At 34.3% G+C, this 57,671-nt stretch carries 55 protein-coding genes and 1 other annotated feature (2 of these 56 running past the window's edge); of the genes, 12 read left to right on the top strand and 43 right to left on the bottom strand.

Annotated elements, in window-relative coordinates; genetic code table 11:
* Together ABNX05_RS00840 and ABNX05_RS00835 are read right to left on the bottom strand one after the other, a co-directional pair.
* Positions 1 to 433: the 5' portion of a nitroreductase family protein gene (locus ABNX05_RS00840; RefSeq protein WP_349657946.1), read on the bottom strand. 167 nt of this gene lie to the left of the window's left edge; 433 of the gene's 600 nt are visible here — the first part of the coding sequence; the start codon lies at positions 431 to 433; its stop codon lies beyond the left edge, outside the window.
* A 787-nt stretch (positions 434 to 1,220) separates the two neighbouring features.
* Positions 1,221 to 1,976: a class I SAM-dependent methyltransferase gene (locus tag ABNX05_RS00835; RefSeq protein ID WP_349657945.1), complete on the bottom strand. Its 756-nt coding sequence runs from the start codon at positions 1,974 to 1,976 to the stop codon at positions 1,221 to 1,223.
* Between the two features lie 621 nt (positions 1,977 to 2,597).
* Here ABNX05_RS00835 and ABNX05_RS00830 point away from each other — a divergent pair.
* Positions 2,598 to 2,807: an RNA polymerase subunit sigma gene (locus ABNX05_RS00830; protein ID WP_349657944.1), complete on the top strand. Its 210-nt coding sequence runs from the start codon at positions 2,598 to 2,600 to the stop codon at positions 2,805 to 2,807.
* A 781-nt stretch (positions 2,808 to 3,588) separates the two neighbouring features.
* Here the strand turns inward: ABNX05_RS00830 and ABNX05_RS00825 are convergent.
* Complete coding sequence (locus tag ABNX05_RS00825; protein ID WP_349657943.1) at positions 3,589 to 3,720, bottom strand: hypothetical protein; 132 nt, start codon at positions 3,718 to 3,720, stop codon at positions 3,589 to 3,591.
* A 274-nt stretch (positions 3,721 to 3,994) separates the two neighbouring features.
* On the opposite strand from ABNX05_RS00825, the gene ABNX05_RS00820 reads away from it, so the two are divergent.
* Together ABNX05_RS00820 and ABNX05_RS00815 are read left to right on the top strand one after the other, a co-directional pair.
* Positions 3,995 to 4,504 (top strand): DUF3231 family protein, encoded by a 510-nt coding sequence (locus ABNX05_RS00820; RefSeq protein WP_349657942.1) that lies wholly within the window; start codon positions 3,995 to 3,997, stop codon positions 4,502 to 4,504.
* Positions 4,505 to 4,934: 430 nt separating this feature from the next.
* Complete coding sequence (locus tag ABNX05_RS00815) at positions 4,935 to 5,321, top strand: hypothetical protein (protein ID WP_349657941.1); 387 nt, start codon at positions 4,935 to 4,937, stop codon at positions 5,319 to 5,321.
* Positions 5,322 to 5,701: 380 nt separating this feature from the next.
* Here the strand turns inward: ABNX05_RS00815 and ABNX05_RS00810 are convergent, their stop codons facing one another.
* From ABNX05_RS00810 to ABNX05_RS00795, 4 genes are read right to left on the bottom strand one after another with little or no spacing between them, the layout of a single operon-like run.
* Positions 5,702 to 7,153 (bottom strand): sodium:solute symporter family protein, encoded by a 1,452-nt coding sequence (locus tag ABNX05_RS00810; protein ID WP_349657940.1) that lies wholly within the window; start codon positions 7,151 to 7,153, stop codon positions 5,702 to 5,704.
* A 1-nt stretch (position 7,154) separates the two neighbouring features.
* The gene (locus tag ABNX05_RS00805; RefSeq protein WP_349657939.1) at positions 7,155 to 7,361 is read right to left on the bottom strand and encodes a DUF3311 domain-containing protein; all 207 of its coding nucleotides are present in this window, start codon (positions 7,359 to 7,361) and stop codon (positions 7,155 to 7,157) included.
* A gap of 35 nt (positions 7,362 to 7,396) precedes the next feature.
* A complete protein-coding gene (locus tag ABNX05_RS00800) occupies positions 7,397 to 8,686 on the bottom strand; it encodes an amidohydrolase (RefSeq protein WP_349657938.1) in 1,290 nt (429 codons plus the stop codon).
* Complete coding sequence (locus ABNX05_RS00795; protein WP_349657937.1) at positions 8,686 to 9,906, bottom strand: MalY/PatB family protein; 1,221 nt, start codon at positions 9,904 to 9,906, stop codon at positions 8,686 to 8,688. Before ABNX05_RS00795 ends, ABNX05_RS00800 begins: the two co-directional genes overlap by 1 nt.
* 203 nt (positions 9,907 to 10,109) lie before the next feature.
* On the opposite strand from ABNX05_RS00795, the gene ABNX05_RS00790 reads away from it, so the two are divergent.
* The gene (locus tag ABNX05_RS00790; protein ID WP_349657936.1) at positions 10,110 to 10,586 is read left to right on the top strand and encodes a MarR family winged helix-turn-helix transcriptional regulator; all 477 of its coding nucleotides are present in this window, start codon (positions 10,110 to 10,112) and stop codon (positions 10,584 to 10,586) included.
* 181 nt (positions 10,587 to 10,767) lie between these two features.
* On the opposite strand, the gene ABNX05_RS00785 is transcribed toward ABNX05_RS00790, so the two are convergent.
* Entirely contained in the window at positions 10,768 to 11,673 is a 906-nt protein-coding gene (locus ABNX05_RS00785; RefSeq protein ID WP_349657935.1) for a cation diffusion facilitator family transporter, read from the bottom strand.
* 598 nt (positions 11,674 to 12,271) lie between these two features.
* Between ABNX05_RS00785 and ABNX05_RS00780 the strand changes: the two genes are divergently transcribed.
* Positions 12,272 to 12,751, top strand: a complete 480-nt coding sequence (locus tag ABNX05_RS00780; protein ID WP_349657934.1) for a GNAT family N-acetyltransferase — start codon at positions 12,272 to 12,274, stop codon at positions 12,749 to 12,751.
* Positions 12,752 to 12,909: 158 nt separating this feature from the next.
* Here the strand turns inward: ABNX05_RS00780 and ABNX05_RS00775 are convergent, their stop codons facing one another.
* From ABNX05_RS00775 to ABNX05_RS00765, 3 genes are all read right to left on the bottom strand, one after another.
* On the bottom strand, positions 12,910 to 13,470 hold the full coding sequence (locus ABNX05_RS00775) for a histidine phosphatase family protein (RefSeq protein ID WP_349657933.1): 561 nt from the start codon (positions 13,468 to 13,470) through the stop codon (positions 12,910 to 12,912).
* Positions 13,471 to 13,696: 226 nt separating this feature from the next.
* The gene (locus ABNX05_RS00770; protein WP_349657932.1) at positions 13,697 to 14,155 is read right to left on the bottom strand and encodes a hypothetical protein; all 459 of its coding nucleotides are present in this window, start codon (positions 14,153 to 14,155) and stop codon (positions 13,697 to 13,699) included.
* 256 nt (positions 14,156 to 14,411) lie between these two features.
* Entirely contained in the window at positions 14,412 to 15,878 is a 1,467-nt protein-coding gene (locus tag ABNX05_RS00765) for a thiol-activated cytolysin family protein (protein WP_349658296.1), read from the bottom strand.
* A gap of 379 nt (positions 15,879 to 16,257) precedes the next feature.
* Here ABNX05_RS00765 and ABNX05_RS00760 point away from each other — a divergent pair, with 379 nt between their 5' ends.
* Positions 16,258 to 17,208 carry a LysR family transcriptional regulator gene (locus ABNX05_RS00760; RefSeq protein ID WP_349657931.1) on the top strand — a complete coding sequence of 317 codons (951 nt, stop codon included), beginning with the start codon at positions 16,258 to 16,260 and terminating at the stop codon, positions 17,206 to 17,208.
* An 88-nt stretch (positions 17,209 to 17,296) separates the two neighbouring features.
* On the opposite strand, the gene scpC is transcribed toward ABNX05_RS00760, so the two are convergent.
* From scpC to ABNX05_RS00730, 6 genes are all read right to left on the bottom strand, one after another.
* The gene (gene scpC / locus ABNX05_RS00755) at positions 17,297 to 18,802 is read right to left on the bottom strand and encodes a succinyl-CoA:acetate CoA-transferase ScpC (RefSeq protein ID WP_349657930.1); all 1,506 of its coding nucleotides are present in this window, start codon (positions 18,800 to 18,802) and stop codon (positions 17,297 to 17,299) included.
* Positions 18,803 to 18,833: 31 nt separating this feature from the next.
* Positions 18,834 to 19,469, bottom strand: a complete 636-nt coding sequence (locus ABNX05_RS00750; protein WP_349657929.1) for an HD domain-containing protein — start codon at positions 19,467 to 19,469, stop codon at positions 18,834 to 18,836.
* Positions 19,470 to 19,734: 265 nt separating this feature from the next.
* Positions 19,735 to 21,258, bottom strand: coding sequence for a multicopper oxidase family protein (locus ABNX05_RS00745; RefSeq protein ID WP_349657928.1), 1,524 nt, complete (start codon positions 21,256 to 21,258; stop codon positions 19,735 to 19,737).
* Between the two features lie 184 nt (positions 21,259 to 21,442).
* The gene (locus ABNX05_RS00740; RefSeq protein WP_349657927.1) at positions 21,443 to 22,114 is read right to left on the bottom strand and encodes a response regulator transcription factor; all 672 of its coding nucleotides are present in this window, start codon (positions 22,112 to 22,114) and stop codon (positions 21,443 to 21,445) included.
* 18 nt (positions 22,115 to 22,132) lie between these two features.
* Positions 22,133 to 23,494, bottom strand: a complete 1,362-nt coding sequence (locus tag ABNX05_RS00735; protein ID WP_349657926.1) for a HAMP domain-containing sensor histidine kinase — start codon at positions 23,492 to 23,494, stop codon at positions 22,133 to 22,135.
* Positions 23,495 to 23,533: 39 nt separating this feature from the next.
* On the bottom strand, positions 23,534 to 24,250 hold the full coding sequence (locus tag ABNX05_RS00730) for a cytochrome c biogenesis CcdA family protein (protein ID WP_349657925.1): 717 nt from the start codon (positions 24,248 to 24,250) through the stop codon (positions 23,534 to 23,536).
* A gap of 509 nt (positions 24,251 to 24,759) precedes the next feature.
* On the opposite strand from ABNX05_RS00730, the gene ABNX05_RS00725 reads away from it, so the two are divergent.
* Complete coding sequence (locus tag ABNX05_RS00725; RefSeq protein WP_349657924.1) at positions 24,760 to 25,665, top strand: C40 family peptidase; 906 nt, start codon at positions 24,760 to 24,762, stop codon at positions 25,663 to 25,665.
* 1,005 nt (positions 25,666 to 26,670) lie between these two features.
* On the opposite strand, the gene ABNX05_RS00720 is transcribed toward ABNX05_RS00725, so the two are convergent.
* On the bottom strand, positions 26,671 to 26,844 hold the full coding sequence (locus ABNX05_RS00720) for a hypothetical protein (RefSeq protein ID WP_349657923.1): 174 nt from the start codon (positions 26,842 to 26,844) through the stop codon (positions 26,671 to 26,673).
* Positions 26,845 to 27,311: 467 nt separating this feature from the next.
* Here ABNX05_RS00720 and ABNX05_RS00715 point away from each other — a divergent pair, with 467 nt between their 5' ends.
* The gene (locus ABNX05_RS00715; RefSeq protein WP_349657922.1) at positions 27,312 to 27,428 is read left to right on the top strand and encodes a YjcZ family sporulation protein; all 117 of its coding nucleotides are present in this window, start codon (positions 27,312 to 27,314) and stop codon (positions 27,426 to 27,428) included.
* A gap of 387 nt (positions 27,429 to 27,815) precedes the next feature.
* Here ABNX05_RS00715 and ABNX05_RS00710 read toward each other — a convergent pair whose 3' ends face one another.
* From ABNX05_RS00710 to ABNX05_RS00685, 6 genes are all read right to left on the bottom strand, one after another.
* Positions 27,816 to 28,502: a Dph6-related ATP pyrophosphatase gene (locus ABNX05_RS00710; protein ID WP_349657921.1), complete on the bottom strand. Its 687-nt coding sequence runs from the start codon at positions 28,500 to 28,502 to the stop codon at positions 27,816 to 27,818.
* A 131-nt stretch (positions 28,503 to 28,633) separates the two neighbouring features.
* Positions 28,634 to 31,804 (bottom strand): ATP-binding cassette domain-containing protein, encoded by a 3,171-nt coding sequence (locus ABNX05_RS00705; protein ID WP_349657920.1) that lies wholly within the window; start codon positions 31,802 to 31,804, stop codon positions 28,634 to 28,636.
* 207 nt (positions 31,805 to 32,011) lie between these two features.
* Positions 32,012 to 32,428, bottom strand: coding sequence for an SRPBCC family protein (locus ABNX05_RS00700; RefSeq protein WP_349657919.1), 417 nt, complete (start codon positions 32,426 to 32,428; stop codon positions 32,012 to 32,014).
* Positions 32,425 to 32,751, bottom strand: coding sequence for an ArsR/SmtB family transcription factor (locus ABNX05_RS00695; RefSeq protein ID WP_349657918.1), 327 nt, complete (start codon positions 32,749 to 32,751; stop codon positions 32,425 to 32,427). The genes ABNX05_RS00700 and ABNX05_RS00695 overlap by 4 nt, the downstream gene beginning before the upstream one ends.
* A gap of 211 nt (positions 32,752 to 32,962) precedes the next feature.
* Positions 32,963 to 34,417 carry a sensor histidine kinase gene (locus ABNX05_RS00690; RefSeq protein WP_349657917.1) on the bottom strand — a complete coding sequence of 485 codons (1,455 nt, stop codon included), beginning with the start codon at positions 34,415 to 34,417 and terminating at the stop codon, positions 32,963 to 32,965.
* A complete protein-coding gene (locus tag ABNX05_RS00685; protein WP_349657916.1) occupies positions 34,410 to 35,096 on the bottom strand; it encodes a response regulator transcription factor in 687 nt (228 codons plus the stop codon). Before ABNX05_RS00685 ends, ABNX05_RS00690 begins: the two co-directional genes overlap by 8 nt.
* A 335-nt stretch (positions 35,097 to 35,431) precedes the next feature.
* Between ABNX05_RS00685 and ABNX05_RS00680 the strand changes: the two genes are divergently transcribed.
* Positions 35,432 to 35,593 (top strand): hypothetical protein, encoded by a 162-nt coding sequence (locus tag ABNX05_RS00680; protein ID WP_349657915.1) that lies wholly within the window; start codon positions 35,432 to 35,434, stop codon positions 35,591 to 35,593.
* A gap of 287 nt (positions 35,594 to 35,880) precedes the next feature.
* Here ABNX05_RS00680 and ABNX05_RS00675 read toward each other — a convergent pair whose 3' ends face one another.
* The 11 genes from ABNX05_RS00675 to ABNX05_RS00625 all read right to left on the bottom strand — a co-directional run bounded on the left by ABNX05_RS00675 (position 35,881) and on the right by ABNX05_RS00625 (position 47,576).
* Complete coding sequence (locus ABNX05_RS00675) at positions 35,881 to 36,207, bottom strand: hypothetical protein (protein ID WP_349657914.1); 327 nt, start codon at positions 36,205 to 36,207, stop codon at positions 35,881 to 35,883.
* Between the two features lie 47 nt (positions 36,208 to 36,254).
* A complete protein-coding gene (locus tag ABNX05_RS00670) occupies positions 36,255 to 36,947 on the bottom strand; it encodes an ABC transporter ATP-binding protein (protein WP_349657913.1) in 693 nt (230 codons plus the stop codon).
* 10 nt (positions 36,948 to 36,957) lie between these two features.
* A complete protein-coding gene (locus ABNX05_RS00665) occupies positions 36,958 to 38,385 on the bottom strand; it encodes an ABC transporter permease (RefSeq protein ID WP_349657912.1) in 1,428 nt (475 codons plus the stop codon).
* Between the two features lie 177 nt (positions 38,386 to 38,562).
* Positions 38,563 to 39,999, bottom strand: a complete 1,437-nt coding sequence (proS, locus tag ABNX05_RS00660) for a proline--tRNA ligase (protein ID WP_349657911.1) — start codon at positions 39,997 to 39,999, stop codon at positions 38,563 to 38,565.
* A 75-nt stretch (positions 40,000 to 40,074) separates the two neighbouring features.
* Positions 40,075 to 40,293, bottom strand: a binding site (T-box leader).
* Positions 40,294 to 40,718: 425 nt separating this feature from the next.
* Positions 40,719 to 42,422: a putative bifunctional diguanylate cyclase/phosphodiesterase gene (locus tag ABNX05_RS00655; RefSeq protein ID WP_349657910.1), complete on the bottom strand. Its 1,704-nt coding sequence runs from the start codon at positions 42,420 to 42,422 to the stop codon at positions 40,719 to 40,721.
* 383 nt (positions 42,423 to 42,805) lie between these two features.
* Complete coding sequence (locus ABNX05_RS00650) at positions 42,806 to 42,976, bottom strand: transcriptional regulator (protein ID WP_349657909.1); 171 nt, start codon at positions 42,974 to 42,976, stop codon at positions 42,806 to 42,808.
* 468 nt (positions 42,977 to 43,444) lie between these two features.
* Positions 43,445 to 43,594 (bottom strand): hypothetical protein, encoded by a 150-nt coding sequence (locus ABNX05_RS00645; protein ID WP_004230023.1) that lies wholly within the window; start codon positions 43,592 to 43,594, stop codon positions 43,445 to 43,447.
* 187 nt (positions 43,595 to 43,781) lie between these two features.
* Positions 43,782 to 44,312, bottom strand: a complete 531-nt coding sequence (locus ABNX05_RS00640) for a hypothetical protein (RefSeq protein WP_349657908.1) — start codon at positions 44,310 to 44,312, stop codon at positions 43,782 to 43,784.
* A 378-nt stretch (positions 44,313 to 44,690) separates the two neighbouring features.
* The gene (locus ABNX05_RS00635) at positions 44,691 to 45,197 is read right to left on the bottom strand and encodes a DinB family protein (protein WP_349657907.1); all 507 of its coding nucleotides are present in this window, start codon (positions 45,195 to 45,197) and stop codon (positions 44,691 to 44,693) included.
* 583 nt (positions 45,198 to 45,780) lie between these two features.
* Positions 45,781 to 46,758 carry a tyrosine recombinase XerC gene (locus tag ABNX05_RS00630; RefSeq protein ID WP_349657906.1) on the bottom strand — a complete coding sequence of 326 codons (978 nt, stop codon included), beginning with the start codon at positions 46,756 to 46,758 and terminating at the stop codon, positions 45,781 to 45,783.
* 404 nt (positions 46,759 to 47,162) lie between these two features.
* Positions 47,163 to 47,576, bottom strand: a complete 414-nt coding sequence (locus tag ABNX05_RS00625) for a hypothetical protein (protein WP_349657905.1) — start codon at positions 47,574 to 47,576, stop codon at positions 47,163 to 47,165.
* 173 nt (positions 47,577 to 47,749) lie between these two features.
* On the opposite strand from ABNX05_RS00625, the gene ABNX05_RS00620 reads away from it, so the two are divergent.
* From ABNX05_RS00620 to ABNX05_RS00610, 3 genes are all read left to right on the top strand, one after another.
* Positions 47,750 to 49,240 (top strand): circularly permuted type 2 ATP-grasp protein, encoded by a 1,491-nt coding sequence (locus ABNX05_RS00620; protein ID WP_349657904.1) that lies wholly within the window; start codon positions 47,750 to 47,752, stop codon positions 49,238 to 49,240.
* Positions 49,194 to 50,159 carry an alpha-E domain-containing protein gene (locus ABNX05_RS00615; RefSeq protein WP_349657903.1) on the top strand — a complete coding sequence of 322 codons (966 nt, stop codon included), beginning with the start codon at positions 49,194 to 49,196 and terminating at the stop codon, positions 50,157 to 50,159. Before ABNX05_RS00620 ends, ABNX05_RS00615 begins: the two co-directional genes overlap by 47 nt.
* 61 nt (positions 50,160 to 50,220) lie before the next feature.
* Positions 50,221 to 51,075: a transglutaminase family protein gene (locus ABNX05_RS00610; RefSeq protein ID WP_349657902.1), complete on the top strand. Its 855-nt coding sequence runs from the start codon at positions 50,221 to 50,223 to the stop codon at positions 51,073 to 51,075.
* Between the two features lie 155 nt (positions 51,076 to 51,230).
* Here ABNX05_RS00610 and bioF read toward each other — a convergent pair whose 3' ends face one another.
* From bioF to queD, 8 genes are all read right to left on the bottom strand, one after another.
* Positions 51,231 to 52,400, bottom strand: a complete 1,170-nt coding sequence (bioF, locus tag ABNX05_RS00605; protein WP_349657901.1) for an 8-amino-7-oxononanoate synthase — start codon at positions 52,398 to 52,400, stop codon at positions 51,231 to 51,233.
* A gap of 2 nt (positions 52,401 to 52,402) precedes the next feature.
* Complete coding sequence (bioW, locus tag ABNX05_RS00600; protein WP_349657900.1) at positions 52,403 to 53,134, bottom strand: 6-carboxyhexanoate--CoA ligase; 732 nt, start codon at positions 53,132 to 53,134, stop codon at positions 52,403 to 52,405.
* The gene (locus ABNX05_RS00595) at positions 53,115 to 53,618 is read right to left on the bottom strand and encodes a hypothetical protein (RefSeq protein WP_349657899.1); all 504 of its coding nucleotides are present in this window, start codon (positions 53,616 to 53,618) and stop codon (positions 53,115 to 53,117) included. Before ABNX05_RS00595 ends, bioW begins: the two co-directional genes overlap by 20 nt.
* 307 nt (positions 53,619 to 53,925) lie before the next feature.
* Complete coding sequence (locus ABNX05_RS00590) at positions 53,926 to 54,474, bottom strand: GNAT family N-acetyltransferase (protein ID WP_349657898.1); 549 nt, start codon at positions 54,472 to 54,474, stop codon at positions 53,926 to 53,928.
* A gap of 110 nt (positions 54,475 to 54,584) precedes the next feature.
* Positions 54,585 to 55,619, bottom strand: a complete 1,035-nt coding sequence (locus ABNX05_RS00585; protein ID WP_349657897.1) for a C45 family autoproteolytic acyltransferase/hydrolase — start codon at positions 55,617 to 55,619, stop codon at positions 54,585 to 54,587.
* Positions 55,612 to 56,400, bottom strand: coding sequence for a MerR family transcriptional regulator (locus ABNX05_RS00580; RefSeq protein WP_349657896.1), 789 nt, complete (start codon positions 56,398 to 56,400; stop codon positions 55,612 to 55,614). The genes ABNX05_RS00585 and ABNX05_RS00580 overlap by 8 nt, the downstream gene beginning before the upstream one ends.
* A gap of 373 nt (positions 56,401 to 56,773) precedes the next feature.
* Complete coding sequence (queE, locus tag ABNX05_RS00575; RefSeq protein ID WP_349657895.1) at positions 56,774 to 57,502, bottom strand: 7-carboxy-7-deazaguanine synthase QueE; 729 nt, start codon at positions 57,500 to 57,502, stop codon at positions 56,774 to 56,776.
* Positions 57,495 to 57,671, bottom strand: the final stretch of a protein-coding gene (gene queD / locus ABNX05_RS00570) for a 6-carboxytetrahydropterin synthase QueD (RefSeq protein ID WP_349657894.1). Its footprint extends 297 nt past the window's final position; 177 of the gene's 474 nt are visible here — the last part of the coding sequence; its start codon lies off the right edge, out of view — the gene reads right to left on this strand; its stop codon occupies positions 57,495 to 57,497. Before queD ends, queE begins: the two co-directional genes overlap by 8 nt.

Genomic DNA, 57,671 nt, shown 5'->3' with positions numbered 1-57,671 from the left:
CTCCTAATCCTTCTGCTTCCAATCCTGCCCATACAACTAATTGGTGCATACCTGATGCTTGATTTGACCAAATTGGAAAGTTCTCAGCATATGCAGCAAATTGCTCTTGAAGCGATTTAACAATTGTTTCATCTTCTAAGAATAAAACTGTACCATAACCTGCTTTAAAGGAATCCATTTTTTGTTGAGTTCCAGAAAAATCATTATCTCCAACTACTTTTCTTAACGTTTCAGTTGTGATGTCCCATAACTTATTATGTGCCTCACCTGATAATACAACAATACGTGCAGTTTGAGAGTTGAATGCTGATGGGGTATATTTCACAGCAAATTCTACAATTTCTTTAATTCTTTCATCTGATATGTTTACCTCTTTATTAATTCCGTAGTAAGTACGTCTTTCTTTAAGTGTAGTGTAGAAATCTTTTGTCATAATTTTCTTCCTCCAAATTTACTGTAATTTTTGTTTGCACACATTGCACCAGTCGAGTAGAGATTTTTACTTACAAAAATTTTAAAAAATCTTCAAATGGCAGTTAAATTTCCTAAGACCTCATCGGACTTCAACTGGAACACCTGTATGTTAAATCCATAATGAGCTCCGCCATTCGTAGTTTCTTTAATCCTTTCGACTTTGATTATTCACCAGTACATATTTAGTGTTCTTAAAATATGTTTTCCAAACAAACGATAGTGTATTCAAATATCTGTGAATTAAAAATAATATTCAATAATTTTTAGTAAAGATTGATAAAAAGATCAATGTTATAGATTATGTTCGATAACTAAACCAGAAAGAGCGACAGTAAAGCTAGACCGATCAATTTGAATTGCTAAATGGAATGTCCAGTAAGCAGACGTATATGTAACCTAAATTTGCACACATTAATATTGAGTGTATCGCACGCACTTATTTTAGGTTGTGGCGTTGGTTGACCGTCACATCCTCCCTCGATTGTTTAGTAGGGTCACTTTCAACAGTGACCCTTTTTTGCATCAATCATGATGAACTTAAAGGAGATAGAAAATGCAGATGATTGGTGATTATCCCTATTTTCTTTTGGCATATTGATGAAACGATTTATCTCAAAACAAGCGATGTAGCTTGTAAAGTTAAGTTTAAAGCCTCAAACAAACATAACCCCGTTCTAAATTTAGGACGAGGTTAAAAAACTTGAATGTAAGATACTTCACTATACTAAACCTTTATGTTCGGATGTTTAGATATTGCCTAGATAGCTTCGCGTTATGTTTGAGAGAACAATTTTTCCATCCTTACTGTATTTTTCGAATAACTCTGACAGGAGAAAAACAAAACGTTTATATTCTTCGTCCTTTTCTTTCGGAGCATAGGACGCTGACAAGTTCCTCCCCAAAAAACCTTCATAATCAAAAATCAAATCATTTTGATACTTTTTAAACTCATACTTTCCATCCTTAAAAAAGCTGTTAAATAATTCTGGAGTTTCCTCTATTCCACCGCTAAATCCTTTGAAATTTGAACAGGTCTTTTGGCAAATTTCTGCATTTGCTTTAATAATCGGACTAGTTAAATCTCTGCTATTCCAAACAAGAGCAACATTTGCCTTTTGTTTTAAAATCCGTTGACATTCGATTTTGAATGCTTTTTTATCAAACCAATGAAATGCCTGGGCAACAGTTACTAAATCCACACTATTCCCATTTAAAGAGGTGTTTTCAGCAGTTGCTTTAATTGATTTAAAACGAGAATATAGTGTTAACGATTGCTCAGCCATCTTCCTCATGTCATCATTTGGCTCAACGCCAATAACATTTATACCTCTTTCAAGTAGCTGGCGGCTAAATATCCCCGTACCTGAACCAATATCGGCCACAATCTGATCCCCTTTTAGTTGGTTAGCTGAAAACAAATAATCGATATATTCATTAGGATAACTAGGGCGATATTTCGCATATATATCTGCCTTGTCGGTAAAATTTTCTGTTGTTTTCACAATACTACCTTCTTTCTGGTTTTTCAAAGTAAGTAAAATAATTAGCAATGTTTACGCGTCCTAAAGAGTCGCAATCACTTATACGCACAATCATATCGTGTTTATACATAAGTGAATAGATATGGATTACCACACTACTCAAACGAGCAGCTTCAATACCTGAAAATAGTATTTCAATAATATTAAATATAGCTAAAGTACTGACCACAGCTCCAGTTATACATGTTGAATATCCACTTATAGGTTCACATTAGGTATTAGAAAATTCCTAACACTACAACGTTCCTTTTTAAAAGGCATAAGCACCAAATCTATTCTGAATGCAATTATGTGAGCGAATAATTGATCATTGTTTTGTTTTTGCCTTCCTTTGTATGTTAATGCTCAAACGAACAACCTTTATAAGAAGAGTTTAAACCGATTCTGAGCTGTAGCGTGTGACAACGCCGCGGCTTTTATGTATAAAAAACTTAAATTTGCACAAATTATTATTAAGTGTATCGCACGCACTTAGGTTGTGGCGCTAGTTGACCGCCGCGACCTCCCCAATTTGTGGGTCATTCCATTCAATGACCCTTTATACGTAAAAATTCACTTATATTACATATCGAGGTGCTTTAAATGACTACATTCGGAAAATGTTTATACATCACTTTTTTTGTAACATTGTTTTTACTAACAACGGTTTGGGATTATTTCGAAAATAATAATTTGTCTTTGCTTGAAAATTTTTTCTTTTCCTTTTGGGTAGCAAGTTTTTTATTCATTGCCTTACTACTTAGAAGTAAAAAAGAGGAAATGGAAAAAAGCGAAAAACCGGAGGCAGAATAGATTATTCTATGCTGCTTTTTTCTTTGCTTTCATAACTGGGATAAGGAGCTATAGAACAGTCGCTTTTTTCATTTCTTAAGGCCATGAACTAACCAACCTTAGTTATTAAATCATATAAATAGTAGTGTTAAGATTAAGCAGTTTGCTTTTCCTTCTTCAATTCACTTAACAAAAGGAGGAATCCACAGTTATACATCTAAATTTATTGTCATTCCTACTGTCATTATGCTGGCTAATAGTTTTCTTTATCACAATTAACTCTACTCAATTCACACTATTTTTTGTATCTTACTTTCACTTTGATCCCTTGATTTTTTTATTAGTAGCAACAATAATAACTTTTTTTCTTGCCAACTATGGATTGAAGAATGTAAAAAATTTAACTACTATTGTTAGAGGGCTGCTTACAATAATTATTACTTTAATTCTGTTGGTTATAATTTGTATAACATTGTTCATAAGGATTTTTTTAAATTGAAAAACTAGATGGCGAGTGTTTAATTAGATTGGTCACTTTCTTTTTAGAAAGTGGCTCTTTTTAAGTAAAAGCTCGAATTTTTTTTCTTATATTTTCATGGTTGTAATGTTTTTAAAAACAAGTGCATACACTTGTCTTGGGATAGCAATCTGTTGCATGCATCGCCCCAAGTTGTTAATGCACTTTACTATCCCGCAATCCTTCATACCTAATAAAATAAACTAAAATCCATACAAAATAATATATATCGTAATACGAGCAATACCTAAAGCTATAACGACCGTGTTATAGCTTTAGTGTGATTTACTGCTTTTCTTTATTTTCATTTTGTTCTTGCTTTTTTTCTTTCTCTTCAGGTACTTCTAATTCTTCTGGACTAAACTCCATGGCGAATTCTTCTTGCTCTATTTCTTTCTTTTGCTTTTCTTTTGCCAATGTACTCACCTCCAATAAGTATTAAATTGTCCGTTTTACGGTAATTTATACTTTTTATCGTAGGCTTAATTTCAAAATGGTGTAACTCCCTAAATTTGATAAATAATTGTTAACTAATGAGATGATTTTACTTCGAGTTTCTATTTCTCTTAAAGATCCTTTATTAATTGATCACTTTCTGAACCTTTTTAATTTCTTAAAAACGAATTTAATTTCTTTTTTCACCCATACTATACTTGTTTGAAAATATTCAAATAAGAAAGGAAGTGCGAGTATGGGAATACTTAGTGGAAATCCTAAAGACGAGCCATTACACTACGGAGAAGTATTTAGTATTTGGACACATCTCACTGTAAATTATGGCTTCATAGCAGGTTATCAAACGTTTTACAATCATACAGGCGATGAAGATCTAAGAAAAATAATTGAAGATATCATCGATGTTTTAAGAGAAGAAGGAAAACAGTTAGAAAAAGTATTAAAAACTAACGGTATTGCTCTACCGCCTGCACCCCCAGAAAGACCAGTTGCAAGAATTGAGAATATCCCTCCTGGTGCGAAATTTAATGATCCAGAAATTAGTGCTGCTCTAGCCGGTGACCTTTCTGCTGGGTTGGTTACATGTAGTCAAGTTATAGGTATGTCCATTAGAGAAGATATTGGATTAATGTATGGTCAATTCCATACAGCGAAAGCTCAACTTGGAGTAAAACTTTTACGTCTTAATAAAACTAAAGGTTGGTTAGTTCCACCGCCATTACATGTGGATTATCCAGAAAAGTAAAATAATCTCACTTGCAAAACAAACCGTTCTCCCCAGTTTTAAACTGGGGTTTTTTGTTTCCTTTTATTGGACCTAAACTCTCTCTGTATCCTTTAATCTAGGCAGGTGGTGATCTGGACGGCTTATCACTCGGCTGTCTGATAAATTTAACACAAAAAGAACAGGTACTCACTTTTAGGAGCGCCTGATCTTATCCTGCTATCCTGCTGAATGTATATGCGATTGTGTTTAAATCTTTTGTTAATGAATGGCTCCACCATTCCCTTCTCTCTTTCTATCTTCTATCTTATTTTCAATTGATGTTTCTAATTAGAATTTTTAATTGTCGGATAAAAAAGGTGTTTTTTTACAATGTGAAGAAGTACTTAAATGGGGATATTTTAATTCAACAATTATGGCGAAGAAATAGTTTATAAGAGGTGAAGATAAGGTGAAAATAAAAACAATATTGTTTTTGATTATTTGTTCTATGTGGTTAGTGGCTTGTAACAGTAATGAAGAAACAACAAAAACGATAGAAATTCAAGAATTAATTAATTTCGAAGAAGAAAAATCCGACACATTACAGTTAATATCCGATGCAAAGGATATTAAAATTATAGAGAAAACGTTTAAAAAAGCTAGAGAATTTGGTGAAGTAGATAACAAAGTAGTTCCGCAATATAAGATCAAACTAAACGATGATGAATACTATTTATGGATAGACAATACATATACAGGGACAATAGCAAACGTAAATAGTAGAAATATGTTTTATAATATCTACACTACCGAAGAATTTAAAAAGGCCATTAATTATCAAGAACAACAAAAATAAATTACTTCTAAAAAACTTGATCAAGGCTATTTGGATATCTAGAAATTATCTTATTTCTAATATAGCAACAATCCATAAGAAATAGCATTTCTCAAAGATTGTTGCTATTTTTGCAGTTCCTTTTCGAATCATTTTAACGATAGATATCCGTTTTCAAAGAGAGCGCATAAATATGATTTAACTGTTACGACCTTTTATGGTTCGCACTGTATGAAAGCAACTTTTCAGTAAGGCTACTGAATGTTTCTTACTTACTGAAACATTACAATAACTTCATTGCTTAATTTTATGTGATGTTGAAATAAACTAGTATTATCCATTTAGAAAGTCCTCCAATTTTATTGGTAAACTATTGGTTTTAGTAGTTTACTTATGTGTAGTTACACATTTTGAACAGTTACTTTCCTTGTAAATGCGCTAACAATTACACTTACTAATATATTAACACTGAGTGCAAGGAAACCAATGTTGATATCTTGTATATAGGATGGCAAACTTGGGAATAGCTTACTTAGATGAGCACCTGTAGCTGCTTGCCAACCTACAATCGTGACACCTACGATTACCCCTGCAAAGACACCTTGTAAAGTTAATGGATTTTTCTTCAAAAGGCTACATACAACCCCTGGTACAAATTGAGTAACTAGTCCATACCCCATTAAGAATAATAAAGTAATTGCTCCGCCACCACTAAAAGTGAAATACAGTGCAACAAGTGCAATTACTGGAACGGAATAGCGAGCAATGATACCAATTTGTTGATCGGTAGTTTGAGGTCGAATAGGTTTTACGACATTTTTCGCAAGCAATGTAGCTGCAGACATCAAAATCAATGAACCCGGTACAATTGCAGTTAATAACCCTGCTGCTCCAATAAAGCCAACGATAACGGGATTAAATGTTTGCGTGGAAATTTTAAATAAAGCTAAATCCACAGCGCCCCCTTCTAACCCTGGTACTTGTAAAATTGCTGCTGCTCCAACAAATAAGATAAATAATAAAAATAATGCATAGATAGGAAGCATAATCGCATTATTTCTTAAGGCATTTCCACTTTTCGCTGAAAAAGTAGCAACAAATGTATGCGGCCACATATAAAACCCTAACGATGTTAACATCATCGTTGAAATATACCATGAGGCGCTAAAACCTGAGTCTGGCAGTGTTAAAAACCCTGGTTTAACAGCTTCGATTGCTTCCCACATTGGTTGAATCCCACCATAATAATGTATAGGTAAGTAGATACCTAGGAATATCACGACGCCAAGAATAAGAAAATCTTTTATTACAGCTGTCCAAGCCGATCCATGAATTCCTGAAACCATTACATATGCAATCATTGCAATTGTGCCAATCCAAATTGTTATTTTCGGATCAATCGCTCCATAGGAAGCTTCGGAAACGATAATGCCAAGGCCCTTTAATTGAATGATTAAATAAGGAATTAGCGCTACTAACCCTACAATGGCTACGAGCGTGCCGAGAATTTTACTATTATATGCCTTTTCAAAAAAGTCGGATTGAGATAATAAATTATGGTTCTTCCCATAAGCCCATATTTTAGGTGTTAACCAGTAAGCGATTACATAGTTCAGCATCGCGATATTGTAAAATGCTACGCCACCTTTTCCATACATCCAACCACTTACCCCTAAAAATGCATTCGTTGTATAAATTTCACCAGCCATTAATAAGAAAATGAAGATAGATCCAAATCCACGGCCTCCAACACTCCATTGTTCAAGGCTCATATCTTTACCCCTACTTGCCGCAATACCTAAAAATAAAGCAATCACTAAGAAGATTGCAATGATTCCAACTGAAATGATCATATTATTCCACCTCCTCTTTTGCATCAGGATTTATACGGTGAACTAGAATCATTAAACCAGTTCCTAAAAAGATCCATAAAACCATCCAAAATAATAAAAATGGGAGACCTAAAATATATGGTTCGGTACTTTTAATAAAGGGAATTCCTATAGGCATCCCAAAATATGCAATGAACGTGAGCAAATAACAGATCTTTTTTCGTGTCATTATTCCTATCTCCTTTTTTATTCCTATCTCCTTTTTTATTCATTTATCAATTGTTGGAATCCGTTATCGATAAATAGACTCTTTATATCTCTTTTATCAGGAGTAAATTCAAATTGGTTTTCACAATTTAGAAAATCGATTGTATATTGTACTGTTGCCGCCACACCTAGTTTTAAAGCATCTTCATCTAATTCAAAGAAACCATTATGATGTTCAGCCCCAATCCCTTCTTCAAAGTTTTGTATTCCAACGAATGCAAACACACCTGGGAAATATTTTTCATAAAACGCAAATGATTCTGATGCCATCCAAGCGGGGATTGAATGTAATGCATCTGTACCAATTGCCTTTTTCACTGCATCGATCGCAATCTGTGCACATTCTTTTTGATTGTGGACGATTAAGTCCGATTCTTTAGGTTCTATAATAAATTCATAGGTGCAATTATGCAGGTCACATACTTTTTCTAGAATTCTCTTAAATTCTTTTGCTGCATGGGCACCCTGATCAACATCTAAATACCTGACTGTTCCTGAAAACTGTAAACTTTCTGGAATAATATTTGATGCGGAACCTGAAATAATCGTTCCAATTGAATACGTAATTGTTTTAAAAGGATCTAAAGTATTTAACCGCATCGCTTTTAAATTGTTATAAAAATCGGTAAAGCAATCTAATGGAGCAACTGACAAATCTGGTCTTGAACCATGTCCGCTTTTTCCTTTTATTAAAACATTGAAAACAAAAGAAGCGGCCATTCTTGGGCCTGGGTCAACAGATATTTTCCCAGTCGGAAGATCAGATTTTAAATGGATGCCCCAAATTCCGTCTCCTCCGATTTCGTGTAATCGTTTACAGAGATTATAAATTCCTCCGCCCATTTCTTCCCCTTGTTCAAAAGCGATAAGTACTCTTCCTTTAATTTTGTCTTTGTGTTGAGTCAAGATTTTTGCTGCACCTAAAAGCATTGCAGTATGACCATCATGGCCACAAGTATGAGCAGCTTGATCTGTTTCAGAAAATACTACTTTTTTCTTTTTTAAATTATTTTCCTCTTCCTTCATTGGCAATGCATCTAGATCTGCTCTAAGAATTAACGTTTTTCCTGATTGATTCCCTTCGATATAACCAATAATCCCTCCATCAGAAACAATTTCGTAATCAATGCCCAATTTAGTTAATTCGTCTGTCACCACTTTCATTGTCCGTACTTCATGTAATCCAATTTCAGGGTGTATATGGAGATCTCTTCTTATCTCGATTACATAACCTTCTATTTCTTTTGCAGCTTTACATGCATCAAGCTCAAATTCGATCGTTTTCATTATTTATACACCTCTTCCAATCGATTTTTAGTTTCCAAATCTTGAAATTCTATTGCGATTCTTTCAAGTGCTTCTTGTATAAGTGATCTTGGTGAAGGGATACAAATTCTTTGGAATTCTTCACCTTCAATTCCAAAGAAGTGGCCATCTTCAAGGATTACATTGGCTTTGTTATAAATACGATCATGAACTTCTTGAGCTGAAAGACCATATCCACTAAAATCCATCCACATTACATATGTACCTTCAGGGATCCTCACTTTTACTGTAGGCATTTTTTTAGCTAAGAAATTTTTCACATACACAATTGTTTCGTCAATATAATCTATTAGTTGCTCTAACCATTCTTCTCCTTCGTTGTAAACAGCTATAAGCGCTGCAATTGTAAACGGTGATGGTAACTGCGTCCCCATTGTGTCGCTAAATTGTTTTCTAATGTCAGGGTTTGAAATAATAACATTTGTACAGTGTAGACCAGCAACATTAAATGTTTTGTTAATGGCTGTACATGTGATGATATGATCCATACTGTTTGCAACTTTTGCGATTGGTATAAATGTTTTGTTTTTTCTAATGAGATCCCCATGAATTTCATCAGCTATAATAATCACATTATTTTCCGCACAAATAGTTGAAAGCTTGTTTAATTCCTCATATGTTAAAATCCTTCCAGTAGGGTTGTGCGGACTACAGAGAATGAACATTGAAGTATTTTCTTCTTTTGCTTTCGCTTCAAAATCCTCAAAATCAATTGTGTAATAACCTTCAGCGTCACATTTCAACGCATTATTTCGAACGACTCTTCCATTATCTTCGATCGTAGTAGTAAACGGTGGATAAACAGGTCGTTGTATGATAATTCCATCACCAGGCTTAGTTAATGCTTTTACAGCTATATTCAAAGCATGGACGGTTCCAGGGCTATATACAATCTCTTCTCTTTTAATAATCCAATCATGCTTCTTAATAAACCATTGTTGAATTGATTCATAATACGACTCTGGAAAAGTAGAATATCCAAAAATACGATGGTCCACCGTTTTATGAAGAGCATCTATCAATGGTTGCGGTACAGGTAAATCCATATCAGCTGTAAATAGTGGGATGGTCTCATAGTCATACCTTTCTGAATAACCCTTTGCTTTAATGAAATCTTCGCCATCCCACTTTAAAGAATAAGTATTTCGACGATTAACCACTTCATCAAAATTATATTTCAACGCTTTCCCTCCTCTTGATTATGTTCAGATTTTCTATTTAATCGCTGTTTTGAAATCGATTTGATTAATTTTTACTCAGTTTAACACCTTAACTGTAAAATGGTCAATAATAGATTTCAGAATTTTTTAAAAATTATTTAGATTCAAAACAGATGGTAAAATGAAATTAAATTTGCCTCTAATTATGGAGAGGAGGATACATTGTGGATAAAGAAGCGATTTTTTATGAGCTAATGGAAACGATTTATGAAACGTCTAGGGTAATTAATTCATATGAAAGTATTCCAAGGAAATATGGAACAGAAGATGAATTGTATATGATTGAGGTTCATACACTCAACGTAATTGGGGATCAAGTAAAAACTACTACTTCCGAAATTGCGGAAATTAAAAATTGTACTAAAAGTGCCGTTTCTCAAATGGTTGATAAATTAATTAAAAAGGATTTAGTCGTTAAATATAGAAACCCGGACAATTATCGAGAATTGAATATTGAATTAACACCAAAAGGCAAATTAGTTTATGACTATCATAAGAAGCTAGACCTAGAGGAGTATCGAAATTATCTGAAGAAACTCGAGCAGTTTACAGCGGAAGATTTTGAAAAGTATATTACACTCCTAAATGTTATAAACCGTAAGACACAAAGCGTGCTTAATGACAAAAAATCAACGATGTAATGATTCCCTTTCTATATTACATTGAATTTCGCAAAAAAGAGTGTTTCAAAGTTGAACTTTGAAGACACTCTTTTCTTGTTTTTATCAAAATATATGAACGCAACATTTATTTAAGCTATAAAACAAGCAATAGCTGCATAGATAGTAACGCCACCAGTTCAAGCTGCACAACTCAGTAGTACTACTCTTGATTAGGTTCCATATAGTATGGATTTACATGGATAAGTACTTCCCCGACATCAGGGTATTTTTTTAATATCGCATTTTTTATGTCACGAGCTATATCATGGCCTTGTTTAATTGTTAAATCATGATTAAGCGATAAACGAATGTCTAGAAGTTTATAGTGACCGTGTTCTCTTGCACGAATTTTGTCTATTCGTTGCACTTGATTAAATTCATGAATAGTAACTTCATATTCGTCTAAAAGTTCCTGATCCACACTTTTTTCCATTAACACATCAACAGAAGGTTTAACTAATTCCATTGCGATTCTAAAAATAAAATAAGCTACTAAAGCACTGGCAATAGCGTCAGCGTATAACAAAAATGTCCATCCAATGGCATTTCCTATTATCGCTAAGAGGACACCAATAGAGGCAGCAAGTGAAGCAACAATATCACCTTTATGATCTAATGCAATCGCTATAATCGCCTTACTATTCCATTTTTTCCCTTGTTTTATAGAGTATCTATATAGTATTTCTTTCGCTATGTAAGAAATGATAGCTGCAATCAATGCACTGTATTGTGGTACACTAGGTTTTTCAAAAAATGCTAAAATTGCTTCTACTAAAATATATAGTGCAACTAATATTAAAATAATTCCAACGATTGCTTCACTAATAACCTCCGCCTTACCATGTCCAAAGGGATGATCCTTATCAGGTGGTTTATTAGAAATACCGACCACTGCTAGCACAGCAATCGAAGCAACTACATCTGCTCCAGAGTGAATCCCATCTGCAAAAACGGCATCACTACCTCCAAAAAGACCAAAGAAGAGTTTACCTACCATAAGAATTATGTTGGAAATAAGTGCAATCCATGCAACTTTTTTGCTAATTTGCTCTCTCTCACTAACCATTTATATCTCCTCCGAGTAAGAGTTTTATCCATAAAAAATGTGGGAAGAATTCTTCTCAAATACTCTATATTCTTCTTCCTCCAATTAATACTCAACTATGATATCAGACGAATATCGTGTGGGTCTACAGCAATCTTTTTTACCATTACTAAATAAAATTCGAGCGTAAAAATAAGTTGCCTCAGACCAAAATTAATCAAATTAAAGGATTTGCGAAAATAGACATTTCACCGAACTAAATGAGCCTTATAAAGTCGTTCACTTTTTGCACTGGCTCCTGTGCATTCGAAAAGATCATCAATTCCAATTTCGTACTCAATATGCTAATTTATTACATATTGATATGTAACATCATTTAAAATCATTTTAAATATTAAGAAAAGGTGGATTGATTATGAATTCAATGTTCAAACCACTAATTTTTGCTTTGGTGGTCGGGCTATACGTTTATATAGCGAGCAAAAGTGAAAATAGTGTAATTTTTAATTTTGTCATACTTTATTTTGTACTAACGATGATTTCTTTGGTATTTCGAAAAATCGAACAGAGAAGTAAAGCGGTTCGAAGGCTTTAGATACTTTGATAGAAGAATAAGGAAGTGGAAGTAACAATGAACTACAAAATAAGATTAGCGAATGAAAACGACTTACCGGGTTTATGTGATATTAGAAATAATAAAGATTTATTTACGAATTATTTAAAGCAATATGCAAAAAGGGAAGTATTTTTAGCAATCGCTGAACAAGACTCACATGTATTTGGTTTTGCGGTTCTTAAATTAAAAGGCCCCTTGTTTCCTAAATTAAGCGACTTATATGTAAAAGAGGATTATCGAGGTAATGGTATAGGTTCAGATTTAATTAGGTATAGAGAAAATATTGCAATGAGTCTAGGGTATTCTGAGATATTTGTGAGTGTCGACCCAATAGAAAATCCCCAAATGATACAGTTAATTAGCAAACACGGTTACGGACCTATCTCTAACCCATATTTTAAAAAAGCGATATTTTATAATGATGATGGTACGACCTATAATAAAACGTATACAAGAATTAATTTAAAGAAACTGTTGAACTAGCAGGTGTTTAGTTGAAGGATTGAGAAAGCTACCTTTCCCAAAGGTCATTAAAAAGCAGATTTATTCTACCCGTTTTGTAGAGTAAATCTGCTTTTTTTGTTTTAAGCTTTGATGAGTGGAGACATCCCTAAAGTTGGCCTCTTATTTAAGAAATTTTACTATTTTTCCATTAGTTCTTCTTGCCATAATCGTTCCATATTTACTTCATTGTTTAAGTTATTTAATACAAACACATCTGGATTACTAAGACTCTTCCAGCAATCAAAATCAAAGCTGTTATCATAATTCTTTAGTAGTAGAGACATTACATTTCCATGAGTAACGATTATTGTGTTTTCAGATTCACTTTTAAAAACTTCATCTACAACTGCTACTATTCGATTCATAGCTTCTTTACTTGACTCTCCACCTTGAAATTTCAGCTCCAAATCATGGAATGTGGCTTTAAGTTTTTCAAGCCAATCAGGTAAATCCGTAGTACTAAGTGTACGTTCTGATAAACGTTCATCAATCTCTATGATTATGTTTGTTTCCTCACTAATCGGTTCTACTGACTGAATTGCACGTAAAAAAGGACTGGATATAATTCGATCAATTTCACAATTGGAGAAAAATCTAGATAAATAGTTTGCTTGTATCAATCCTTTTTCCGTAAGTTGTGACTCCGAAGATTGCCCCTGTGCTTCACAGTGCCTTACAATATATATCCGTTTATTCATACAAAGCCCTCCATTTATGTATAACTACTTTACATCTATGATAAATTGTAAGCAGTGGTGACAAATGAATATGAATCAATGCCTTGGGGGTGGCATATAGTTCTTCAGTAATTAACCATAATACCACTTCGAGCTCATCGGTTCCCCATTCATATTCACAAAGAAAAACAATACCCACAATTTTTTCACCTGTAGTTGATCCATATCGCACTTTATCAGGTAATAGCTATTCTACTTCTAATACAAAGGCATAGAAAGCGTCGCCATTAGATACATTCGCTTCCTTTTCATCCATCCACCAAACGCCATAAGAGTAATAATAAACGCCACGTTGTGTAGGTGCCGTAAAACGATTGTTTTTGACCACGACCTCAGTTTCCTTATTACCACTTATTTGCGCAACATGAAATTCATTCGGTTTTGTTTCATAGTCCAATTCAAGCGTTATGGTTTCACCTGATTTAACTTTTATAGGCTTTTGGCCTTCTAAAAGTTCAACTGGTCCAGCAGTATCAACGCATCCATTTTGCCAACAATAAGTACCGAGTGTAGTTTCAAATTTTTTATTTTCAATTTCTATAAACGCTTTAGGAGGCTTTTCTCCCGACAATCCACCAGTATTTGAACACCCCGTTATAAAAGTAAGCCCTAAAAGAGCTACTACATATAAAAAACATTTCTTCATGAACGTCCCCCCTTACCATTCGACGAACACGTTTAAACTAAGTTACAAAACAGTTTCCATTTTATGTCGTAAAAATAGAATTTCTTTCTATAACACTTGGCCTAGTCTTTAGGTGTTCTTTCTATTCGGAGAGATGTTTGTGAAAATAGAAACGGCTGAGTTCTTTAATAACAAGAGTCAGCCGTTTGTTTAACGAGGATGCATGATCGTATTTATCCGCTTAAAGCCCTAGCTTAGATTGGATCATGATAGGTATTTAATTAATAGTACCTGTTGGGTGTAATGTAGTTCCTCCAATTGAAACTTTTATTTCTTTAGATAATGGAACATTGTATTCATCAATAATTGTTCTCCACCAATCCCATGCGAGACCTGTACATTCTCTCGCATAAATTCTTATATTTTTTGAATTAGGCGGTAGTGGTATCACAGTTGAGAAATGAGCCGTTTTGTCTTTCCAGTTTCCATTCCAAGTTTTATGGGATAGCACTTCATTGCCATTTTCATCATATGAAAATTCATCCCATGCTACTTCAAATTGAGCAACATATGCACCATAATGATCAAGGGTAATGCTGCCTTTAGAGTATTCTGTAGATGTCGTCTCGATATAATCTGTATTGTTATGAACAGCAGCAATTGAATTGTCCTTTAAGAAAACACTTGTATATGATATTGGGTATGCTGGATTTTTAAGACTAAACTCTGCATTATCTTTAATTATATTTCTAATATCATTAAAGTCTTTTGAGACAACTTGATTATGCTGTTGTGAATCTCCGCCTAATACTACTGCAGTAAAAGAACTTTCTTCAAAAATATCTTTATATTGTCCACTAGTTTCTACATTCGTATTCACATTATTCAGTAAGGCTTTAAATGCAGCTTGTACATCTTTACTCTTAGAGCTTGTTTCTAATTTCACATAAATTGTTCTGCCATACGCTACATTTGACACCATAACGGGAGGAGCTTCATTACTTACCCCTTTACGCGTTAACTCTTCAAAAGTCACACTGTCATCAAAAAGGTCTGATGGATTATTAGGTAGTTCTGCACTTACGGTATAAAATATTTGTTTATATGCCGCAACCATCACTTTTTTCTCGCCATTAGCAATTGCATTAAAGTCAATTCCTAATGAATTATCAAGAACTTTGGCGTTCACATTTAGCGTACTTGCTATTTGAGATTTGCTATAAACCATAGACTCTGAATATTGTAGTCTTGCAGGTAAAGTATGGGTTGTTGAATATTTTTCACTCCAAGTAGATACTAGCTCATCTACTGCACCAGAAACATTACCATATGTAGGATTATCCACAGTCGTAGTATTTTCTCTTTTCATACCAGGTAAATCTATGCTTATATTTAGCGGTTTTCTTTTCGCCACTAATAAACTAGGTTGATTGTCTACAAAAGCTTGATTTGCAAGTTGTAATGCTCCTGGATATGTACGATTCGCCATAGAATCGATAATTGAAATATCCACTGGTGAGGTTGTAAGTGATTTTTTGTTACGTTCCACCACTATAAATTTATCATTTGAGTTAATACCTTCTCTTGGAACGAAACTATCAATCCTATCTCCTTTCACAGCTAAAACCTCGTTATTATTGTAGTTCAAGTTTGCTATACCCGAATCAATGTCATTCGATTTGCTTTTCTCACTAGAATGCGTATCAAGTGTTTCAGCAAAGGAAATAACCGGATAATTTATCATGCATAAAATAACAGATAAGCCTACTAAAAATTTTATTACGTTAAAATGATTTCTATTTCCCAAAATTACCACTCCTTTTTAAGGAAATTATACCATAAAATTATTTCAGTCGAGTATAGTAGTTTAGTAACGTGATTGTGTGTTAATAACTAATGAATAGTGAATATGGCATAATTAAAGTTGTCGGCTTTAATGGTAATTATATATTCAACTAATTATCCCTCTACAAGCTTAAAGAAATCTACATTATCGTGCTTGTAGTTGTCAAAGCTCCTCTGCGCATTACTAAATTTGATATTAATTCTCTGAGGAAATATACGGGTCTCTATAAGAATAATGTTATAATATAAGAAATAATTTTATTAAAGAAGGTACGTATATGGAGATACGACAGCTTGAATACTTTTTAGTACTGTGTAGTGAGCTTCATTTTACAAAGGCTGCCGAAAAATTGAATATTTCTCAACCGACGCTTAGCCATCAAATTAAAGTATTAGAAAATGAACTGGGCATTCCGCTATTCGATCGTCTAGGGAAAAAAATAGCGATTACAGAAGCAGGTAAAATATTGCATGAACAATGTACCCATATATTTCGAGCGATAGATAATACAAGCAATCAGATAATTGAACTGAAAGAATTAAAAGCCGGGAAATTAGTGATAGGTACTCTACCTGGTGAATTAACCAACTTAGTGTCGGACTATTTGTTAGGCTATCATCTTGAATATCCAGATTTACAAATCTGCATAAATAGCACAGATGATTTATTAAAACAGTTCAAAGACAATAAAATAGATTTTGCGATTTCCTATAAACAAGAGTATTTCGATTATGAGGTTGAGCAGCTTCAAATAATTCCATTGTTTACTGAAGAATTACTATTCGTTGCACATATCGAGCATCCACTTTTAGCATCTGAGAAAATAGCATTGCAAGATGTTTTAGAGCTTCCGCTTATATTATTTCCAACTATCCATCAATGTAGGAAAGTAATTGATAGTGCAGCGCGCATAGAAAAGCTTCATGTGAAACCTAAAATAGAGACAGCTAGTGTTCAAGCCATTTTTAAACTAGTTGAACAAAATGTCGGGGCGACAATTATTTCGAAAACACTGTGTAACCTATATAAAACAAATACTATTTGTGAGCGACCAATCTATAATCCACCATTAACGCGAGAAATTGTACTTCTATATAGAAAAGATAAATTCATTAATTTTGCGGCGAAAGCTTTTATTCGTTTAATGGTTGAGGGACTTGAAAAAGCTGGTTTTTCAATTTCAGAAAAAAGTCAACTATTGATTCAATCTTTGATAAAATCTCAATAAGAAATCCACTAATCACAGTAATACTATGGCTGTGATTAGTGGATTCTATTTTTCTACTGACTAAACACTATGCCTAGCCAACATTGCCTTATTTTTTCATTGTCTTAGCTTTCTCTAGATGAACATGCCAAGACAGCGCCTCTTCTAATAAATGAGGTGTATGATGATTACCAGTCTTCTCTACAGCAGCATTATAATACGCCCACAATTGAGGACGATAATCAGGATGTGCACAATTATTAATTAACAAAGGCACGCGTTCTTTTGGTGCTAAACCACGTAAATCGGCTACCCCAAATTCTGTAACAATGACGTCTACATCATGCTCTGTATGGTCCACGTGAGATACCATAGGGACGATACTTGAGATGTTACCCCCCTTCGCATAGGATTTTGTAACGAATATTCCTAAACGCGCATTACGAGCGAAATCACCAGATCCTCCAATGCCATTCATCATTTTTGAACCAGAAACATGTGTTGAGTTTACATTTCCGTAAATATCTATTTCAAGTGCTGTATTGACGGAAATTAACCCTAAACGGCGAATAATTTCTGGATGATTGGATATTTCTTGAGGTCGTAAAATTAAACAATCTCTATAGTTTTCTAGCTGACTATAAACTTGCTCACCACGTTCCTGTGATAGTGTAATGGACGTTCCTGAAGCGGATTTCACTTTTCCCGCATCAATTAATTCAAATACGGCGTCCTGTAACACCTCTGAATATATTTCTAAATCCTCAAACTCTGATTCTAAAAAACCATTTAATACTGCATTTGCTACTGATCCTACGCCTGATTGGATCGGTGCTAATGTTTTTGTTAAACGACCAGCTTTAACTTCATCATGTAAAAAATTGAGTAAATGCTCTGCCATTTTAGCGGTTTCCTCGTCTGGCTGTACAATTGTTGATGGAGCATCTGTTTTTTCAGAGAGTACTATGCCACGTACCTTACTAATATCTAATGGGATACCAACTGTTCCAATTCGCTCACCTGCACTATTTAAAGGAATAGGACTTCTCTTCCCTTGTACATCAGGTATATAAATATCATGGATTCCCTCTAGAGAGTCAGGGTGCGAAACATTTAGTTCAATAATGATTTCATTTGCCATTTGCATAATAATTGGAGAGTTTCCTACAGAGGTTGTAGGTATCAGCAAGCCATCTTCCGTAATTGCAGTAGCTTCAATGATGGCAAAGTCAATTGGTCCTACAATTCCTTGACGAATTAACTCTGCATTATGCGAAACATGCGCATCTGTATACAGCACTTCTCCACTATTTATCAAACGACGAATAGCTGGATCACCTTGATAAGGTGCTCGCTTACGAATAACGCCAGCTTCAGCCATCTGTTGATCTACCTCTGGACCAAGTGAAGCTCCTGTATAAACATCAACTTGGAAGTTTTCCACTTTTGCTTTTTCTACAAGCGCTAGTGGTACTACTTTTGCATCTCCAGCCCTTGTAAAGCCACTCATCCCCAATAACATTCCATCTTTTATCCAAGAGGCCGCTTCTTGAGCTGATACAACTTTATCTTGTAATGCAACATGACGAATTTTCTTATGTGCTAGTCTTAACATATATATGAATCCCCTTATCTACTATCAATTTTTATTCTGACCAAGGTGAGTGCAAGACACAGTCACAAAAGTTCTTAGGTTTATAATTTGGAATGAACAATGCACAAACATCAGATTTAATATTGCCAAATGTTGTTTCGGGTTTATGTTTGAATCCTTCAAAAAATGCTGGCAAAATTTTTTGTTTAAATTGGTTACGTGGGAAAGCATGTATAATTTCATTTCGTTCTTCATTCGTTAAATCATGATAACCGTCTCCCATTACATCAAGACCTACTCCAGCATACAGCAATGCGACTTCATTTTCTTTATGCTCAGCTACACCGATTGTAGTATGTAGTGCGATGGCATCCCAAACGAGTTGTATTGAAGCATCATCAATATGATGGTGTGCTAGAAATTGACGTGCAGCATTTGCACCATCCACCTCAAATCGTTTATCTAGGCTGCTGAATTGTTTTGTTAACCCCAAATCATGAAACAAAGCACTTACATATAGTAGCTCTTCATCATATTTCCGCTGAGCTTTTTTACCTTGTAGAGCCCCAAACAAATAAACACGATTTGAGTGATTCCAAAGTAATTCTGAACCATGTTCTTTTAAAATATCTTGAGCTTCCAATGCCAAACGGCTGTCAGGTATTTTAATACCAGCAATATTTGTCATCCGTATTACCTCCTCATTAAAAATAACTATTGCTTATAAAAAAATTATAAGAATCAAATTACTATATATCAATTCTATAATTTCTATAATAACCATAGATATTTTCTATGATTGCTTCCGTAGATTATTTCTATAATTGAAAAGTCCTCTACAGGTTATTTTGTAGAGGACTTCTAACTGTAAATCACAATATAATTAGGGTTCAAACAGAACTATTAAAATGGGCAGATTTTGTCGTAAAGTAAATATTTTACATCATTGATCACTATTCTACTTTAACTTGCCCCATCATACCATTTTCTTCATGCTCAAGAATATGACAATGGAACATGTAAATGCCTTTGTTGTTAAATTTCACAGCTAATCTTACTGTTTCTCCAGCATCTATTGCGACAGTATCTTTCCAACCATATTCGTTTGTCGGAGGTTCTTTACCATCGATGGAAAGGATTTTAAACTGAGTACCATGTATATGGAATGGATGTGTCATGCCGCCCATCATATCTGGTTTATTATAAATTTCCCATATTTCAGTCTCTCCTTGTTTTTGCGTAAAGTCGATTCGATTCATATCAAATTGTTTATTATTAATAGTGACCATCTTTCCCATTCCGAAAAGTTCCAGCTTTTTAGAAACTGGCAATTTTCTTTCTTCATCGGTTACTACATAATTATTTAAGTTTTTGAGAGAATCACTAGATGTTTCTGATTTTTTATCGACGATATTAAATGGCATTAATTTGATATCTTCTTCATTCATCAATGATATATCCGTTGACTTATTATATTTTGAAAAATCAATTATAATTTCTGCACGTTCGCCTGGCGTTAATGATAGTTCATTCATCGAAATTGGTTTATTTAAAAAGCCACCATCAGTAGCTATTTGTTGAAATGAATCTCCTGTATTTAATTTAAATGTATAGTTACGGGCATTTGAACCGTTTAATAAACGTAAACGGACCTTTTCTTTGCCAACTGTTAGCTTAGGATTAACTGTGCCATTTATTAACAAAGTATCACCTATAGTACCATCCTCATTCATTGCAGCTTTAAAATTTAATTGTTTATTATCGTCAAATTTTCTATCTTGGAATACTAAAGGGAAATCATTCACACCATATTCACTTGGTAAGCCTAGTTTTTTAGAATGTTCATCTTCTACGTATATTAATCCTGCTAAACCTTTATATACTTGTTCCGCAGTCGCTCCTACAGGATGAGGATGGAACCATAATGTCGATGCTCCTTGTTTTACAGTAAACTTCACATTTTTCGTATCTCCAGGCTGTAAAAGATGATGTGGACCTCCGTCTCCTTCTCCTGGTATATCTACACCATGCCAATGAAATGTCGTTGGCTCTGATAGTTGATTGTTTGTTTTAAACGTTACTTTTTGACCTTCATTTATTTTAATGACAGGACCTAAATACGAGCCATTATAGCCATATGTTTCGGTGTTAATACCTTTGAAAATTTCACTTGTTCCTTGTTGCGCAGTAATAGTAAAAATGCCATCTTTTGCTTCTAGTAAAGGTGGGAGAGCAAGTTCATTTTCTCCAGTCGAATGATTTAATGCTAATGGATTCGTATGGCTCTCATGTCCATTCATTGTTTCCATATTTTTTCCCGACATATTGGAATGATCCATCCCCTCCATATTCGACATTTCTTCTTTTGTCATCTTGGAATGGTCCATCGTTTCATCAGATTTTGAACTACTAGCACTACATCCCCCAATGATCACACTACTCACTAGTAGAGAAGTAATCAAAAATTTAAGCTTCATGATGTTTCCTCCTTGCATTTTAATACAAATTAACTGTAGCAAATAAATATGAAGAAATTATGGAGTTACAAGATCATACTTAAAAAAACATCATGATAACTATTTGGACAATAAAAAAAGATATCCATGTCAAAATTGACTTTGGACATCTAATTCATATTACTTTATAATACTTTGCGCTTCATTAGCCCCATTTATATCCGATTCCCCAAACGGTATTAATAAAATTATCACTTGGAAAACCAGCATTCACTAACTTTTCTCTTAAATTTCGAATATGAGAGTCTATTGTTCGTGTATCGATATCTGTATCATATTCCCATGCAGAACGTAATAATTCTTCTCTAGTATACGTTTTAGATGGTCGGGAAATTAAAGTGTTTATAATGTTAAATTCTTTTAACGTCAGCTGAACAGTTAAATCATGATAGTGTAAGGAGTACGTTTCTTTATCCAACGTAAAATCTTTGTAACTAATAATTTTATTCTCATCACGATAAGTTCGACGTAGTATCGCATTTACTCTTGCAAGTAACTCTCGTTCGTCAAAAGGCTTCGAAATATAATCATCCGCTCCTTTATTTAGCCCCTTTGCTAAATCTACTTTATCGGATCGTGCCGTTAGCATAATAATTGGAACATTCGAGAATTCGCGGATTGCTTCACAAACGTCCCATCCATCCATTTCGGGCATCATAACATCTAAGATGATAAGAGCTATGTCTTCTTTCTTTACGAGCTCAATTGCGTTTATGCCACTTGTTTCCTTTATGCAATTAAAACCATATGGTAATAGAAATAATTCTACTAAATCCAACATTCTTAGTTCATCATCAACTAATAAAATTGTTTTCATGTATATTCCTATCTCCTTCTATATTGTGATTGTAAATGTACTGCCTTCGCCTAAAATGCTTTTCACTTTAATTGTACCGCCATGGGCCTCAACTAGTTCTTTAACTACAGCAAGTCCTATTCCTGAACCCCCAAAAGTTCGCGAACGTGATTTTTCCACTCTGTATAATTTTTCGAAAATCAATTCCAGGTCGTCTGAAGGAATACCGATCCCTTCATCAATTACGTTTATTACCGTTCTTTCTTCTTGTTTCATTGCTTCTACTGTAACTTTTGTGTTTTTATTTGAATACTTCAAAGCATTATCTAATAAATTTAGCATAATTTGCTCCAGGCGTAAGGAATCTGCATATATTTCAAAGTCCTCTTCACAAACAAGAATTAACTTTATGTTATTCATGTCAAAAGAAGGTGCAACTCGCTTACATATATTATCTAGAAATAGACGTGCAGAAAAATATTCCTTTGACACACTAAACGTGTTTTGATCCATTTTTGCTAATTCTAATAAGTTTTTTACAAGTTCTTTCATTCGATTTGACTCTTCAGTAATAATTTCAAGATAGTGATTTCGATCATTTTCGTTCAAATTTTCTCTCATGGCTACTTTTGAATACCCAATTAAATAGGTTAAGGGTGTGCTTAATTCGTGCGCTATTGATGCAAGAAATTCATTTCTTTCTTTTTGTAACCTTTCTAAATCATCGGCTAACTTCTGAATCGATCTTGCTAACTCACCAAGTTCGTCTTTTCCTACATTGGCAAGACTTACATTAAAGTCGCCATGACTTAATTTTTCAGTAGCCGCTTTCATACGCAATAAAGGTCTCGTTAAGACTTTCGATAATAATGCGTATATAGCAAGAAGTACAACAATGCTAGTAATACCAGATATGAAAAAGTGTTTATTCAAATTATGGACCATTTCTTTGATAGCACTTGTACTTTGAAACATGACCACATAACCAGATTGATCTTTATTTATTTTATAAGGGTGCACGCTGACTATATATGGAGAGTTTCGCCAGTCTGCTACTAGTACTTGATCCTTTTTTTTACTTAGATTTTTTACTAAAGGCAGGTATTCTTCTACTATTGTGTTATTTAAAGTGGAACGACCTATAATACGCCCATTTTTATCTGTGATCATGACTTCTCGATCTTTATTCTTTTCCATTAACACGATATGCTTTATAGTCATTTCTGAATAATTCTCGAGTAATACATCTCTATGATTTTCTCCATTTGCTAATAAACTGGCTAGTTCTTCTTCAACTTTCGACTTAATAATATTTCGATGTAGGTAAAACATAAGAAATAATTCCATGATTAGCACAACTACAAAAAAACTAGCTGCTAATTTAGTAGAGATTTTTTTCACCTTATTGCATACTCCTCCTTCCCCCGCGTTTTATATCGACTAAAATCCTGTAAATCCTCCTAAAAACGGTGTTAAAAATGCTATCACTTTTGTCATCATATCAAAATATAACATGATTCCCATAATCACCATTAACACACCACCTATTTTCATAAAGAGAGCACTTCGTTTTTGAAACATTTTCATTTTCCCAATAAATAGTGACATAACTAAAAACGGAATAGAGAAACCAAGTACATAAAATAGCATATATAAAATTCCTCTACTAGGATCAGATATGCCTAATGCAATAACTCCAGCAAGAATTGGACCAGTACACGGAGTCCATCCAGCAGCAAAGCCAACACCGATTAGAATAGAACCAAAATATCCTTTAGGTCTTTTCGTAAACTGTATTCTCTTATCTGAAAGTAAAAAATCGAACTTAAAAACGCCTAAAATGATCAAACCGAATATCACGATAATAATAGCACCAATTTGTCTCAGTAAATCTTTATGCATAATAAATAGAGAACCGATAAATGATGTAGATAGACCTAAAGCCAAAAATATAATAGAGAAACCAAATAAAAATAAAAGTGTATGTATCAAAGCTTTACGATGAAATACTCCTTTGTCATCCTTTAGTTCATTAAAGGACATCCCCGTAACATACGAAAGAAATGCTGGGTAAAGTGGTAATGAACAAGGGGAAATAAACGACAATAACCCTGCTGCAAAGGAAAGAAATAAATTCAATTCTCCTGCCAAAGCCATTCACCAATCCTTCCTTATCTAATTAAACACATCAATTATTTAGTATAAATAAAAAATATGAAAAATGTATGGAGAATGTCCAATTGTCTTTATGAAAATACAATGGGGAAGAAAGGTGCTATTTCGCCCTTTGTGAACTAGCTTGTAAAGAAAGTCTTCGTTTATAAGTATAAAAATCTAGCTAATAAACGAGGCGTTAAACTGAAGAGGACCAACAATGCCATAAAGCACTAATTAGGATTAGATGTGGAAAAACAATGAATCACTTAAAGATTTTATGTTGGATGAAAGCACTAAATAAACCCTTTAAATCCTCTATAACCATTTATTTAAATTTTTTTTAGTAAAATTGCCCATGATTATTGCAGAAGTTTTACACAGTTAAAATTAAGGTTTCAATTTTGCTGTTTAACGGTAATCGGTAATATGATTGAAAAATAACTCATGGCTGTTTCATGCTATTCTTACTTTATTAAAAACTGAAAGCTTTTTGAAAGGAGTAAGTTTACATGAAGAAAAAATGGTTACTTCCCATTTTTGCATCGTTTATGTTTTTCACAGGCATGGGTGTTCATGATGCGAAAGCAGCAACAGTAGCAGATATCACTAATACAGCAAAATCATATATAGGTGTACCTTATCAATATGGAGGAACGGATATTAAGACAGGTATAGATTGCTCAGCATATACACAAATCGTTTTTTCTAAGTTGGGCATTTCACTACAACGTACATCGAGTTCTCAATATCAGCAAGGTACTTCGATTGCGAAAGCTCAGTTGAAGTCTGGAGATCTTGTATTTTTCAATACTTCGGGAAGCGGCGTTTCTCATGTTGGCATATACATAGGTGACAACAATTTTATTTCAGCTACTACAAGTTCTGGAGTAAAAATTGACAAACTTAATGATCCTTATTACTGGGGATCTCGTTACGTAGGAGCAAAACGCGTAGCAAACTTCTCTGAAGGAGAAGTAAAAGATGCAGAAATCGACTTTAGCGTTTATGCATCGCGTGGAGAAGTAGCTCTTAAACTAGCTAAGCAGTTAAAGTTAGATACTAGTAACACGAATTCAAGTTTTCCAGATATAACACCATCGTCTAAATATGCGGGTGCTGCAGAAGCACTTAAAAAAATCGGCGTTTTTACGGGTGATGAAAATGGAAAATTCAATCCAGGTTCTCCGATGACACGTGGTCAATTATCGAAAGTTTTAGTGGAAGCATTCCATTTAAAACAACAAGGGTCAGCAGTACAATTCGTGGATGTTCCAAGTGTGCATTGGGCTTACAATTATGTATCTATTCTCGCTTCCAATAAAATTACGGTTGGTAAAGGTGACAATACTTTCGGGGTTAACGATAATGTCACATTAGTACAATTAGACGCCTTTATTCAACGAGTAGCTCAATAACTTCAAGAAAAGGTGTTTCATCTATGGATGAGATGCCTTTTTTCGTTCTTATACTTTTAGGCAATACCATTTCATATGCCCTCCCTCCTCTAAAAAAGTCAGTACTAATTTGTACTGACTTAAAAACTATTCTGTTTAGTACCGGTTTATAATATGTAGATTCAATCACCGTTTCCTATTGATGAAAATAACAAATACTTTGCTAAAAGGTTCGTTTGATTTTTCTTCTATTAATTCTCGTGTATCCCATTGAATTCGTTTCGTCTATATTTGACCATCGATAGTATGCTCAAAATCGGGCCAATCGCCAATATAGTAAAGAGCCATTTCCCCAAACAAAACAACAACTTAAATTTTAAAAAAGGGTGAAAAAATGAAAAAAAACCTTACTTCTAATTTATTACTCATGTTTGGCACGTTTTTTTACTGAGTGCTTTCGCCTATCGTTTATTGATTACCTCTGATATACCCGTTTTATATGCATTGGATGAAGCCATTACCCTACAGGTACTTCTATTTATTTCTACACTGTTAACTATTTGTGGCTCGATTATCAATTCTCAAAATGCCATTCGATACACTGTAATGGCTGCATTGACTCTATTTATGCTGTTGAACATATATCTTCTCGAGATTGATGCAGAATATTTCAATTCTTCATATGCTCTAATAGCAATAGCCTTGGTATTGCACCCATTATTGATTATTTTGGTGAATATTTTTGTACAATTTAAAAGAACAACCGATTAAGGCTATCCTTTATCCTAGATAAAATCTAGAAATATTAAAAAGTATAATCGTCGTCATTTTCGTACCATTCATGATCATAAGGATTATTCGGATCATTAGAACAAGGCAGTAACGACAACGGATAAACCCTTGTTACTACTGCCTTTCTTTTGAACAACTTTTTATTGTGTATACAAGATTTTATACATGGTTGGTTTTCATGAATTAAACTTGCATTAAACTAAAAACAAATCATCCTCTGCCAAACGTATCCCTTCAGATTTTTCCATTTATATCATCGATGTTTATTTTTTGTCTTTCTAATTCAACTCTTTCCAATTCCACTTCTAGTTCCTTATGCTTAATCAAATACTCTTTTTTTATTTGATACACTTTAATAAAGCTTAAAATCACAATAATAAAAGCAAATATCAACATTAAAAATTGCATATTCGAGAAATACAAATAATACACCTCACATTCACTTTATATATATTATGCATTAATGTGTAGGTTATGTAAAATGATGGAAATACAACTTTTTTATTATCTGTAAGTATATTATTTTACAAAAATACAAAAAGAGAATTGTTGCAATTAAAAAGTTTACTGTTTTATTTGCGCTTTAATACTTACTTTGATATCTACAGTTTCACCAAATTTTGCTCATGACAATGTACTAGCGAGTGAAGAAAGTGTTTAACCGAATTAGTATGATATAACTTTAATACAAAAAAATTAGAATTTGATTAAGGGGATGCTAAAGAAATATACATTTTCACGGATGAAGAATTGAATCATCTTTTTATAAATGTCAGGATATTTAATTTTATTATTTTTATGTTTTAATAGATAAATATCGCTAATCATTTTAACAACAATTCATATTATAGAGTATTGAAAGGAGGGAAATTACTATGTCTGAATATTGCGGTAATGGTTCTGGTTCTGGCTATGGTTCATCATTTGCGCTAATCGTAGTTCTATTCATTCTATTGATTATTGTTGGTACTAGCTTCATAGGTTATTACTAATACCGAAAACCACCTTTCATGCTCATAATGTTTAGGATTATACAAACTAATCCGATATACCTCCCATTCATTAAGGGTTACTTTCCACCAGTGACCCTTTTAATAGTTTAGTTAATCTAAGTGTATCAGTACTTAAATAATCAGCTATTTGAACATATGATCAGTAGCTATATAAATCAAATCAATCCCAATACTTAGAATAGGACTGAATTAAATCGATTGTACTCTCCATTGTTATAAATGTTGTGTAAATTAATATGGATTAACAACATGAAAGAGCCTTTCTACAATAACATGTAGTAAGGCTCTTATATTTTAGATTTCTCTGCAGTCCATAATCCAACTTTATAAGTCTTTTAATACTTTAAAATAATTTTTTCTTACATTTTAATCAAGTTCCAAAGGCAAAAAAGCATATTCTCCGCTTCTAATAACATCACATTTACGAACTGGAATAGGATGTTTAAAAATTGGTCCGTCTAATACTGTAGTATGGAATTCTCCACCTTCTCCGCAAGGGTCAATACCGCGGGCTTCAAGCTCCTTCACGTATTCAGGGGTTAATGTTCGTCCTAAATCATCCTCTCGCATCCCTAATGATAAATTTACAGTGACTATGATTGTAACAAATCCTAGGTTTATAAATTCATCGACAGCTTCACGATGATCCATTTCCCATAAAGGCATGCCTAGTTTTAATCCAGCATTCTTCGTAACCTTGTCATGCCAGCAACCATGTTCAGGCATATCTAAGTCACCTGTGACTAAAACTTCTGCACCTTCATTTTTAGCTTTTTCTAAAAGGCTCATAAATACTTTTTCATAATCTGTCCAGCTTGCTGCTGCAGTATAAACCGGTAAACCTATAGAATTAGCTTGAGCACGTATGAGTTCCGGAGGCATGCCATGAGATCTGGAACGATTTCCTTCTTCCTCCATCATGACGATTAGTCCAACCGCTTCTCCAAACTGCATTGCTTTATATAAAGCTAAGACACTATCCTTTCCTCCGCTAAATGAAGCAATAAAACGATGCCCTTGAGCATTATTTTTCCAGTCCATCAATTCTGTCATTCCTATCTTTCCCCTTTTATTCGACTAACTTTTTTACAAGCACTTTCTCAGGATAACATAAAAACTCATTTGCATTTATTATTGCAAATGAGTTTTTATGTAGTAATCTTTTAAAATATAGCTAGCATTAATTAATTATTTTGCTCAAGGCATTGATAAACCGCCATCATCTCTCGTTTATTTAACTCTCGAATACGATTGAAAATAGGGATATTAGCAACAGCCTCCGTTCGTAAGTTTTCAGCAACAACATCGCTTACTTTGCCGGTTAGCCATGTTTGCACGTCTATGCCATCGACAATTTCCTTACGCCCTTCGTCATTGATACCACTTTCGTAGCAGCGAACACATGGTACTGATAATTTATAAACACCATCATGGAGATTATCTTCAGAAATGACCTTCTTCCCATTACAGAATGGACATTTATGACTTGCTTTAATTTTATTAATTTGTGTAACAATTTTTTTGTAGCCAAATGCTTCATAAACATACGTTAATTTTTTGTATTTTCCATTCGTAAAATACTGATCAATAATAGCTTCTCTCGTTTCGTCAATATGCGCGAAATCACAAATTGTAATTTGATTTTTGCTGCTTATAGCTTCGATATTATTTTGGATTTTGTCCCAAAATGGTAAAACATTTTGTAGGACTATTTCATACCCAGCAAAGCTTGCGAGTTCTAATTCCAGCATTTTTAACGACACTTGTGTTTCTCTAAGAAGTAAGGAGACATCTTCTGTTAGTGTCATAGCGCCACCAACAATTGCTTTTAGTTTTTCAAGCTCTGGTAAATTGCCAATCGTTTTTATGACCTGATCGATTGGTTGATGGATAAGCTCACGAATATCAGTGTCCCCAAATGTTAGTGGTTTTTTATGGTTTAGCACCGCTCCTTGACAGATAGGACAGGCAATCATCTCTTTCGATGCTTTCATTTGCTCTTTAATAATTGATTTCGAAATCACCATATAACGTCCAAGGATCAAATTAAACCCTTCCCATTTTTTCGAAGACTTCGTTGCTTTATCATAAAATGATTTTTCCCAATAACCATAAAGGAATGTATGTCTTTCTTCTGCTGTCATGTCATTGTAGCTTTTACTAATATCTTGACCCAGTTCATTTTTTATCTCATCAAAGAGGAATTGCAATTTAGGATATTGATAATATTTTAATACTTCCATCACATCTTGATGTAATAAGCCATCCCAAAATGGCACTGTTTTGTTCTGAATGACCAAATCAAAATCAAATTTTTCAATTTGCAGGCGTCCAGAACAGCTTGGGCAATGATTTTCCTGACTAAAGAAATCGAAGCTTCTTGTATCTTTATTCGTCGGATGTGACGCCACAATATGATTGATGAGACCACCTATTTCATATAAAAAACTATATTGACTATATAAGTGTCTTTCTAGATCGATGGCGACAACAGGTGCAATAGTTGCAGATTCGTATTCACCATAAATTAATCGGGCCATCGATGATAAGCTTTTTAAAATACCACCTTTATAAATGTTTTCGGCATTTTTAAAATAGCTAATATGATTCTCTTCTAAGTAATGAATGCCATTTTTAGAATTTAGTGTTGAAGATATATGCAATGGAGCTACACTATTTAGTTTGTTATGTTGACTAAAATAATCATCATGACTGACAACATCAAGATGTCTAACAGGTTCTGGCTGTCTTTTACCAAAATCGACGATGAAATCAGAGCTTTCCATCATATAGGCATTATGTTCAATCATCATAATAGAGACAGATTCATCTCGCAAAATATCCCTAACACTATCAATGAATTGGTTTAAAATATTTTGTGATAAACCTTTTGAAGGTTCATCAAAAATAAATAATGTATGGGGGTTTCTGGCATTCGAAAACAGCTCAGACACTAAATGAACACATTGAAATTCACCTGTCGATAAGGATTGTGTTTTTCTTTCTAACGTTAAATAACCAAGTCCAAGCTTAATTAATAAACTTAAACGTTTATGAGCGATATCTTCATTTGGAAGCTCCTCGATAATGTCCTCGATGGAACGTTGGAAAATATCATCAATTTCGTCACTGTATTTCGTCATTTTCTTTTTAATATCAAGAAACGTTGCAACCGTTGATCGACTAGTAATCGATTGGTTGCGGTCTTGTCCTACCATTACCAATTTATCTTTCGGATATCGTTTTTGGAAATCCTTAGCGATGCACTCATTGACCAGAGTCGATTTCCCACAGCCAGACTCACCTGTAACGGTTACGAGTCTATTTTTTGGAATCTGTATGTTAGCCATTTCAATGTTACGACAGTAAAGATCATGAAATTGATAATAGTCTGTAGGCATTGCTTGATTTCGTTCCCAATAGACTGGTTCTGGACGTGGTGATACTTCGACAATTTTACCGCCGTATTTACCACTACCAGGTCCAAAGAACAGCTGCTCATCTGCTGTATCTAGCACTGTATCAGAATGATCAATAAGCCAAATTTGGTTTTTATAGCCCAATTGTTTAATCTGCTCTAAAATTTTCAACAGCGTTTGATGATCAAGACCAACAGAAATTTCATCTATAATAATGACCGTATTTTCACTAGCTGCCATAAATTCTGCTAAGTACAGTCGTGTTAATTCCCCACCTGACAAAGTCCCCATAATCCGATTTAACGTTAAGTAACCAATATTCATTTGGATAATATTTGTGAGAATACGTTGTCTTTCTTCGCTAATTGCTAATTCCTCTGAAAGGGAATAAATCGCTTCTATACTCAAGTTGTTAATATCGGAAATACTATGTGGTTGACCCCATAATTCAAACTTATAATGCTCAACTTCTGGATTATAACGTTTTCCCTCACACTTTTTACATTCGACATTTTTAGTCGTACCACGTCCTTTACAAGCAGGACACCAGCCTAATGCATTATTAAAAGAAAAAACCTCTGGCGAAAGATCAAATTTATTTGCCAGCTTTTCACGAATCTCTTTAAAAACGCCGGTATGAGTACCAACCGTCGAACGTGGATTGGCAGAAATGGATGATTTCCCGAGAAAAAGGACTAAAGGCATTTCTTGCATCTTAATGGCACTAAAATTTGTTTCCATAATATTCGGGAATAAATATTGATATTCAGCCTTTGGTAATAAAGAAACGAGACGTTTTTTGGATTCTTCGCCAATTGCTTGGCAAAATGTAGTTTTACCAGATCCAGATAATCCAGCAATTCCTAATGATTGATCTTCCGGTAAGTCGACATTTAATCGGTTAATATTGTTAGCAATTAATTGATTTATTTTCATCGGATACTCTCCATTCAATCTAGTATTGTCATGTTAGCATAACTTCAGAAGTATTTGCTGTGTTTTTGAAGTGAAGTGCCAATCAATTAAGCCTCGGCATAAATGCGTGGAAACTTCTTCTGAAATAAGTTAAAAATGACGCTTCCCGTGTTCGGAAAAGCGTCAATTGTAGAAGAACGGTTTATTTATATAAACGATAAAAATGAATTATAGTTCTGCTAACACTTTTTCAAGCTGATTACCATTGTTAATCCAAGCATATTTAGCTCCCTCGATTGCTCCTTGACGAGCTTTCGTTGCTTCACTAAATCCAGATTGATCAAGATGTAGGTTAGTTGTACCATCTTCACCTTGTGTCAACGTCCACGTAACAGTAGTGATTTCTCCGGCACTCGCCCAAGTGTAAGATAGTGTATGTGGCTCATCCACTATAAGCACCTCACAATTGACAATTCCATCCCACCATTCGTTTGGCTCAGCTCGGAATTGAAATTTATGCCCTACGATTGGTTTAAAATCATTTTTCCATATCCATTTTTCAAGAGTGTCTGAATCCGTTAATGCGCTCCAAACTTTCTCGATTGAACTTGTAAATTGGTAATCTAACGATACATCTGCTTTCATTTTTTTTCCTCCAATAGTAGATTTAATTTAGCCATTCTTTCTTTCCAGAATCCTTCGTAATAAGATATCCAATCTTGAATTTCCTTTAACGGATTGGCATTCAACCGATATCTCGTTTCTCTACCAACCCTTCGAGCAATTACAAGATCAGCATCTTTCAGGATAGCCAAATGCTTAGAAACTGCTGTACGCCCCATTTGAAAATGAGCCGTTAATTCGTGAAGAGGTAATTCTTCTGCATCAGCCAACAAGCGTATTAATTGACGTCTTGTTGGATCAGCAATCGCAGCATAAACATCACGCTCTAGATTTTTCTCGCTCAAAATCTCCTCTCCCTTTTTGAATAGGACACTAAATGGTGTCTTAATTATATGACACCATTTAGTGTCCAGTCAATTTTTATTTTTGACAAAATGACATTCGTTTTATACTTTTTCACAACAATAAAAAAGAGTGTCAAATACCTATACAATTTGACACTCTTTTGACTGATATTTATTTAACTAGATGGCGTTGTTTAAGTCCAAATATATACTATGATCTTCCTTTAGGAATAGTAGCTAAAAATTGAAAACCATTTTGGGTATTATTCATTAAATAGGTAATAGAAAGTGATTCAAATATTTGCTTTACAATATAAAGACCTAGTCCGCTCCCACCAGTATTTCGATTTCTAGATTTTTCGATTCTATAAAATGGCTCAAATAATTGTTGTATTTCCTCTTCTTTAATTGTGACACCTGTATTCATCACTTGTATTTGAATCTGATTTTCTTTTTGGAGATCAGTTACGTCTATACATACTGTTTCTCCATGCGGTGAATACGTAATCGCATTATGGATGATGTTTTTGAAAGCTTTTTCTAATAAATCTCGATCTGTGCGTACATTCATGTTAGGAGAAATTTGTTTTATAATCTGAATGTCTTTTTGAGAAGCAAAAAAACCGAGATCTTTCGTTATTGAATCTAATAATTCTAAAAGGTTGACTTCCTCCAATTGCAATTTAAAGGTATCTTGTTCTAATTTAGACATGCTTAAAATCTCTCGAACTAGTTGTTCCATTCCTTCGATAATTTTGTGGTTTTTTTCTAAGTAAAGGTCACGATTTTGATAAGGACCGATATTATAAATCATCCCTTCTATATATCCTTTCATAACAGTAAGCGGAGTTTTTAATTCATGTGCAACTGTTGCGAAAAATTCTCGGCGTTTTGTTTCGATTTTTCGCTCTCTTTCAATATCATCTTTTAATTGCTCATTTGCTTTTTGTAAATCGAGCATAGTTCGTTGCAAGTTATTCGACATCTCATTCAAGCTATTGGATAGTTCCTCTAATTCATCATTTGAACGAACGACGATGTTTTCGGAAAAATCCAAGTTGGCCATCTTTTGCGCACCTTCATTAATATAGATGAGCGGTTTTGTAATGAACCTTGAATATAAATAGGCACTCCCCAATCCAATAATCACTACAATGATACTTATAAAAGGTAGAAAACGTACTAAGACCTGCGACGCTTCATCAATAGGTTGAAATGTCGCAAATACAGTAACCATTAAATTATCTTTATCTAGGAATTGAATGGGCAAAGTAACATTAAATGCATTATTAAAGCTTTCTGCACTTTGTATTGGTGCTGTTTTTGCAGTAAGCATTGATCGTTGCGAATTCCCCTGAATAAAAAAAGAAGGCGAATATATATAAGTTCCTTCTTTAGTTTGTAAGTAAATGATGGCATTGTTTTCTTTTGTGTACTCATCCAAAAGTGGTATCGCACTTTGTAATGTTAGATTTTTAGATTCATCAATTATTTCCTCAATCCCAGATTGGAGTTGATTCGTTTTATATTGTTGATAAAATGTTGGAAGGAAGAAGTATAACGTTAAATAAATCAAGACTGCAAAAGATAACAATATGAGCGAAGTGATCATAAAGAGCTTATACGTTATTCGTTTCATCTTCATGATGTTTACAATCCTATTCATCGATTTTGTATCCAATCCCCTTTACCGTTTTAATATAAGGTATATTTAACTTTTTTCTTAAATTTTTTATATGTGTATCAATCATCCTTGTTTCTCCTGAATATTCATATCCCCAAATTTTTTCTACAATAATTTCTCTAGTAAGCACCTTTTTTTCATTATGAAGTAGTAGTTGTAAAATTTCGAATTCTTTTGTTGTTAACGGTATTTCAACTTTATTTACATAAGCTTTATATCCGTCGCAATCGACATTCAGTTCATTAAAATTTAAATGATTATCGCTATTTTGATTACAACTTCTTCTTAGAACTGCTTGTACTCGTCTGATCAGCACATGAAATGAAAAGGGTTTCGTTATATAATCATCAATCCCTATATCAAAGCCTTTCATTTGATCTTGTTCTTCTTCTAAAGCCGTCAACATAATGATGGGTATGTTTGACTGACTTCGGATCATTTTGGCAACTTCAAATCCATTAAGATTTGGCATCATGACATCAAGTAGAATTAAATCAAAGGGTTGTGTATTAAATCGTTTCATTCCCTCTAGCCCATCTGAAGCAACCTCTATTGTATAATTTTGTGTCATCAAAAACTGTTTAATTAATTCCTGAATTTCTAAATCGTCTTCTACTACAAGAATATGATAGTTCATCGATATATCCCCCTCGAAGCACATTATAACCTTTCAATCTGTAGTTTATGTGAAGATACCTCATATTCCCTTTGAAAGCTATACTATCCTCTTAAATATTCGTTTTGACATGGAATAGATATATCTATATGTACTTATTTGAAAATGAACAAAATAATAAATGTTACTGACGCTAATTTTTATCTTCTCTACATAAACTCCTCTATATCTCCATACAAATACCAGATTGGTCATATACATTAGTTGTTAGGAAGAAAATTAATTCTTTTATGTGTACTTTCAATAGAATGAAGCGTCTAGAGATGTATATATCTATACAGTATTTTTCTTTCAACTTATTCAACTAAGGAGAAGGTTTTATGTATAAAATTAATCTACGTCCATTATTGTTAATGGTCGTATTTATGTTGGTATTGTGTTCGTGTTTGACATACGTATCCCTTAAAGCTTTAGGAGCAGAGGAAATCTTCTTTAAGTGTACGAAGTCATTTGTTAATACGATAATGATTAAAATAGCTTAAAAGTTTTTTAATATGATAATAATTAAGAATCCATTTAGAAAAAGTTGGATTCTTTTTTTGTCGTTTAAAGATTTATTTGTCATATTTCGATTTTAAAAATTTCTACTGATGGATTTTTACATAAAATATTGATAAAGACACAAAGTTCCCCCTAAGATAAACATGTTTTAATTTTCACCTGTTTATCCTAGGGGGGAACTTATGCTATTCATAACTGTTCATTTATGCCTGGTTGTAAATCTGTCGAGCTATAGTGTCATAGAATTTATTTAATGCATGAAAGAAATTCAATTAGGAGATGTAGAACCCGATGTAGAACCTTGTATCATTTCTTCTTCTGAATTAGATGAGTAAGGATCCCTCTGTTCTGGTGTCCGTTCACCTGGTTTTGTTGTGAACTCCTCCCACTGTTCTGGCGTCATTTCTCCTATTGGATTTGGAGATTCCCACTGTCGCTGATCGGGTGTATTTTCTTCTGAATACGTGTTATGATCTTGGTCCATATTCGTTTCACTTTGATCCAGGTTTCCACCTAAATTAATCAAATTCGCAAATAAACCAATTGCTATTCCTATTGTTACTAAGGCAATGGATGGTGCTATTTTCGTCCACATTTTTTTACTCCAATTTTACATTTTTATAAAAGATTTTCGATAAAATTTTATTCCCGTTTCTTCTTCAAACTTTTACAAACCAAATTTTGTTTTTCAAGATACACTACCTTATCAGATTGTTTAGCGACTTCCTGGGAATGAGTGACAACGATAATACATTTGTTTTCTTTATGAGCTAGTTCTTTAAACAATTTTACAATTTCATCCGAAGTATTCTCATCTAAATTACCGGTCGGTTCATCTGCAATTAATAAATCTACTTCACAAGATAATGCGCGAGCTATGGCTACACGCTGTTGTTGACCGCCGCTAAGCTGTAACACCTTTCTTTTTGCTTCGATTTCCGACAAGCCAACCATTTCTAATAATTCAAGTGCTCTTCTCTTTTTATCATTTATGTTAACTCCTGTAATCTCCATTGCCGTGACGACATTTTGAAGTGCCGACATATACGTAATGAGATTATAAGATTGAAAGATGATCGAAACATATTTATTTCTATATTTATCTAAACCAATTTTCCGTATATCTTTTCCTTTGTAAAGTACATGTCCTTCTTTTGGGTTATCTAATCCACTTGCTAAGCTAAGTGCGGTTGTTTTTCCTGAACCGGATGGACCTAAAATGCTATAGAAACATCCTGTTTCAAAGGTGAAATTTACATTCTCTAATAAAGTATTCTTCTTATTATTACTTTGATAATAGTAATATAGATTTTTAAATTGTAATATCGTGTCCATATGACTCCTCCTACTCATCTTTTAATAGAATTTCTTTTGGATTTAAACGAAGAATTGATAATGCTGGAATAAGTGTTGATAAAATCGCGATTAATAACCCTAATCCACCTAAATTCAACACATCTTGTGATGATATACTTACATCAATATCGTCGATAGGCTCTACATCCTTATCTTGTTTATTCATACTTCCAAACGTGAATCCTAAAGTATTTGATTCTTGTTGTTGATCTTCGGCAGCAATCACTTCTTGCTGTAATAAACTGTCGCCCATTTTTTGAGACACTGTTTTACCTGTAATGATAGAAATGCCAAATGCTAGTACAGCTATACATAGAACTTCTACTAACAGTTGTCCTATTAATTTCCTCTTTTTTTCACCGATTGCCAATAGAATACCTAATTCCTTACGTCGCTCTTTTATGGTCAACATAATAATAAGACCTAATATAATGGATCCTGCTATGGATACTAAATAAACGATCATTTTGGAAGTAGTGGCAATATTTTCGATAGGGCCTACCATTTTTTGATATAAAGCATCATGCGCATCTAGCTTAAATAAATCGAAATCAATATTTGATTTCTTTGCCTCTGCTTTAAAATCCTCAATATTCTCTGGATCATTTAAGTAGTAAATTGCTTCGTTAATAGATACACCCTTTGTATCACTTTCTTCAGACATTTCTTTCGTCGCGTCATAATTTGTGTATATTTTGTTAGACGGATGCATCATAGCAGGTAAATTTTCCTCAAAGTCAGTTATCCCAGAATTTTTGTATACCCCTATTATTTCTAACTCAACTTCCGATGTTTCATCAGTTGATTTAATCTTTAACTTATCACCAACTTGAAGCTCGTTCTGTTCGGCTAGCCGTTTTTCAATCAGAGCTACTTTCTTATTCGTATCCTCTGATGCAATTGAACGACCGTCAATCATTTCATTCGTTCCATCTGTAAATTCTTGCAATAAATCGGAACTTTTTACGCCTTGGATAAATGTATTAGGCATTTTCATATTTCCAGAGTGACTACCACCTACTGCTCCAACTACCCCTTCATCATCTTTGTCACCATTAATAGGCGTGTAATCATCTGCTACAAGCATGTCACTTTTAAGATAGTTGTAGTCTATTACATAAGGTGATTTAGCTAACTGGTCTGCTTCGTCAGCAAAAAGCTCAGGGTGTTGTATTTTTCCATTTGGATTCTCTTGTCGCTGTTTCGCTACATTTTCCATAAGTTTCTCTTCGTCCATTCTAAGACTCACGTCAACACCTAATGTTTGTCTAGCGTGATCATTCGCCTTTTGTGAGACATTTTGAATAGCGAAACCCGCTAATACTAAATTGGAAACTACTAAAAATACAGTAAATAATATTAGCGATTTCCCTTTCCTTGCTTTAACACTTAAAAATGCTCGTTTGATAAAATTCATTTTCCTTACCTCCTTGATAGCTATACTATATAGGGGTAACATGTAGTTTATATGGAGATACTGCGGAGTTTATCTAGAGATTTAAATATTAAAGGAACAAAAAATAAGCTTGTTTCTCAAAATGCGAGAAGCAAGCTTATTATATTTGTAATATTTTCTTTTTTATCTCTTCAATGATTAATATGCCTGAGCAAACCAAACAGTTTGTTTCGCTTCATTTCCACAGCAAATACAAGTAGTCTTCGTAGTTGGTGGGTTAAATGGAATATTACGAGAAGTATATTTTGTCTCTTCTTTCACTTTTTCCTCGCATGCATCATCTCCACACCATCCAGCAAGAATCCAGCCTGGTATAGTTCCGTTTTCCTTGGACGAGTTAATATGCTGCTGTAATTCCTGCAGTGTATCAATCGTTGTATGAGCATTTTCATCGCGGAATGTTCGTGCTTTTTCAAATAAACGTGATTGCATCGTTGTAAGTTCTACCTCAATGGCCGAAACAATGTCATTCAGGTCAATGGATTGCTTCTCATCTTCATCCCGTGCTTTTAATAATACTTGGTTTTTCTCTAAATCACGAGGTCCTAGTTCAATACGAATCGGTACTCCTTTTAATTCCCATTCATTAAATTTGAAGCCAGGTGATTGGTCTGAATCATCTAAACGAACTCTAATTCCGTTCTTCTTAAGGGCTGCGAAGATGTCATCTAGTTTCTCTATAATTTCAGGGTTCTTTTTCCATGGACCTACAGGTATTAAGACAACTTGGGTTGGTGCAATTCTTGGTGGTAAAATAAGCCCCTGTTCATCACCGTGAACCATAATGACAGAACCGATTAAGCGTGTGGAAGTCCCCCAAGATGTTGTGTGTACATGTTCATGCTGATTAGCTTTGTTTAAATACTTAATATCAAATGCTTCAGCGAATTTTGTCCCTAAATAGTGAGAAGTCCCAGCTTGTACGGCCTTGCCATTTTTCATCATTGCTTCAATTGAAAATGTATCAACCGCTCCTGCAAAACGTTCTGAAGGAGTTTTCTGTCCATCATAGACAGGGATTGCAAGTAATTCCTCCACTACCTCTTTATAGATCGTTAACATTTGCATTGTTTCTTTACGTGCATCTTCTTCATCAACATGTGCTGTATGGCCTTCTTGCCACAAAAATTCAGAAGTTCGAATGAACGGAAGTGTTTTTTTCTCCCAACGAAAAACATTTGCCCATTGATTAATGAGGACTGGTAAATCACGATAACTTTTGATCCAATTTGAATATAAGTGTCCTATCATCGTTTCAGATGTCGGGCGAAGTGCTAAACGTTCCTCTAATTTCTCGCCTGCTGCCTCTGTTACCCAAGGAAGCTCTGGTGAGAAACCTTCGATATGATCTTTTTCTTTTTGGAAAAAAGATTCAGGGATTAGCATAGGGAAATAAGCGTTGCGATGGCCTGTTTCTTTAAAACGGCGGTCCATTTCTTCCTGAATATGTTCCCAAATCTCATAGCCGTCCGGTTTAAATGCGATACAGCCTCGGACCGGTGTATAATCCATTAAGTCTGCCTTTTGAATTGTCTCAATGTACCATTTTGAAAAATCGTTTTGTTGTGTTGTCATGTTCTTTCCTCCATTTCGATAAGGGTGTTTGTCACCTATTGAATAAAAACAAAAAAAGCACAAAGCTGTCCTTAAAATAAGGACGTCTTTGTGCCGAATTAACGTGGTACCACCTTGAATTTAGTTTTAAGAACATCTTAAAACTCTCAAACGTTTTGTAACGAAAACGACTCGGTTATGTTTGCATAACATCTCCATGGTAGGTTTCAGATAGAAGCGGTGATATAGCTCTCAACAATTGCTATATTTTCTGTTTCACAATTCTACCTTACTTGGCCACATCATCAATTAATATTGTATATAACTTTAGCAAAACAGTAAAAAAATTTCAAATATTAATAATTATTTTTCGGGAAATATCTGAAAATTGACATTACTTTTCGTACTAAAGATCTCTTTCAATAGTAAAGGATTTTCATCATTTGATTTAGGATACACACTTTTGGAAAATCGTTATTTTTCTTGATTAATTGCGATTATAGCCAAAAGGAATGGCTTGTAGCTTTCGTTTAAAGCTGTTTTCAATTTCAATTGCTTCTAATGCTGTTATACAATACGAGCAGTATCCCATTATGTTTTAGAAGAAATCATTTATAAACTTCCAGGATACCCCCAGTTCAATTTTTATCCGGCTGTTAAAACTATACTACCACGATAGAAAATCATCTCTAACAATTGAAGGATCTTGTCATTAATTTGGACAAGGTCCTTTCTAACGACTAACTATTACTCTCAACTATCAACTGCGTAAAGTCATCTACCGATAGTGGTTTACTGAAATAATAGCCTTGTACGTACTCGCAGCCATGTTCACGCAGCACTTTTAATTCTGCTTCTTCCTCGACGCCTTCAGCTACTACTTGAAGATTTAGGGCATGTGCTAGAGAGATCATAGCTGAAATCATGGCAATGCCTGATTTTTCAGGTAAAATATCACGGACGAATGCCCGATCTATTTTTAAAACATCTACGGGAAATGATTTTAAGTAATTGAGCGATGAGTAACCCGTTCCGAAATCATCTAATGAAATCGTAATACCAAGTGCTCTTAATTGATGAATAGTATTGAGCAAGTCTTCAGTATAATCCAACATACTCATTTCTGTAATTTCAATTTCTAATAAGTGAGGATCGATTTTAGTTTCTGTCATAATTCCGCGTACCATTTCGACAAAGCCTGTCGTACTAATATGAATCGGAGAAATGTTTACGGCAACACGTAAGTTTAAATTATGTACCTCGTTCCAAGCGCGTGCCTGGGCGGATGCTTTTCTTAACACCCATACCCCTATATCATTTATAAGCCCACATTCCTCAGCAAATGGAATAAAGTGATCTGGAGGTATATGCCCAAGTACAGGATCATGCCAACGAAGTAAAGCCTCCATACCAATCATTGTATTCGTTTTTAAATCAATCTTTGGTTGATAATGTAATTCTAAAATATCCTTCTTTAACGCTTGATGTAATTTTGTTTCAAGTAATAGCCATTTATCATTGACTTCATCCATATTTGGACGATATAAGCGATATTGATTTCCACGGGAAGATTTCGCAGCATACATTGCGATATCTGCATTTTTCAATAATTCCTCTACAGAGTTTGCATGGTCTGGAAAAATACTAATTCCAACACTAATACTTGCGTAAAATTCATACGTATTCACAATAAAACTCTCATTAAAGACGCTAATTATTTCCTCAGCCTTCTCTTCAATACGGTCAACATCGTTTAGTATAATTACAAATTCATCACTATTGTGGCGGTAGATAGAATTCGAAGTGTAATCAATGTTGCGTAGGCGATGCGCCATTTCCACTAAGAACAGATCCCCGATGATATGACCAAGTCCATCGTTAATGTTTTTAAAACGATTTACATCAATAAAAAATAACGCAAACTTCTCATCTGTACGTCGAGATTGATGAAATTCGTTTTCTAAACGTTGCTCTAACTTACGACGATTTGGTAGCCCTGTTAATTCATCGTGATAGGCGATATGAGTAATCTTTTTGATATCTTTTTGTGCAGTTATGTCGACTCGAATAGCAATATATTGATATGGTTTACCATTGTCATCAAGAAAAGGAAAAATCGTCGTCTTCACCCAATATAGACTACCGTCCTTTGCGCGATTACATACCTCGCCATTCCACATGTCACCTTTACCTATCGTTTTCCACATCTCTCTAAAGAAAGATCGTGGATGGTAACCTGAATTCAGTAAACGGTGATCTTGCCCTAATAATTCTTCACGTGTATATTTAGAAATTTTGCAAAAATGATCATTAACAAACGTAATTTTCCCAGTTCGGTCTGTGATTGCCACAATGATTGAACTATTCATTGCAGAAAAAATATCTTGTAATTCTTTCAGACTATAGTTAACTTGATTAATACTACTAGGCGTGATATTCATCATTTACATTCTCCGTTCATTAGAAGGGTTTGGTACTTTTGCTTTATAAAAAGCGGGGTATAAAGTTATGGGATATCGCCCTTTATTATGTAATTACATTATAGTATTAGAAAAGCAGTTAATTCAACCCAAATATTCAAACGTTTAAATCTATATTACAATGATTTTTGTTAGAACTGACTCAAAAAAAAGGTCTTTTAACTCATTTAATACGCTTGTTTTGAAATACACTAAGTACCTTAGTCTATTTATATGTTATGTTTAGCCTATTTATCTTCCAGCTGAATGATTGTTCTGTATTTTTAGATACTTGAATAATTACTTCATTTATGATAGTTACCAAAAATACCTTACTGTCATAACTAGGCAGTAAGGTATTTTATAAGCTAAGAGACTTCATATTCTATTGGACCTCCCAATGTTTTGGCTCGTTCATTGTAGGCATCAAGTTGCTCCTGAGATAAGTTCAACATATAGTAGTGAAAATTAATGGGCTCTAAACCGTGTTTCTCACATATTTGTCGGTAAAAATCATAGCCTTCGCGATATTTTGTCATCCTTATACTTCCTTCCATTTGTGCACTTCATTTTAATAGTCTAATTGTTCTTTTGATAATTGATTTACTTTAAAATGGGAATTGATGGGTTATAAATCAATTGTTCACAATTCTTTCAATCAATTTCACCTTGGCGTAATTGAGTCTGAATTTTGAATTGTGATCGCACATTTCATTCCTTTGAAAATCAGTGACATCACATCTTCTAAGGTGAATGTCTTCTACTGAATAAAGATAAAATTTCGTATCCATTTTTATATTGAGAAAATCGCATTCTCCCTACATTGTTATACAACAGATTAATTATTTTTTAATAATATATAACAGTTTCTTTACTATGTCAATGAATTATCTGATATTTCTTTCAAATAGTTGAAAGCCCAGTCCATTATAGTTAGTATGGCTGGGCTTTTCATAAAATATTCACGTCGGCGTCCGTTATAATCACATCCTTTAATCTTAAACCTTTTAAATACCTAGTTGTTTTGCTTGCATATTATAAGCTGAAAGTTGCTGCTGTGATAACTGTAGCACATAATAGCGGAAAGAAATTGGCTCTAAACCATAACGCTCACACATCTCACAATAAAACTCATAACCATCACGATACTTTGACATTTGAATTCCTCCTAAAATTAAACTGTTTTATAACAGTTGTTATTATTTTTATTAATATATAACAGATGATTCATTTCGTCAAGCTTTACAATTTAAAAATATCCTTGAAGTATTAATTTAATGAAATAATAAAAGCCATTGTTTTGAAAAAGATTAATCAAAACAATGGCTCTCTTTATTTCGAATATTATACTTCAGGAAGTATCTCTACCTTTACTTTTAGTTTGATATCTACTGGATGCTCTTCCTCTATTACTCGGTAAGTTATGACATAAGCTCCTTTGGGAAATCCTTTAAATAGCTTTTCAAAACTTTCGTTACCGTTTAAAATACCATTTGCAATTTTTTCTTCTTTACCTACATTTTGAATTTTGTAATAAAACCTTTTCGTTCCAGTATTTGATACGGACACTCTAAATGGAAAATCTTCCTCATAAGTAAAATATGATTTACTTTCACCTATAGGGGACGATACCTCTTCATATATTTTAATAGGACGAGAACCTATTGATTCATCGCCTTTTTCCGTATTGGTGATATCTACGACAACAGGTTTATCGTCTTTCTCCTTATGTTTGCTATCCAAAACAACAGGGTCTTTTTTTACAGCCTCTGAAGTTTCATTTTTGAAGGGTACTTCTGTTTTAGATGAAAATGTAGTACACCCAGATAAGAGTATAATAGAAGTGCATATAATAATTAACTTATAAATTCTCATAACTTCTCCTAACTAAAAATAGTAAACAATGATAATTATACCATTAATCAAGAAGGGAATGCTCTAGGTCCTTACTTTCTTTTTGTGACTTGTTTCCTTTCTTTAGAACTTCAAAAAAGCCCAACTTCTCAATATTACTATCGAGAAATTGGACCATTCACCATAAATTTTTCAATAATCGGAAGATCATTTTAGGGATAAATATTAAAATGTTCCAAATTATTTCTGATACGATTGAATTTTTAATTGCTATAATAACTTCTTTAATATAATATCGAGTTTTGCTTTTTTTCATTCTTTGTATTAATTCTTTAATATAATTTCGAGCTTTGCTTTTTTTCATTCTTTGTATTTAGTCTCCTAGAAGTTCAATAGTGCTTAACTTTGATGAATGTTTTTTATTTCTTTTATTTGTTCAATATGTCGTTGTTCATGAATAGAAACTAGTTCTACCCATTGATCGAGGGGTAAATCGCCAAGAAAAGGATGTTTATAGGATTTTTCTGCTAATAAAGATGGATCTTCAATTGTATCAAGGAATGCTGTAAATTTACCTCTCGATTCGTCAAGTAACTCAATAATTTGCTGAACTGTAAAAAAGTCTTCAGCTGGAACAACAAATTCTGGCGCTGGGACTTTCTTTGTTCTATCTGCGATAATATGAATATTTTTACGTCCCGCTTGCTTACTATTTTCTTGTTTTAATGCCCATGCAATCAATCTTATGAAAGATGCCTCCGTTAAAGTTAAATGATGGCAAACCTGTGCTATACTCCAACTGTTTGCATCAGGCTTAGCGTTGAATTGAGTATCACTTAATAATTTGATCTCCTCTACTAAGTTATTTCTTGTTTCACATAGGTGATCGTTAATTAATTGACTCATATGATATCTCCTCCACTTAGTGTTTTTTACTCCCTTTTCTGTATATGTTTTATATGATGTGAAGTATTCTATATTTGTTTATATCAGTATTCGTTTTCCGGTCTTTGCAGATTTTCGATTGCCTCTAACAATCGATGTAGTTTGACAGCGTCATTAAAATTCGGAATATGTCTTGTGCACTCAAATATATCTTTTGCCAACAACGTATACGCTTGATTCACATAGTTTATAGCGTCATTATTTAGTTATGATGGCATTTTTAGTTCTTCATATAAAACATCTTTAGAATTAAACAAATTAGTAGGGTGTATCATTTTTTCAATGATAAGATGACCAAATTGGACATGGCCATAGGAATTTTTTTGTGTTAAGCGAAATGCACCCTTTTCTCCCCTGATTTCTAATTGAAAAGCCGGATAAACTCCGCCTTGGATATGTATAGATGCTGAAGTATTACGCCAATCGAAAAACAGTTTATTGAGCTAACAAACTCTATTGATGAAATGGAAGCTAACAACAAATAATAGTGCCAAAAAGCCGATTCCTACAAGTAAGCATAATCGGCTTTTTTTAGTTGCCTATTTTATTCAATGAATTGCTCTCTACTACGAACAATATTGAATGGATTGTTTTCGAGTACATGTTGCAGCTCTTCATTTTCAATATGTGTATAGATTTGTGTTGTTGCCACACTTGAGTGCCCCAGTATGTGCTGAAGACTTCGAATATCCGCTCCTGATTTATACATCATTGTTGCGGATGTATGACGTAACTTATGTGGTGTCAGTCGTTCTTTTTGGAGTCCAGATTGTTGATTAATTCGTTTAACGATTTTAGCGACGGTTTGACGAGTAAATCGTGTTCCTTTTTGTGAGATGAAAAGGGGCTCTTCTCCCTCACCTTTAAATGGTGTTTTCCCGCTATTTTCATAGTCTGCAAGTGCCTGTACACAGCTATCATTCAAATAAACAGTCCGTTCTTTATTCCCTTTCCCAACAACTGTTAAGTAGCGCCCTTGTATGGATGACTTATTTAGCTGGCAAAGCTCTGTCACACGAATTCCTAAATTCAAGAAAAACATCATCATACAATAGTTTCTCGGTGAAGCTCGATTTGGCTGGATCCCGTCGATAAATTGCGTCGCTTCCTCGATATTCATATAGATTGGTCTTTTCCGTCCTATTTTTGGTGTTTCTAATTCATCTGCCGGATTTTCCTCTACAAGGCGACGTTTCCCTTTCAAGTATTTAAAAAATGACTTCAACGTTGCTACTTTACGCGCTCTTGCTGATGCAGAATTTCCACGCTGCACCTCGCAATATTCCATAAATAAATATAGATCTTCTAAGGTCATCTCACGAATTTCTTCAATTGAAATAGTAGAAATATCTATTTTCGTCAAATCTGATAGTTCATGTTCATTCTGAATGGCTATGTAAAAACGGAAGAATAATGTCAAATCATATTCATATTCTTTTCTAGTACGTTGAGACTTCCCTTTAATGGTTGTTAAATAAACTAGGAAATCTCTCATTATTTTTGGTAGCTTAGGCTTTTCCATAAAATCACCTCTATTTGCTCTATTTTACCATGAAAAAACGTTCCCAAATATAAATTTGGGAACTTTATGATGAAATAAATGATATCTTTTAATAAACAGAACGTATGTTCTTTTATTTAGGTGACAAAAAAAGATGATTCCCTTTTAGAAAGAAAATCACCTTTTTTTAAAAGTTTTTTAGAAGTTTTCACTTTTTAGGCATAAATCACAAAAAAAATGAATATTTAAATCTAGTGGACTAAATGAACTATGCGCTGTGAGACGATTCGAAAAATGAAAAGATGGGTAACTGTACATGTCGATTCCTCTCATAACACGCGTGGAATTATTTGGATTTCGTCAAGTCCGGGCGCATTTTTTCCTGTAAGTCAGTGAAGCGTCCATTACGCCAGGACAAAATCCGTTTACGAAATAAAGATGCTATATGTCCCATCTACTTGTTTTGTTAAAGACCAATTTGTTGATAGCATACGTTGAAGCTTCTCTATTGTTTCCTCATTACAAGTTAAATGTTGGATTCCTGTTTCTAATAATTGATAATCCTTACCTTCTTCTAATTGGAAGCGAAGATACAGTAGACGTTGAATGCCTGGCAAAGTTACATATTTGATACGGTAGTTACCATGCAAAGCGTCCAAAAATAATTGTTCCCCTTCTTGAAAAAGTGCCATTGTTTCGGAAAATTCATAGTTTGGTACTTTTTCCTGCCAAACTGATAAATCCCCTGTTTGCAATGTACGCACAATCTCCTCATTAGTAAAATCTAATTTCGAAAGCTTGTCTAGTTCATAAGCTTGCATTAAATTAATGATTGTCATTTTTACTAGCTCCTTTTATGTATTTATCTACATTTCTCTAAAAATGATGAGATGAATGCGGATGTGGTTCCTTTTCAATTAGTACCCATTTACTACAATTACGCCAAGGCGAAATTGATTCATATTTAGTGTAACACGTTTTCTCTACTACTTAAATTCGGAGGGCGATCCATATGATGAAGTTTTACGAATCTGGTTTGTTTTTTGATGAAATGTTAGATGGCAATCAACCGAAGCCTCATTATCGGTCTTTCCACCATAAGCTCAATGCATTCACAAAGGACCAATTAGAGGAAAAATATCAGCAAGCACAATCTAGATTCCTTAAACAAGGCATTACATTTACCGTATATGGAGCACAAGGTGGAACAGAAAGGACAATGCCCTTTGATTTTATACCTATTATTATTCCACATGAACAGTGGCAAGAAATAGAAGCTGGGATGAAGCAACGTGTAAAAGCGTTAAATTGCTTTCTACATGATGTTTACAATGAACAATCTATTTTTAAGGATGGGCTTATTCCGAGAGAGCTCATTGAAAACAATCCGTATTATTATAAAGAAATGCTTGGTGTAAAAGTACCTATCGATAATCATATTTTTTTAGCTGGCATCGATTTGATTCGTGATGAAAATGGTGTTTATTACGTGTTAGAAGATAATTTACGCAATCCTTCAGGTATTTCCTACGTTTTTCAAAATCGATCTGTGATGAAGGAAGTGTATCCTGAATTTTTCTCTAAACATACGATCCAGTCACTTGATAAACAAATGGCCTTTATGAAGAAGGCACTCCTTGCTCATCGGCCACCTTGTATGGAGCCAAATAGAGAACCTAAAGCTGTCCTTTTAACAGCCGGCATGTATAATTCGGCCTATTACGATCATGTTTTTTTAGCACAACAGCTCAATATTCAGCTTGTTGAAGGCCGTGATTTAGTGGTCCGAGATGATAAGGTGTACATGAAGACTATCTACGGTCTAGAACAAATCGATATTATTTATCGTCGAATTGATGATGATTTCCTAGATCCTGTTGTTTTTCGTAAGGATTCTTTACTCGGGGTACCGCATATTATGGAGGCTTATAAAGCTGGAAATATTGCTATTTTAAATGCAGTTGGTAACGGTGTTGCTGATGATAAGGCGATGTATGCCTATGTACCGGATATGATTCGTTACTATTTGAATGAGGAACCTATTTTACGTAATGTGAAAACTTATCATCTAGCTGATCATCGTCAATTAACTTGGGTTCTTGAGCATATAAGAGAACTTGTTATAAAAAATGTTAGTGCCTCTGGTGGCTATGATATGCTTATTGGTCCGCATGCGAGTGATGAAGAAATCGCTATTTATAAAGAAAAAATTATGGAAAACCCACATCAATACATTGCACAGCCAACGATTAGTTTATCTAGAGCACCTGCTTTCCAGGATGGAAGATTTTATCCTTGTCATGTTGATTTACGTGTATATGTGATGAAGGGTGAAGATATTTATGTGCTTCCTGGCGGTTTATCACGTGTAGCATTAAAAGAAGGATCTTTAGTCGTAAATTCTTCACAAGGTGGAGGAGCAAAAGATACGTGGATATTAAAGGAGGAATTGCAATATGCTAAGTCGAGTAGCCGATGCACTATACTGGATGGCACGATATAGTGAACGATCACAATCGAATGCACATATATTACAAGTACAGCTGTTGAATATGTTGGAGCAATCTGGCAATGAAAATGAATACATCGATCATTGGGAAGCGGTGTTGAATATTTGCGCCTCGAAGGAAGAATACTTGACCTTATATGAGTCGATTCGAGTTAATCCACTTATCGAATATCTACTCTTTTCTACTAATAACTGTAACGCTCTTCATGCTACTTTATGTGCCGTTAGAGAAAATGCGCGTGTAACTCGAGATAGCATTCCCATTGAGCTTTGGGAATTGCAAAATGACTTTTATTTATCCTTACAGCAAGAACTATTGGAACGTGAAAGACCTATTCCACTTATTGTTCTTAACTCTTTTTTACAAAATGTTCGTAAAACTTCATTAACGGTGACAGGGCTTATCGAAGGTTCGATGGATCGAGATGTACCGTTTTATTTCATACAAGTTGGGAAATGGTTAGAGCGTGCAGAAAAAACGATTCGTATGGCTTTAATTATACTGGAGCAACATAAGGAGATAGCTATCTCCTTAGTAGAAGCGGACGGTTCGTTTTTACTCGATTTATCAGAGGCGACGGAGTCTTATTTACAAAAGCATCGCCAAACTAACTTACTATGTGTGCTCCAATATTTATTACAAGATAAGCATTCTCCACGTTCAGTGATGTTTTGCTTACAAAAATTAGAGGAAGCATTTATTTGTTTAGAAAACGATCCTCTTTCAGCTAGATTTTTAGAGCTTCATGCTCCATTAGAAAATTTATTGTTTGCTATCATGAATGTAGATGTTTGGAATAGTACATTAGAAGAAACAATTTTATTAATGGAGGAAAAATTGTGTCAATGTATTGATTTAGGCAATACATTTTCAACAATATATCATTTATATGAACCCAGCGTACAACCTTGAAAGGAATCAACGACAGCTCCCTATCAACAAGCAAGTCAGTAATTCAAAGGAAGCGGACACTATGAAATTTGAAATTCAACATACTAATATTTTTCAATATGAGTCTGAAGTCGATCAAAGCTTAAATACAATCCGCTTAAAGCCAAGAGGCGATGAGCGTCAGCGCTTATTATCCTATCGCATTGCCATTACACCTTCATCTTTAACACGTGAGCATACTGATATATGGGGCAATACAGTTGGCACTTTTTATATACCAGAGCAGCATCAAGAACTAGAAATTCAAACAACCTCTATTGTCAGCATTCAACGTGCACCATTTATTCATCGTATTCAATATTCACCAGAGATGCAGACGATTTTTCACTCGCAATTGTTTTATGAACATTATTTGCCCTATATAAAGTTTACACAATTTACGTATATGACAGAAAATCAGTTAGAGGAAGTTTATCATGCCATTGGTCATGCTGAAAATCCTGTACTATTTTCATTAAATTTAATGCAATATTTATACTCAACTTTTGAATACGATCCGGGTGCAACCGATGTGAAAACTACGGCAAGTGAAGCCTTCGCCCTGAAGCGAGGTGTTTGCCAGGATTTCACACATGTCATGCTGGCCGTGCTAAGAGCTAAAGGAATTCCAGCGCGTTATGTGAGCGGTTATTTATATGTGGACGAAAACTCTGCCTTGATCGGAGATATTGCAACCCATGCTTGGGTAGAAGTCATGATACCGGGAATCGGCTGGATTGGTCTAGATCCAACTAATAATGTTGAAGTATTAGAACATCACATTATTTTATGCATTGGCCGTGATTATTCCGATATAAGCCCTGTTGAAGGTGTTTATTCAGGTGGAAAGCATAATTTAACAGTTAAAGTGAGTGTCAAAGCATTGAGTCATTTGTGACAAATAACGGTAATGGTTTAAATTAAACCCTTGATTTTTCTATCTAAGTAGAAGAATCAGGGGTTTTGTTATGAACTATTGATTTGAAAACGGTAAATCTCGGTAATCCAACTATTATTTACATATTTTCAACATTATTAAGTGTTATAAGACTTTTATACAATATCCATTTCTTTTCCTATTTTCTTCATTTTATTTATAACTGTATTGAGCTGCTCCCTTGTATGTGTAGCCATCACTGTAATCCGCAATCGGCTTGACCCTTTTGGCACAGTTGGTGGTCGAATCGCTGGAATAAAGACACCTTCATCCATAAGTTTCTCAGAAAATTGCACAGCTTCATGGGAATCACCAATAAGTAGAGTTATAATTGGCGTTTCCCCCTCATTAACTACAAAACCGGATTCCTCCAATTTCAAACGTAAATACGTAGCATTATTCAGCAATTGTTCCCTTCGTTCGGGCTCATTTTGAATAATGGATATCCCTTCTCGCGCGGCTTCAATCGCACTTGGAGATAAACCTGTTTGGAAAATAAATGTTCTAGCGTTATTTAGTAAATAGTTCTTTGCAATTGTCGACGTCGCCACAAAGCCACCCTCTGCACCAATCGCTTTACTCAACGTGCCCACTGTAAAAGCAATCTGATCTTTCAACCCAAAATAATCAGCAGTACCACGACCATCAGTTCCTAAGACACCTGTCACATGCGCATCATCAATCATTATGTAAGCATTGTATTCCTTTGCTAGCGCAACGATTTCGGGAAGTGGAGCAATATCACCATCCATACTAAAGACGCCATCCGTCACAATTAACTTCTTTCCATCTCCACGTGATTGCTTCAATTTATGCTCTAAATCCACCATATCAGCATGTTCATAAACAATAGTTTTTGCTTGACTGAGGCGACAACCATCTATAATACTCGCATGATTCCAGGCATCAGAAAATATAATATCACCTGCCTTCATCACACTCGAAATCACGCCAATATTCGCTAAATAACCACTGCTGAAAACAATGGCAGCTTCAGTTTTTTTCAAATCCGCAATTTCAGATTCAAGCTGTTCATGAATATCGAAATTTCCAGTTGTTAATCTCGAACCACCAGCTCCTGTACCATATTTACTAATACCTTCCGATGCTTTCTTTTTCAACCGAGAATCTGTTGCAAGACCTAAATAGTTATTAGATGAAAAAAGCAAGAATTTCTTACCACTTATGATTACCTCGCTCTCATTGCCATTTGAAAACGAACGTAACTTCCTTGTCAATCCTTTCTCTTCTATTAATTGTAGTTCCCGTTGAAACCAATGATCCATTTTTAATCCCTCCTAATGAGAACCGGTACGCTTTCTAAATAGTTTATAAAAGATTCTAGTTCAACTTCATCAGACACAAAATAAACACGTCCTCCACTTTCACAGCCATCCCTTTTTAACGGAGTAATTCTGACATAGCCAATGCCACGATTACTTACATATCCAGTCACGTAATCTGGATCATCAGACCAACATAATTCTGCAATTGTAAACGGAGAATTTGCCACTTTCGACGCCAGAGCCAACGCTTCACCTACCCGTTCATTAAGGTCTCCATCAGCATCTTGCCAATCGATTCGTGATACACGCACACCCTTTTGTCCTCGTTCGTCAAGCCGTAAGCCAGTTTTACTATTTAGGATGATTGCCCCACGGAGATTTTGATTACTACTAAGTTGATGAAAAGCAACATCCAGTGCATGCTCTGAAACACCTAATGAGGTTAGTATCTTTCTTGCTTCACTACGTGCCTTTTCGATCGAAGCCTCCTCAACTGTTGTAACTTCTAATGGTGATATATACTGAATCTGGTCATGCGCAATTTTTTCAACGGTAATTTGAATAAAGTCAGCATCGCCACGTGAATGATTACTTGCTTTCTTCAATAACTGTTTTACAATTGGCTCTACCTGAGATTTACTACCTATCCGTTCACCACCAGATATATGTTTTTCCCCTAGTTCAGGACTTCTTTCAGCTGCACGCATTCGAATGCTATAACACGCTTTTAACATGATGATTACCTGCTACTTTCTTATTAATTGTATGTAACATTTTCGTTATGGGATAGACACTAACAGCTGTGATTACCATACCTGGAATAGCCACAGCTAATAACGGTAAAAATGGAGTCCCTAACGTATAAGCCAAACCAAATCTAGCAATCGTTGTTCCAATTGGGCCCGCCAAAACGAGTACTGGAATTGAAGTCCCAAATAAAACAATGAGTAGGCCTACAGTCAATCGGAAAATCAATGCGATCTCCACATTTAAGATCGAGTGTATCCCAAGTAAAAATAAGATTAAACTTGCAATAATCCCCGCTAGAAAATACCGCTTAAACCCAAATACCGCTGCAATCGCAACTGCTATGGGTGCTGATAATTGAAATTCAGACCCAGGAATACCTGTTGGAATTTTAAACATGCCTGTAATGATAATAAGACATGCTAGCAATGAAATCTGAGCAAGATCATAAGTAGAAAACTTTCGGGTCATTTTTTTCCTCCATCTTACTTTTTAAATTAACATGTAATAACTTTATGTTATTTCCTCCTATTCTTCATTTGTGTTAACTTATTTTTATTTTAAGTTAACACAAATGAAGGTTGAAAAGTAGATAAAATGGTAGGATTTTTTATTATTTATGAAAATAGTTTTTGTTACTTATCAAAGGTTTAAATAAAAACCCCTGATTTTTCTACGCTAAGCAGAAGAATCAGGGGTTTTATTAAAATCTACTGCTTTTTAATCTGCATAAGAGAACGTATACAAAAAACTTCTTCGTTCTTGTCTACTTATCAACTTATTTTGCGTTTATAAAATAAACTAGATGATCAGTCCATTTGTCGTCCTCGAATATGAATCCTTTCCTCGTGCATTCATACACCATTCCAACACTTTCTGCTAACTTTATAGATGCTATATTATCAAGGTTTATATGAGCTTCTATTCGATGATAATGTAATTTTTTAAACGCTAGATCTAAGGCAGCTTTTACAGCCTCTTTCCCATAACCTTTTCTCCAAAACTGGTTATGAATTGTATATCCGAACCTGGCCCATTGAAATTCTTCCCTCATAATTGTCGAAAAGTCTATAAAACCAATATGAGTATTATCTTCTTTTCTAAACACTCCAAATACATAGACCTTGTCATCTTCAGCCATTTGCTGATGTTTAGTAACTAAATCACGAAACCATTCTTTCGTACAGATGCTCATATCTAATTTACCTTGATCGTATTTATGTTGAGAAGGTAAACGATTTTCATACTGGGTTAGCCAAGAAGAATAATCACCTTCTTCAAGAAATCGAATAACTAATCTTTCTGTTTCAGTTCTTATTTTATTCAATCGAACACCTCATCTAAAATTACTTCCTAATCTTGTATAGTATATTCGATAAAAGTGAATTATCTCCTTCTTATTAAACTAGTATCTAATTCAAATAACAGATGTCCATTTTATTTAGATTGATTAATTGTCCCTTTCATATATTCAGGTAGAATTAATGTCCCTTGCTTAAATTCTTTTAGTGAAAACATCATTGGTTCACAATTGCCACCAACTCCAATTATAATGCTCAAATCTTTTGGGCAATAGACAACTGTATGTAATGTTCCAAAGAACTCTTTATAGTGCTTACAAAAAATCGGAGAACTTTCATCATTGAAGTGCTGATAACTAGACATAGGTGATAAAATTTCAGATAATAAGGAACTCACATAATCCTTACGTTTTATTGATCCTTGTACGCTAATACCGTTTTTCTCCCTCAATATATCTGACTCAAAGTGATTGGTACAAATAAGAGGACTTGTTATATTGATAATCTGTTGTTGTGGAGAAGCTTCTACTATTACACTTGTTCCACTTTGATCTGTTATGGAGTAATTGTAGCAATATCCATGAGGTATATTAGTGATGAAGTTTAGCGCTTCTTCAATATTTGCACATTGTTCTAATAGCATTCTAACAATAGTCGTTGCAATAAATCCCTCTTCTTTGTATTCGTTATTCACAAAATGTAACCCTACAATGAGCCCCTTTTCATTCATTCCATCAAGTCTTCCAATTATTTGTTGACTAAAGCCTACGCTAGCATAGCCATCTGTAGGATTAGTCCATACAAGCCTTGCATCGTACATTTCCGGACTAAAATCATAATTGCGTACATAATAACCATCATTTACTAATGTAGTACACCCCATTTGTGGAAATGCTACATCATAGCCACTAAAAAGTTTAATAGTATTATCTATTTCCATGTCTAATCCTTCTGCCAAGCCGATTAGTTCTTGAAAAAGATTCGGTGAAACATTCTTTATTATTTCCTTCGCCTTTTGTACATTTGAGTTAAAATTCAATTTCTCTAGCCGTTCCAATTGTTCTAAGGCTGTTAATGACTTTAATTCTCTACCTTGTTCCAAGCCAAATTGATAATAATTCCCTCTCAGTTCAACTATTCTTACAATTAACTCTTCATCATTTTTATACACTTTCCATTTCCCCCCTTTTTCCAAATTGTGTGACAGGCAATATTAAGTCGAGATTTGTAAAGTCATTCCCTCGATACCATTCTAGTATCGAACCTGTAGGAACCCAGTTATTTTCATTTGCATAGTTTATTAATTTACAATAACCGTCTCGAATTTTTGTGATTGAATCATTATAAGACATAGCTATGTATATACAAGCTGGCATTTGTTCTATCAAATCCGTTTCAATTAGCTTGTTTGGTTGTATGTCCAAAGGTATGCCGAAGCCAAATTGGACTTTAATCACGTCTTTTCCAGATATATATTTTAAATAACAATTTTTTATTGGGATATTTAATTTCTCAAGCTCTTTAGCTTTCTTACTAACAATTTCTCTGAACTCACCAATTTCTGATTCAGCAAAAAACCAAATAATTTTTTCTGCGCTTTTCTCTAATAGATATATATTTTTGCTAGTATTTTCACTTTCTAAGTAGCGTAAGCTAACATTTAAAATATCTAGCCTTCCCTTTATTATCTGAATCCAACTATCCACCATCTTTTGTCTCGATATTACATCGCTTTCCTTTAAATACACTTGAATATTTTTTATTGGTATATCTGCCAAACGTAAACTTGAGATTAATTTAGCTACTTCAACTTGATCTTCAGTATAAACCCGATATCCACTAGTGTCTCTATTAACTGAACGAAGTAAATTTTGTGCCTCATAATATCTTAATGCGCTTTTGGAAATACCAGTTCTTTCGGCAAAATCCTGTATTGTCATCAACTTACTCAAACTATTACACCACCTTAATTCAATGATACATCTTAAAGTTACTTTAAGGTCAAGAGAAAATTCAACATAAAAATCTACTATAAGTTTCCATTAAACGTCCTGTTCTTTACTTTTACTTACATCCATCTGCTTCATTTACTAAATATGACCTAGTGAATGGGCATGCTTTCTTCAGATTCTGTATCGCCACGAGCATCCTTGCACTTGGCTAGTCACTACTTCTGTCTTCGTGGGTTAGATATATTTTCTATAGATTACATCTATACTGACAGCACAAAAAAGTATAGGCCAAATTAGCCTATACTTTCACACCGCGACAAGTTAATCATAATCCTCTTCAAGAAATTGTCTTATAGCCATTTTTGTAATAGTACTATACCCCTCTTTTATTCGCCCAAACAAGGGCATGCAACTGTGGCAGTACTTTGACATCTGTTAATTCCTCATCCTTCATCACTTTATCTATCAGTGCATGATATTTATCTAATAAATGTAGTATTAATCGTGAATTGTCAGTCGTCGTGAGATCATCATTACCGACTTGAAGATAAAAAGGAATCGTTGGATATCGTTGGTGAATTTGTTTAGCATACTCGTAATCCTCTTGATTAAAAACGACTATTTTAAGAGATACATGATGATTACTGTTTCGATTTTCAAGTTTTTCGAAGATTTCAGAGAGCATCGAATAGTTTGTCGTCATACCAGAGCTAGGTGGCTTTGGGGAAATTGTCAACTCATCAATCTCATACATCCATTTTTGCCACCTACTACCTTGTGTTTCCACCCCGACCTTTATGTCATTTTCTTTTAAAATGGCAATGAGCTTCTCCAAATTTTGGATGAGTGCAGGGTTGCCGCCTGAAATCGTAACAAATGAAAAACCGCTGCCTCCGAGACGTTTCAGCTCAGACCAAATCTCCTCAGCTGTCATTTGAACAATAAGGTGCTTTCCACTGCCATCCCACGTAAACGATGAATCACACCAAGAACAGGAATAATCACAGCCGGCCGTTCTCACAAACATTGTCTTTTGGCCAACTACCATTCCTTCACCTTGAATCGTTGGTCCAAAAATCTCGATAACAGGTATCTTACTCAACTTCCATCCACTCCCGTCTCGCTTCTGCATAGCTAGTCGGAGTTTCATATAACCGGATAAACTCAACACGCGCACCGTTATATCTTTGTTCATCAAGCAAGGCCGCAGCCAACTTTTCGTAAATCCAAACAACAATATTTTCTGCCGTCGTATTCATTGGTGGAAGCGT

It is taken from the genome of Lysinibacillus zambalensis, from assembly GCF_040183165.1.
GTDB lineage: Bacteria > Bacillota > Bacilli > Bacillales_A > Planococcaceae > Lysinibacillus > Lysinibacillus zambalensis.
This window is presented reverse-complemented; position numbering and strand designations above follow the sequence as displayed.

What these genes read in the sequence shown, in the direction of transcription:
- ABNX05_RS00595 (WP_349657899.1), bottom strand. Translation starts at nt 53,618, where the DNA reads ATGACCCGAAAGTTTTCTACTTATGATCTTGCTCAGATTTCATTGCTA.
- ABNX05_RS00610 (WP_349657902.1), top strand. Translation starts at nt 50,221, where the DNA reads ATGAAATTTGAAATTCAACATACTAATATTTTTCAATATGAGTCTGAA.
- bioW (WP_349657900.1), bottom strand. Translation starts at nt 53,134, where the DNA reads ATGTTAAAAGCGTGTTATAGCATTCGAATGCGTGCAGCTGAAAGAAGT.
- ABNX05_RS00775 (WP_349657933.1), bottom strand. Translation starts at nt 13,470, where the DNA reads ATGAATAAACGGATATATATTGTAAGGCACTGTGAAGCACAGGGGCAA.
- bioF (WP_349657901.1), bottom strand. Translation starts at nt 52,400, where the DNA reads ATGGATCATTGGTTTCAACGGGAACTACAATTAATAGAAGAGAAAGGA.
- ABNX05_RS00715 (WP_349657922.1), top strand. Translation starts at nt 27,312, where the DNA reads ATGTCTGAATATTGCGGTAATGGTTCTGGTTCTGGCTATGGTTCATCA.
- ABNX05_RS00750 (WP_349657929.1), bottom strand. Translation starts at nt 19,469, where the DNA reads ATGACAAATATTGCTGGTATTAAAATACCTGACAGCCGTTTGGCATTG.
- ABNX05_RS00625 (WP_349657905.1), bottom strand. Translation starts at nt 47,576, where the DNA reads ATGACAATCATTAATTTAATGCAAGCTTATGAACTAGACAAGCTTTCG.
- ABNX05_RS00760 (WP_349657931.1), top strand. Translation starts at nt 16,258, where the DNA reads ATGGAGATACGACAGCTTGAATACTTTTTAGTACTGTGTAGTGAGCTT.
- ABNX05_RS00645 (WP_004230023.1), bottom strand. Translation starts at nt 43,594, where the DNA reads ATGTCAAAGTATCGTGATGGTTATGAGTTTTATTGTGAGATGTGTGAG.
- ABNX05_RS00720 (WP_349657923.1), bottom strand. Translation starts at nt 26,844, where the DNA reads ATGCAATTTTTAATGTTGATATTTGCTTTTATTATTGTGATTTTAAGC.
- ABNX05_RS00710 (WP_349657921.1), bottom strand. Translation starts at nt 28,502, where the DNA reads ATGACAGAATTGATGGACTGGAAAAATAATGCTCAAGGGCATCGTTTT.
- ABNX05_RS00665 (WP_349657912.1), bottom strand. Translation starts at nt 38,385, where the DNA reads ATGAATTTTATCAAACGAGCATTTTTAAGTGTTAAAGCAAGGAAAGGG.
- ABNX05_RS00725 (WP_349657924.1), top strand. Translation starts at nt 24,760, where the DNA reads ATGAAGAAAAAATGGTTACTTCCCATTTTTGCATCGTTTATGTTTTTC.
- ABNX05_RS00620 (WP_349657904.1), top strand. Translation starts at nt 47,750, where the DNA reads ATGATGAAGTTTTACGAATCTGGTTTGTTTTTTGATGAAATGTTAGAT.
- ABNX05_RS00685 (WP_349657916.1), bottom strand. Translation starts at nt 35,096, where the DNA reads ATGTGCTTCGAGGGGGATATATCGATGAACTATCATATTCTTGTAGTA.
- ABNX05_RS00655 (WP_349657910.1), bottom strand. Translation starts at nt 42,422, where the DNA reads ATGATGAATATCACGCCTAGTAGTATTAATCAAGTTAACTATAGTCTG.
- ABNX05_RS00745 (WP_349657928.1), bottom strand. Translation starts at nt 21,258, where the DNA reads ATGAAGCTTAAATTTTTGATTACTTCTCTACTAGTGAGTAGTGTGATC.
- ABNX05_RS00640 (WP_349657908.1), bottom strand. Translation starts at nt 44,312, where the DNA reads ATGAGAATTTATAAGTTAATTATTATATGCACTTCTATTATACTCTTA.
- ABNX05_RS00830 (WP_349657944.1), top strand. Translation starts at nt 2,598, where the DNA reads ATGACTACATTCGGAAAATGTTTATACATCACTTTTTTTGTAACATTG.
- ABNX05_RS00670 (WP_349657913.1), bottom strand. Translation starts at nt 36,947, where the DNA reads ATGGACACGATATTACAATTTAAAAATCTATATTACTATTATCAAAGT.
- ABNX05_RS00805 (WP_349657939.1), bottom strand. Translation starts at nt 7,361, where the DNA reads ATGACACGAAAAAAGATCTGTTATTTGCTCACGTTCATTGCATATTTT.
- ABNX05_RS00615 (WP_349657903.1), top strand. Translation starts at nt 49,194, where the DNA reads ATGCTAAGTCGAGTAGCCGATGCACTATACTGGATGGCACGATATAGT.
- ABNX05_RS00630 (WP_349657906.1), bottom strand. Translation starts at nt 46,758, where the DNA reads ATGGAAAAGCCTAAGCTACCAAAAATAATGAGAGATTTCCTAGTTTAT.
- ABNX05_RS00785 (WP_349657935.1), bottom strand. Translation starts at nt 11,673, where the DNA reads ATGGTTAGTGAGAGAGAGCAAATTAGCAAAAAAGTTGCATGGATTGCA.
- ABNX05_RS00810 (WP_349657940.1), bottom strand. Translation starts at nt 7,153, where the DNA reads ATGATCATTTCAGTTGGAATCATTGCAATCTTCTTAGTGATTGCTTTA.
- ABNX05_RS00690 (WP_349657917.1), bottom strand. Translation starts at nt 34,417, where the DNA reads ATGAATAGGATTGTAAACATCATGAAGATGAAACGAATAACGTATAAG.
- ABNX05_RS00770 (WP_349657932.1), bottom strand. Translation starts at nt 14,155, where the DNA reads ATGAAGAAATGTTTTTTATATGTAGTAGCTCTTTTAGGGCTTACTTTT.
- ABNX05_RS00675 (WP_349657914.1), bottom strand. Translation starts at nt 36,207, where the DNA reads ATGTGGACGAAAATAGCACCATCCATTGCCTTAGTAACAATAGGAATA.
- ABNX05_RS00680 (WP_349657915.1), top strand. Translation starts at nt 35,432, where the DNA reads ATGTATAAAATTAATCTACGTCCATTATTGTTAATGGTCGTATTTATG.
- ABNX05_RS00740 (WP_349657927.1), bottom strand. Translation starts at nt 22,114, where the DNA reads ATGAAAACAATTTTATTAGTTGATGATGAACTAAGAATGTTGGATTTA.
- ABNX05_RS00705 (WP_349657920.1), bottom strand. Translation starts at nt 31,804, where the DNA reads ATGAAAATAAATCAATTAATTGCTAACAATATTAACCGATTAAATGTC.
- ABNX05_RS00730 (WP_349657925.1), bottom strand. Translation starts at nt 24,250, where the DNA reads ATGGCTTTGGCAGGAGAATTGAATTTATTTCTTTCCTTTGCAGCAGGG.
- ABNX05_RS00635 (WP_349657907.1), bottom strand. Translation starts at nt 45,197, where the DNA reads ATGAGTCAATTAATTAACGATCACCTATGTGAAACAAGAAATAACTTA.
- ABNX05_RS00765 (WP_349658296.1), bottom strand. Translation starts at nt 15,878, where the DNA reads ATGATAAATTATCCGGTTATTTCCTTTGCTGAAACACTTGATACGCAT.
- ABNX05_RS00700 (WP_349657919.1), bottom strand. Translation starts at nt 32,428, where the DNA reads ATGAAAGCAGATGTATCGTTAGATTACCAATTTACAAGTTCAATCGAG.
- ABNX05_RS00820 (WP_349657942.1), top strand. Translation starts at nt 3,995, where the DNA reads ATGGGAATACTTAGTGGAAATCCTAAAGACGAGCCATTACACTACGGA.
- proS (WP_349657911.1), bottom strand. Translation starts at nt 39,999, where the DNA reads ATGACAACACAACAAAACGATTTTTCAAAATGGTACATTGAGACAATT.
- scpC (WP_349657930.1), bottom strand. Translation starts at nt 18,802, where the DNA reads ATGTTAAGACTAGCACATAAGAAAATTCGTCATGTTGCATTACAAGAT.
- ABNX05_RS00650 (WP_349657909.1), bottom strand. Translation starts at nt 42,976, where the DNA reads ATGACAAAATATCGCGAAGGCTATGATTTTTACCGACAAATATGTGAG.
- ABNX05_RS00800 (WP_349657938.1), bottom strand. Translation starts at nt 8,686, where the DNA reads ATGAAAACGATCGAATTTGAGCTTGATGCATGTAAAGCTGCAAAAGAA.